48 protein-coding genes and 1 pseudogene (2 of these 49 running past the window's edge) are annotated in these 57671 nt (G+C 59.6%); 18 read left to right on the top strand and 31 right to left on the bottom strand.

Features of this window, described 5'->3' with window-relative positions; genetic code table 11:
• Positions 1–935, bottom strand: the 5' portion of a protein-coding gene (locus tag ACEN83_RS02950) for an agmatinase (protein ID WP_495579467.1). The gene continues 37 nt to the left of window position 1, outside the view; the window shows 935 of its 972 coding nt (coding positions 1–935); it begins with the start codon at positions 933–935; its stop codon lies off the left edge, out of view.
• Positions 936–1006: 71 nt separating this feature from the next.
• Positions 1007–2332 (bottom strand): MFS transporter, encoded by a 1326-nt coding sequence (locus ACEN83_RS02945; RefSeq protein WP_495579466.1) that lies wholly within the window; start codon positions 2330–2332, stop codon positions 1007–1009.
• A 132-nt stretch (positions 2333–2464) separates the two neighbouring features.
• Here ACEN83_RS02945 and ACEN83_RS02940 point away from each other — a divergent pair, with 132 nt between their 5' ends.
• Both ACEN83_RS02940 and ACEN83_RS02935 read left to right on the top strand, forming a co-directional pair.
• Entirely contained in the window at positions 2465–3421 is a 957-nt protein-coding gene (locus tag ACEN83_RS02940) for a LysR family transcriptional regulator (protein ID WP_495579465.1), read from the top strand.
• A 1439-nt stretch (positions 3422–4860) separates the two neighbouring features.
• The gene (locus ACEN83_RS02935; protein ID WP_495579464.1) at positions 4861–5679 is read left to right on the top strand and encodes a PDZ domain-containing protein; all 819 of its coding nucleotides are present in this window, start codon (positions 4861–4863) and stop codon (positions 5677–5679) included.
• Between the two features lie 225 nt (positions 5680–5904).
• On the opposite strand, the gene ACEN83_RS02930 is transcribed toward ACEN83_RS02935, so the two are convergent.
• Positions 5905–6168: a hypothetical protein gene (locus ACEN83_RS02930; RefSeq protein WP_495579463.1), complete on the bottom strand. Its 264-nt coding sequence runs from the start codon at positions 6166–6168 to the stop codon at positions 5905–5907.
• Positions 6169–6410: 242 nt separating this feature from the next.
• On the opposite strand from ACEN83_RS02930, the gene ACEN83_RS02925 reads away from it, so the two are divergent.
• The 3 genes from ACEN83_RS02925 to ACEN83_RS02915 all read left to right on the top strand — a co-directional run bounded on the left by ACEN83_RS02925 (position 6411) and on the right by ACEN83_RS02915 (position 9083).
• Positions 6411–6872, top strand: coding sequence for a cysteine hydrolase family protein (locus tag ACEN83_RS02925; RefSeq protein WP_102674141.1), 462 nt, complete (start codon positions 6411–6413; stop codon positions 6870–6872).
• A 315-nt stretch (positions 6873–7187) separates the two neighbouring features.
• Complete coding sequence (locus tag ACEN83_RS02920) at positions 7188–7550, top strand: DUF6124 family protein (protein WP_495579462.1); 363 nt, start codon at positions 7188–7190, stop codon at positions 7548–7550.
• Between the two features lie 126 nt (positions 7551–7676).
• Positions 7677–9083: a DUF2252 domain-containing protein gene (locus tag ACEN83_RS02915; protein ID WP_116580902.1), complete on the top strand. Its 1407-nt coding sequence runs from the start codon at positions 7677–7679 to the stop codon at positions 9081–9083.
• 430 nt (positions 9084–9513) lie between these two features.
• Here the strand turns inward: ACEN83_RS02915 and ACEN83_RS02910 are convergent, their stop codons facing one another.
• Together ACEN83_RS02910 and pmrG are read right to left on the bottom strand one after the other, a co-directional pair.
• On the bottom strand, positions 9514–10347 hold the full coding sequence (locus tag ACEN83_RS02910; RefSeq protein WP_495579461.1) for a phosphatase PAP2 family protein: 834 nt from the start codon (positions 10345–10347) through the stop codon (positions 9514–9516).
• 34 nt (positions 10348–10381) lie between these two features.
• Complete coding sequence (pmrG, locus tag ACEN83_RS02905; protein WP_495579460.1) at positions 10382–11053, bottom strand: lipopolysaccharide core heptose(II)-phosphate phosphatase PmrG; 672 nt, start codon at positions 11051–11053, stop codon at positions 10382–10384.
• A 260-nt stretch (positions 11054–11313) separates the two neighbouring features.
• On the opposite strand from pmrG, the pseudogene ACEN83_RS02900 reads away from it, so the two are divergent.
• Positions 11314–12327: pseudogene (locus ACEN83_RS02900) on the top strand (methyl-accepting chemotaxis protein); the annotation flags it as partial.
• Between the two features lie 42 nt (positions 12328–12369).
• The gene (locus ACEN83_RS02895; RefSeq protein ID WP_371317832.1) at positions 12370–13233 is read left to right on the top strand and encodes a methyl-accepting chemotaxis protein; all 864 of its coding nucleotides are present in this window, start codon (positions 12370–12372) and stop codon (positions 13231–13233) included.
• 174 nt (positions 13234–13407) lie between these two features.
• On the opposite strand, the gene ACEN83_RS02890 is transcribed toward ACEN83_RS02895, so the two are convergent.
• From ACEN83_RS02890 to ACEN83_RS02860, 7 genes are all read right to left on the bottom strand, one after another.
• Positions 13408–13617, bottom strand: coding sequence for a FitA-like ribbon-helix-helix domain-containing protein (locus tag ACEN83_RS02890; RefSeq protein WP_495579459.1), 210 nt, complete (start codon positions 13615–13617; stop codon positions 13408–13410).
• 147 nt (positions 13618–13764) lie between these two features.
• Positions 13765–15138: a DUF1329 domain-containing protein gene (locus ACEN83_RS02885; RefSeq protein ID WP_495579458.1), complete on the bottom strand. Its 1374-nt coding sequence runs from the start codon at positions 15136–15138 to the stop codon at positions 13765–13767.
• A gap of 140 nt (positions 15139–15278) precedes the next feature.
• Positions 15279–17234: a DUF1302 domain-containing protein gene (locus ACEN83_RS02880; RefSeq protein WP_495579457.1), complete on the bottom strand. Its 1956-nt coding sequence runs from the start codon at positions 17232–17234 to the stop codon at positions 15279–15281.
• 41 nt (positions 17235–17275) lie between these two features.
• Positions 17276–18577 carry a phospholipase gene (locus ACEN83_RS02875; protein ID WP_495579456.1) on the bottom strand — a complete coding sequence of 434 codons (1302 nt, stop codon included), beginning with the start codon at positions 18575–18577 and terminating at the stop codon, positions 17276–17278.
• A gap of 218 nt (positions 18578–18795) precedes the next feature.
• Positions 18796–20364, bottom strand: a complete 1569-nt coding sequence (locus ACEN83_RS02870) for an FGGY-family carbohydrate kinase (RefSeq protein WP_495579455.1) — start codon at positions 20362–20364, stop codon at positions 18796–18798.
• A 20-nt stretch (positions 20365–20384) separates the two neighbouring features.
• Positions 20385–21974, bottom strand: a complete 1590-nt coding sequence (locus ACEN83_RS02865) for a glycerol-3-phosphate dehydrogenase/oxidase (RefSeq protein WP_495579454.1) — start codon at positions 21972–21974, stop codon at positions 20385–20387.
• A gap of 5 nt (positions 21975–21979) precedes the next feature.
• Positions 21980–23575 (bottom strand): FAD-binding oxidoreductase, encoded by a 1596-nt coding sequence (locus tag ACEN83_RS02860; protein ID WP_495579453.1) that lies wholly within the window; start codon positions 23573–23575, stop codon positions 21980–21982.
• 210 nt (positions 23576–23785) lie between these two features.
• On the opposite strand from ACEN83_RS02860, the gene gliR reads away from it, so the two are divergent.
• On the top strand, positions 23786–24814 hold the full coding sequence (gliR, locus tag ACEN83_RS02855; RefSeq protein ID WP_495579452.1) for an AraC family transcriptional regulator GliR: 1029 nt from the start codon (positions 23786–23788) through the stop codon (positions 24812–24814).
• A gap of 19 nt (positions 24815–24833) precedes the next feature.
• On the opposite strand, the gene ACEN83_RS02850 is transcribed toward gliR, so the two are convergent.
• The 8 genes from ACEN83_RS02850 to mdaB all read right to left on the bottom strand — a co-directional run bounded on the left by ACEN83_RS02850 (position 24834) and on the right by mdaB (position 33798).
• Entirely contained in the window at positions 24834–25202 is a 369-nt protein-coding gene (locus ACEN83_RS02850; protein ID WP_104450850.1) for a glyoxalase superfamily protein, read from the bottom strand.
• A gap of 288 nt (positions 25203–25490) precedes the next feature.
• Positions 25491–26948 carry an N-acyl-D-amino-acid deacylase family protein gene (locus tag ACEN83_RS02845; RefSeq protein ID WP_495579451.1) on the bottom strand — a complete coding sequence of 486 codons (1458 nt, stop codon included), beginning with the start codon at positions 26946–26948 and terminating at the stop codon, positions 25491–25493.
• A 1-nt stretch (position 26949) separates the two neighbouring features.
• The gene (locus tag ACEN83_RS02840) at positions 26950–27810 is read right to left on the bottom strand and encodes a MurR/RpiR family transcriptional regulator (RefSeq protein ID WP_007973204.1); all 861 of its coding nucleotides are present in this window, start codon (positions 27808–27810) and stop codon (positions 26950–26952) included.
• Positions 27811–27824: 14 nt separating this feature from the next.
• The gene (locus ACEN83_RS02835; protein WP_495579450.1) at positions 27825–29174 is read right to left on the bottom strand and encodes a GntT/GntP/DsdX family permease; all 1350 of its coding nucleotides are present in this window, start codon (positions 29172–29174) and stop codon (positions 27825–27827) included.
• A gap of 220 nt (positions 29175–29394) precedes the next feature.
• Positions 29395–30840: a SulP family inorganic anion transporter gene (locus tag ACEN83_RS02830; protein WP_495579449.1), complete on the bottom strand. Its 1446-nt coding sequence runs from the start codon at positions 30838–30840 to the stop codon at positions 29395–29397.
• Positions 30841–31051: 211 nt separating this feature from the next.
• The gene (locus tag ACEN83_RS02825) at positions 31052–31945 is read right to left on the bottom strand and encodes an NAD-dependent epimerase/dehydratase family protein (protein ID WP_495579448.1); all 894 of its coding nucleotides are present in this window, start codon (positions 31943–31945) and stop codon (positions 31052–31054) included.
• A 103-nt stretch (positions 31946–32048) separates the two neighbouring features.
• Positions 32049–32960 (bottom strand): LysR family transcriptional regulator, encoded by a 912-nt coding sequence (locus ACEN83_RS02820; RefSeq protein ID WP_104450845.1) that lies wholly within the window; start codon positions 32958–32960, stop codon positions 32049–32051.
• 247 nt (positions 32961–33207) lie between these two features.
• Positions 33208–33798, bottom strand: a complete 591-nt coding sequence (mdaB, locus tag ACEN83_RS02815; RefSeq protein WP_095965978.1) for an NADPH:quinone oxidoreductase MdaB — start codon at positions 33796–33798, stop codon at positions 33208–33210.
• 163 nt (positions 33799–33961) lie between these two features.
• Here mdaB and ACEN83_RS02810 point away from each other — a divergent pair, with 163 nt between their 5' ends.
• Positions 33962–34276, top strand: coding sequence for a putative quinol monooxygenase (locus ACEN83_RS02810; protein WP_057716513.1), 315 nt, complete (start codon positions 33962–33964; stop codon positions 34274–34276).
• Here the strand turns inward: ACEN83_RS02810 and ACEN83_RS02805 are convergent.
• Positions 34266–35030 carry a sulfite exporter TauE/SafE family protein gene (locus ACEN83_RS02805; RefSeq protein ID WP_495579447.1) on the bottom strand — a complete coding sequence of 255 codons (765 nt, stop codon included), beginning with the start codon at positions 35028–35030 and terminating at the stop codon, positions 34266–34268. The two genes, ACEN83_RS02810 and ACEN83_RS02805, sit on opposite strands and share 11 nt — an antisense overlap.
• A 215-nt stretch (positions 35031–35245) precedes the next feature.
• Here ACEN83_RS02805 and ACEN83_RS02800 point away from each other — a divergent pair, with 215 nt between their 5' ends.
• From ACEN83_RS02800 to ACEN83_RS02785, 4 genes are all read left to right on the top strand, one after another.
• A complete protein-coding gene (locus tag ACEN83_RS02800; protein ID WP_495579446.1) occupies positions 35246–36130 on the top strand; it encodes a LysR substrate-binding domain-containing protein in 885 nt (294 codons plus the stop codon).
• A 42-nt stretch (positions 36131–36172) separates the two neighbouring features.
• Positions 36173–36751 carry an NAD(P)H-dependent oxidoreductase gene (locus tag ACEN83_RS02795; protein WP_495579445.1) on the top strand — a complete coding sequence of 193 codons (579 nt, stop codon included), beginning with the start codon at positions 36173–36175 and terminating at the stop codon, positions 36749–36751.
• A 49-nt stretch (positions 36752–36800) separates the two neighbouring features.
• Complete coding sequence (locus ACEN83_RS02790; RefSeq protein WP_495579444.1) at positions 36801–37172, top strand: MerR family transcriptional regulator; 372 nt, start codon at positions 36801–36803, stop codon at positions 37170–37172.
• A 106-nt stretch (positions 37173–37278) separates the two neighbouring features.
• The gene (locus tag ACEN83_RS02785; protein ID WP_007900627.1) at positions 37279–37623 is read left to right on the top strand and encodes a cupin domain-containing protein; all 345 of its coding nucleotides are present in this window, start codon (positions 37279–37281) and stop codon (positions 37621–37623) included.
• Between the two features lie 165 nt (positions 37624–37788).
• Here the strand turns inward: ACEN83_RS02785 and mmsB are convergent, their stop codons facing one another.
• Complete coding sequence (mmsB, locus tag ACEN83_RS02780) at positions 37789–38676, bottom strand: 3-hydroxyisobutyrate dehydrogenase (RefSeq protein WP_495579443.1); 888 nt, start codon at positions 38674–38676, stop codon at positions 37789–37791.
• 10 nt (positions 38677–38686) lie between these two features.
• Positions 38687–40213 (bottom strand): CoA-acylating methylmalonate-semialdehyde dehydrogenase, encoded by a 1527-nt coding sequence (locus tag ACEN83_RS02775; protein WP_007973225.1) that lies wholly within the window; start codon positions 40211–40213, stop codon positions 38687–38689.
• Between the two features lie 150 nt (positions 40214–40363).
• On the opposite strand from ACEN83_RS02775, the gene ACEN83_RS02770 reads away from it, so the two are divergent.
• Complete coding sequence (locus ACEN83_RS02770; protein ID WP_007973226.1) at positions 40364–41311, top strand: LysR family transcriptional regulator; 948 nt, start codon at positions 40364–40366, stop codon at positions 41309–41311.
• 214 nt (positions 41312–41525) lie between these two features.
• On the opposite strand, the gene ACEN83_RS02765 is transcribed toward ACEN83_RS02770, so the two are convergent.
• On the bottom strand, positions 41526–42500 hold the full coding sequence (locus ACEN83_RS02765; protein WP_495579442.1) for an abortive infection family protein: 975 nt from the start codon (positions 42498–42500) through the stop codon (positions 41526–41528).
• Positions 42501–42830: 330 nt separating this feature from the next.
• Here ACEN83_RS02765 and ACEN83_RS02760 point away from each other — a divergent pair, with 330 nt between their 5' ends.
• The 3 genes from ACEN83_RS02760 (at position 42831) to ACEN83_RS02750 (ending at position 44555) form a co-directional block, all read left to right on the top strand.
• The gene (locus tag ACEN83_RS02760; protein ID WP_495579441.1) at positions 42831–43232 is read left to right on the top strand and encodes a Rap1a/Tai family immunity protein; all 402 of its coding nucleotides are present in this window, start codon (positions 42831–42833) and stop codon (positions 43230–43232) included.
• A gap of 261 nt (positions 43233–43493) precedes the next feature.
• Positions 43494–43757 (top strand): hypothetical protein, encoded by a 264-nt coding sequence (locus ACEN83_RS02755; protein ID WP_495579440.1) that lies wholly within the window; start codon positions 43494–43496, stop codon positions 43755–43757.
• Between the two features lie 12 nt (positions 43758–43769).
• Entirely contained in the window at positions 43770–44555 is a 786-nt protein-coding gene (locus ACEN83_RS02750) for a hypothetical protein (RefSeq protein WP_495579439.1), read from the top strand.
• Positions 44556–44753: 198 nt separating this feature from the next.
• On the opposite strand, the gene ACEN83_RS02745 is transcribed toward ACEN83_RS02750, so the two are convergent.
• A complete protein-coding gene (locus ACEN83_RS02745; protein ID WP_495579438.1) occupies positions 44754–45320 on the bottom strand; it encodes a recombinase family protein in 567 nt (188 codons plus the stop codon).
• Between the two features lie 178 nt (positions 45321–45498).
• On the opposite strand from ACEN83_RS02745, the gene ACEN83_RS02740 reads away from it, so the two are divergent.
• Positions 45499–46500: an HNH endonuclease gene (locus ACEN83_RS02740; RefSeq protein ID WP_495579437.1), complete on the top strand. Its 1002-nt coding sequence runs from the start codon at positions 45499–45501 to the stop codon at positions 46498–46500.
• Between the two features lie 26 nt (positions 46501–46526).
• Here the strand turns inward: ACEN83_RS02740 and yfiB are convergent, their stop codons facing one another.
• From yfiB to recC, 6 genes are all read right to left on the bottom strand, one after another.
• A complete protein-coding gene (gene yfiB / locus ACEN83_RS02735; protein WP_495579436.1) occupies positions 46527–47036 on the bottom strand; it encodes an outer membrane lipoprotein YfiB in 510 nt (169 codons plus the stop codon).
• The gene (gene dgcN, locus ACEN83_RS02730; RefSeq protein WP_495579435.1) at positions 47036–48304 is read right to left on the bottom strand and encodes a diguanylate cyclase DgcN/YfiN; all 1269 of its coding nucleotides are present in this window, start codon (positions 48302–48304) and stop codon (positions 47036–47038) included. Before dgcN ends, yfiB begins: the two co-directional genes overlap by 1 nt.
• Entirely contained in the window at positions 48301–48876 is a 576-nt protein-coding gene (gene yfiR, locus ACEN83_RS02725) for a regulatory sequestration protein YfiR (protein ID WP_495579434.1), read from the bottom strand. Before yfiR ends, dgcN begins: the two co-directional genes overlap by 4 nt.
• 119 nt (positions 48877–48995) lie before the next feature.
• On the bottom strand, positions 48996–51098 hold the full coding sequence (recD, locus tag ACEN83_RS02720) for an exodeoxyribonuclease V subunit alpha (RefSeq protein ID WP_495579433.1): 2103 nt from the start codon (positions 51096–51098) through the stop codon (positions 48996–48998).
• The gene (recB, locus tag ACEN83_RS02715; protein WP_495579432.1) at positions 51095–54799 is read right to left on the bottom strand and encodes an exodeoxyribonuclease V subunit beta; all 3705 of its coding nucleotides are present in this window, start codon (positions 54797–54799) and stop codon (positions 51095–51097) included. Before recB ends, recD begins: the two co-directional genes overlap by 4 nt.
• On the bottom strand, positions 54799–57671 hold the 3' portion of the coding sequence (gene recC, locus ACEN83_RS02710; RefSeq protein ID WP_495579431.1) for an exodeoxyribonuclease V subunit gamma. 577 nt of this gene lie beyond the right edge of the window; the window shows 2873 of its 3450 coding nt (coding positions 578–3450); its start codon lies beyond the right edge, outside the window; it ends in the stop codon at positions 54799–54801. The genes recB and recC overlap by 1 nt, the downstream gene beginning before the upstream one ends.

Here is a 57671-nt window from a genome sequence, read left to right as displayed (position 1 = left end):
ACAGCAGCGCCGATCAGGTTAACGATCAATCGTCCTGCCGTGATGGACGTAATATTATTGACATCCAGAGACGGTGTGATCTCAACAATGTCCATACCCACTACGCGCCCTTTCTTTACCAATCCATGAATGAGCTGACGCATCTGAACGTAAGTGATTCCACCCAGCGCCGGTCCTGCTACACCCGGCGCAATCGAAGGATCCAGGCCGTCAGCATCAATGGTCAGATAGTAACGGCCACCGTCATTGATGCGATCCAGCACCGATTGCATCCCTTTTTCATGTACCTCATAGGCGGGGATCAAGTTCGAGCCGTAGGCAACCGCAGCGTCATAGTCAGTCTGGCGACCGCTTCCCTGAGCACGAAGTCCGATCTGGAAAATCTCGCCGATATGATCCATTTCAGATGCACGGCGAATTGTGCTGGACAAGCCTTCACGTACACCATTGACCTCTTCACGCCAGTCCAGATGAGCGTCGATGTGAATGAGAGTAATAGGCCCCTCCTCACCGTCGTAGGCCCGCAGTACCGGAATCGGGATTGCATGATCTCCACCCAGGATAATGGGCATCGCCCCAGCCTTTAGAATCTTGCGCACAGCCAATTCGGAGCGTGGGCCGTGCGTACTGAGATCACGTGGGTCGGCAGGCACGTTTCCGCAATCAACCACTTTAAGGGCACGGTTGTCGTAAATTGGGCCGCCTACGTCGAAGTCATAGTGATGTAATGCGCGGCAGATACGATCGCTCATCGCACGAATCGCGTCAGGTGCTTTGCTCTGGTCATTGCTAATGTGTTCTGCAGTGTAAGCCTGGCCAAAAGGAATACCTAGAATTGCCACATGCGCATCTAGCTGATCAAGGTCAGTACAAATCGGCGACCATAGAAAACTTTGATGTTTTTTGGAAGGTGGAACTGTAAGAGGAAAGCTCATTTTCTACTCCTTTCGCGCAGCAAAGCACTTTGAAATATCTTAATGATACTTCGTTGTTTAATTAAGGAATTTTACTTGGTTCGTTCTTCGACGGCATGTGCAAACACATCCGGCTTTATAGGACCCAGTATAAATACGTAGATCAAACAGCCCAAAAGAGCGACGGCCGACGCGGACAATAATCCAGGCGCGAACGACCCCGTTTGATCTTTGAGATAACCAATAACTACAGGGCTAGCGATTCCCGCAAAGTTTGCGATGCTGTTTTGAAAACCAGCGATAGTCCCGACAATCGACTTAGAACCCGACGGAGACATATCAGCTGGTAAAGCCAACATGCTAGATGTTGCCGCTGATACACCGAAGAAAGCCAGAGACAGTAAGGCGAGAGCCAGCCAAGCCTGAGCGGCAAAACCTGCCAAGCCGATAGACGCACCCAGTACCATGCCAACCACGATGCAGACCTTACGGCCAACGCTGACGCCATAGCCGCTATTGGCGATTTTGTCCGATGCCCAGCCGCCGACAAATGAGCCGATCAACCCTGCGATTCCTGGCAGCACGCCGAAGAATCCAAGCTGAAGCAGAGAGAACCCCCTCTCGTTGACGAGGTAAGTCGGATACCACGTTATGAAAAAGTAGATCACATAGCTCTGGCATGCCAAGCCCAGTGCCATAGCCCAGATTTGACGCGTTTTCAGCAGCGCTCCCCAGCGGACTCGAACGGTTGAGATCCGCTCATCTTTCGCACCACCAAGGATATGCTCAACTTCGGCTTGGTTAACATTTTTGCTCTGCGATGGATATTCGGTGGCGGCAAATTTCCAGACGACAACCCAAATGATCCCAATTAGACCCGTCACGATAAAGGATGCTTGCCAGCCCCAGGCACCAATGATTGCGGTACAAAGTGGAAGTGCGATCAGGGTTCCTCCCCGCGCCCCGCTGTCATAGATACCGGTGGCTGTACCTCGCTCGGACCGAGGAAACCAACGCTCAACAAATTTGGTTGCGGCAGGAAATGCACCAGCTTCTCCAACGCCCAACATCAACCGGAGTCCCAAAAGCCCTGCCCCGGTTCGTACCATGCTCGTTGCTATGGTGAATGCAGACCACCAAACTACCGCAACACCTAGAACTACTTTCGCTCCAAAGCGATCGACAAGCATACCGGCAGGAATCTGAAAAAATGCATAGGTCCAAAAAAAGGCACCCAATATAAACCCGGCTTCTGAAGAAGATAAATTCAGGTCCGCTTTCATATAGGGCAGAGCAATTGACAGGTTTGCCCTGTCCATGTAGTTGGTAATGATAGCCAGAAAAGCCAAGGTAACCAAAAACCATCTGTAGCGAGTTGGCTTTTCAGTTGTTGATGCTGCTAATAGGGTAGAACTCATCGCGCCTCCTATACTTCTTTGTTTTTAGTGAGATCAGGCTGACGTTTGTCTTTTTAATTCTGGGCAGACGTTCCAGATGTTTCCGTCGATTGAGCGCGTAGTTTTCCCTTACTTCACACCACAGCGTGGAATATGAACTACTCTATCCCCATAAAAACCAGGTTAAAACTACCAAATTCTGAAACCATGATTGCAGAAACTGAAACCACCATGTCTGATATAGAAGAGTCACTGGTAGAGAAAGACCTCAAGGGATTGCGGATATTTCGCGTTGCCGCGGAGGCCGGAGGCTTCGGTGCCGCTGAACAGCGCCTGCGCATGAGTCGGGCGACTATAAGCAGGCGGATCAAAGACGTGGAGTCCAAGCTAGGTACACCACTTTGCACGCGAGGTCCCCAGGGTTTCGAGTTGACGGAGGCAGGACGAGCGGTCCTGGGATTAACAGCGGAAGCGCTCGATGCTTTAGATCGTATCAAGCCTCACGTCGACGCGTTGAAAGGCTTGATCACCGGCGATCTGGCGATAGGGATCACCGATAATGCTTTCAGTAACCCCAATTGCCGAGTGGGTGAGGCTCTCCGACAACTTGGTCAGACGGCAAGCGGCTTACACCTGGAAATCCATACACTCACTCTCACCGAGCTTACCCGTGCTTTGGTAGACCGGCGCATTCATGTGGCAATCCAGGGCACTCATGAACGCTCCCCCTCACTACGGTACGTCGAGCTTTTCGAAGAAGTCCATTTGATATATGCCTCGGGTGCGACACTCGATACCGGAGTCTCAATGCCGCTGGTCAACCGTCTGGGACAGCCTTTTGTTTCTCAGGCATTGGCAAACCATAATTTCAGCCGAGGGCCCGATGCATTTGGGCTCGATTCCGTAGCTTTGCTCATCCGATCTGGTCAATTCTGTGGGATTCTTCCCCGACACTATGCCGAGCTATTGCCGCAGAGCTGGGATTTTCGGGCCGTTCCTGATACTCAGAGCTACTCTGTCAAGTTCTGTGCAGTGACTGACACAACCCGTCCATTACCGCCAAGCGGCACGCGATTCCTTGATCTTTTGAAGATTTTGCATTGCAAGTAGGACATGTGAATCGTCCCGAGTTTTATAGAAAACGAACGACCACATTTTGCCGACTTCCCGCCTTTCTCGAGTGTCTATTTTTGATTGATTGTGTTGAAAAAATCGGTCCTTCCAGGCTGCCCGCGTACTGACTGCTGAAAACGCTTTTTTTTGCGCGCAGCGACGCGAAATCAGAGCCCGGAATCCCCTGCTCAAAGTAAAGATTTCAATCTCAGGCGCGTACTTTTCTGCCGTGAAATCCATGGCAGACTTTTTCAACAGAATCGGTTGAAAGCGGCTCCTAGTAAAAGTCCGCTTTTGGCTGTCAAAACAGGTCGATTTGGGTCGTTTTTGGCCCCTCATGAGCTACCGCTTTTGTCTGTAGCTAATGCACAACAGCACAGAAAGCCTCGAAACCCAGCAACAATGCATTTGAACGATCAAGTGCAATACAACTACGTAGCGCCTCACCAAGAGATGACCTCCCATCTCCAGAAACACACCGGGGACCCTGGCATTTTGGGTGAGGGACGGGTGCGAAGACTCGCGCAAATTCGTTAGCGGCACCCCGCCAAAGTTAGTTAACTGGTTAACTCGGTTGGTTAACTAAGCTGAAAGCCTTGCAGGTCGTGGCTTGTAGCCCGGTTAACTAAGCATTTTGGCTGGTTAACTCGGCTATCCGTCCATTCGCCTGAGAGCCAAGCGGGCCGTGGCTTTCAGGGCGGTTAACTAAGGAGTTAACCGACTAAATTACTCGGTTAACTGGTTAACTGCTAAAGCTGCTCGGCAAAGTCGGCTGATAGCCAAGCGGGCTGGGGCTTTCAGGCAGTTAACCTAGGAGTTAACCGACTAATTTACTCAGTTAACTACTAGGTTAACTGGTTAACTCGGTTAGTTAACTGGGCTGAACGCCCTATGGCCCATGGCTTGCAGACCGGTTCACTCAGTATTTGACCTTGTTAACTCGACTATCCGCCAGTGCTTTCCGGTGATAGCTCGCGCTCGCTCCCGCGTTTTGAGCGCGGTGGTGATCTGTCATTTCATCGCAACCTATACAACGGGATATTTTTTTTGGGGGGGGGGCATTCCTCAAAACGACACCCATCAACAGCGGCGGCTGCGCCGTTTGGTCTTCTGATCAGCTCCTTTCTCAGTCGGTCTTTCTGCCGATCTGGCTGTTGCTGTTCCCCCTAAAAAACACTGGGGTACAAGTTCCCCCGCTCAAGCCCCCGGAAACATTGGCTGTTCCCACTGTTCCCCCGTTCCCCCGTTTTTTGAAATCAGTCACACATTGGATGACGGACAATAGCGACAGATAGGTATGGTGGATTGGTGCCTGTAGCGAGGTACTCCCAGCAATCAGTAATAGAAAGCTCATTTGTAGATCTAGGTCTTGTAACGGCATTACGCCATACTCCCTTGAACATAGCGCAACGTTTTCAGGCCAAGGGAAGGGAAGTATGAAAAAAAAGTTCATGCATGTGCTGATGGCGATAAGTGCATCACTCACCATCGTGGGGTGTGCCAGTGGCTACAAACAATTCTATACCCCCACTCCTGGCGCAACCCCGGAAGCTATCGCGTCCACTCGCGCATCAGCTGCGCCGCAGACACCCGCTATTGAACGATCAGCATTTGGAAACACAGATCAGCTCCTGGCAGGGTATGCAAAGCGCGGTTATTTGATTATTGGTGAATCGAGTTTCAACAGCGGTGAAAGCGTCTCAGATGATGACGCAATCGAGCAGGGGCAGGCCGTCGGAGCAGATTTGGTACTAGTTTTTGTACCGCAATACACGGGATCGGTTACCTCAAACGTGCCATTCACGACACCAACGACAAACACTTCGTACACCACCGCCAATGCCACCGCGTACGGGCCAGGTGGACCGGTTTCGGCCTACGGTAACGCCACAACCACGACCTACGGGAGCAACACGACGTATATCCCCGTCACAGTCAACCGATCTGATTACGGCGCTATTTACTTTGTGAAAGGTCGGTTCCGAATTGGCGCATTCGTTCGCAATCTGAACGACGCCGAGCGTCAGCAATTACAAACGAATCAAGGCGTAGTAGTCACTAATATCGTCGATGACAGTCCGGCTTACAAAGCGGATGTCCTACCCGGCGACATGATCATAGCGATAGATGGGGAAAGAGTTTCCAATCAAGAGGGTTTCACCCGCATGGCCTCTGAAAGGAAGGGACGATCCATTAATTTGTCATTGGTTCGACAGGGACACGCCATCGAAAAAAACCTGCAGGTGGGAAATTAATACGCTCCTGGGAAGAGCCAGGCTTCAACGCGCTGTATCCCCTGCTGTATCCCTTTAAAAATTGAAGTCAGAAAATCCCAATGATTACTGGGCTTTTTCAGGCAAGTTCAAACGACCCTGGCTCCACCAATTGAGACACCAACAAAGCCCACCCTGTGTGGGCTTTGTTGTTTCTGGCTGTATCGCAGGTCCTACAACAGTCTTAAACAGGACCCACGCCAACGATCAGTACTTGATGTCCCGGGCTGTGCGACGAGTATCCTGCTTGGTGCTGCGCTTGTCCTGACGACATTCCACGTTACTCTTGTCACTGCCCTTTCTGCAGGCATCCTTGGTTTGCCGAGCAGTGGAGCGCCCTTCCTGCCTGGTATCGCGAGCTTCACGCCGTTGTTCACCCTGCTCGGTCGCGTAGACAGGTAGCATCACCCACTGCACACCAGCGGCGATGAGTAGCGTCGCCAGGGCTTTCAAATAGCGCTTGGGAATCATGATGTTTCTCCAACTCCATTCCGCTCAGTCGCTTCGTTCACTCAAGCGGGAATTCAGCAAGAACCTGTATTGCATCGTACGCTCCCAACTCACAAAAGCACTTTGTGGCAGGTGAAATCTGACGAGAGGGTTACATAGACGTTCACGCAAGGCCGCTAAGTGCAGGAGGCGCCCAGCGAGACCATCCACAATATTTTGCATCCACTACCCCCCCTATCACTGCCATTCCCTCGGAGAAACCCATGCGCCAAGCCCTCCTGATCATCGACGTACAACCCAGCTTCGCCCCACCGCAGTGGCTGGTCGACGGTATCCAGGCACTCATCGGCACCCTGCCCAGTGTCGCCACGGTCGAGCGTCACGACGAGTCCATAACCCCCTTCGAAAAACAACTTGGCTGGCACCCCGCGCCGGACGATGACAGCCTGATCCCCGCCGACCGCATTTTCATCAAGCACGGCTACGCGCCCACGCCGCAAACCATCGACTACCTGAAAAGCCTGAACGTCGAGCGCGTGCTGGTGTGCGGCCTGCAGACCGAAACCTGCTGCCTGGCGGCGGGGTTTGCGCTGTTTGATGCGGGCTTGCAGCCAACCTTGATTACGGATTTGACGGTGGGGTCGTCGCTGGACCGGACGGGAGGGTTGGGGGTGAGGCTTTGGGAGCATCATTTCAAGCACACGGTGAAATCGAGCGACCTGTGACTTCACCGCGTCCTAGGACATTTCCCGCAAAACGCATCGCCTTTCATGAACTGGCGGACGCTGCTTCTCGACGATAGCCTTCTTGGGTCGCTGCAAATCAGCGATCGGCTTTGACAGGCTGAAGAGCAATCTTCCACTCCTCCTGATAAAACGGCATGCTTCCGCGCGTTCTGTCTTTATGGTGGCTGTGCGTGGGGCATCTTCGGATGCACCGGTTTTGTGCTCTCCGGTCTGTCAACCCGCGTACAGCTGCCACCCACATCTGATTGACAGCAGATAGTTGGCAGCTCCTTCAACCAAAGACGGAGCACAATCTTGAAAAAACATAGCCCTAACCCGCCAGACACTTCATCAGACTCAACAACCGAATCACCCGACTTATCCAACCTCTCCAACACCACCGAACCCGCCATCAGCGCCCGCCTGCGCAACCCCAATCACCTCGACCCCGTCAGCCACGTCTTCACCATCCGCCCCGACATAGACACGCCGTCCCTGCTCACCCACGCCAGCGAAACCCTCGCCTCGCTCAACGTCATGAGTACCGACCTTGCCTGCGAGCTTGAGAGTTCGCGTCGCAACATCGCCCTGGCGATCCAGCAGTTGGCCGTGCTGGCGCAATTGCTGGTGAACCGGGCACTGGACAACATCGCGCCACTCGACGAAGCAGAGGCTTGAGAGGGATCGAGACATGCCGATGCCTGACAGACAGGTCAGTCACCGGGCAAACACTTCGGATGAACCCGCAAAGCCCTTCTACACTCCATTCGCAAACGCCCTACAACACCCGTCGAATAGGCCCCCATGACCACCCTCACCGACCGTTTTAAGCAAGGCAAGGATGCACGCAAGAAGTGCTCGCGCAGTTCGCAAGCGTCCCTGGGCAATGTCGACCGCGACCCGATTCCGCTGATCAAGGCGTCTAGTGAGGGACGCGTCAAATCGCTGGTGGAGTTGCGCTACGGGCGCATGCTGGTGTCGCCGTTCACCTTCTATCGCGGCAATGCGCTGCTGCAGGCCCATGACCTGGCGGGCACTTCGAACATGGGGCTGGTTTCGCCGATTTGTGGCGATAGCCACTTGATGAACTTCGGCGGCTTCGCAACCCCTGAACGCAACTTGCTGTTCAGCGTCAACGACTTCGACGAAGCCCATCCCGGGCCGTGGGAGTGGGACTTGAAACGCCTGGTGGCGAGTTTTCTGGTGGCCGCCCGCGACTTGCGCCATGGCGAGTCGGTTGAAGAAAGCATCTGCCATGAGGTGGTGAGTGCCTATCAGAAAACCATGCTCGAATGCGCCGAACAAAGTTCGCTGGAAACCTGGTACGAATCCATCAGCTATGACGACCTGCTGGCGCAGGCCAACAAAAGCACTCTGGAGCACGTGGAACGCGCCATCGAAAAAGCCGAGCGTCGCACTCATGCCGAACTGCTGCCAAAAATCAGCGAACGCGACGCCCATGGGCGTCTGATCATTCGCGATGACCTGCCGGAAATTTTCCACCTGCACAAGAACACCACATTGCTGGACGCCGATGATGACTGGTTGCGCCTCTCGGACTGGCGTCCGCTCTACGACACCTTCATGCGTGACTATCGCGGCACCCTGCAAGCGGACCGCCGTGATCTGCTGTCGCGTTTTCATGTGCAGGACATGGCGTTCAAGGTGGTGGGCGTCGGCAGTGTCGGCACCCGTTGCCTGGTGGCGTTGCTGACCGACGATCAGCAGTTCCCGTTGTTCCTGCAATTCAAGGAAGCGCGGCGTTCGGTGCTCGCTGGCTACGTGAAGGCCAGGTCGCGGGTGCGGCATGAAGGGCAGCGGGTGGTCGAGGGTCAACGCTTGATGCAATCGGCCAGCGACCTGTTCCTCGGCTGGACCACCGGTCCCAGCGGGCGGCATTTCTATGTGCGGCAATTGCGCGACATGAAAATTTCCGCCGAACTCGAAACCTTCGATGGCGATGCCTTCGCGGCCTATGGCCGGCTTTGCGGCCGGGCCCTGGCTCGCGCCCATGCCAAGGCTTCCGGGCACGCGGCGGTGATCAGCGGCTACATCGGCAAGAGCGAGGCATTGGCCGATGCGCTTTACAAATACGCCAAGGGCTATACCGAGCAGAACGAGCGCGATTTCGAGCGCTTCCAGCAAGCCTGCCGCAAGGGCCGTTTACGTGCACGGTCGGAAGCCGACTTTGCTGCGGACCATTTGCCGTAGCGGTGTCGCAGGCTCTGGTGCGGGGCTTTTATCGAGATGAATTTTTCTTCACCCCACCCTCTCGCGCCAGCCTGTACATTTCGCTCGCTCATTCAAGAAACTACGGTTTGCCCGCCCTCCCGCGGGCTTTTTTTTTGGTTGTTCCGGGGAGCATACCTATCCATTTCTGCGGTAACGGCCGCCTATGGTTGCGCTTTTACAGCACCGCGAGGCGAACTAACGCTCGACCTCATTGTTTGGTGGTGCACGTTCCCCTGTAGGAGCTGCCGAAGGCTGCGATCTTTTGATTTTGCGATCTGGAGATTGCTGAAGATCAAGATCAAAAGATCGCAGCCTTCGGCAGCTCCTACAGATATTTCGTTATCTGTTTTCCCTTGGGATTCCCCCAAGCCGAGGCGCCTGTGCGCCGCGGTGCAGTTGTTACGCCCACTCAATTCACTGGCTGAGTCTGAGCCACCGGCACCGGTTGTTGCGCTTTGGAGAGCACCGGCTGTTCCAGCCTCGCTCGCCCGTAGAACGCCAGCGCCGTCAGCAAACACGCCAGCCACACGAAGATCCCGGCCCAAAAGGTGTGGGACATGTAGTGCCAGCCTTGCAGCACCCGCGTTGTGCCGTAGATGAAACCGAGGGTCAGCGAGCCGTACATGATCGCCTTGGAATAGCGCCAGCGATAACGGCGAGCCACGAAGTACAACGCCAGCATGGTGAAACCGCCCGAGGCATGTCCGCCCGGCCAGCAGCGCCCTTCACCGGCGACTTTCAGCAGGTCGAAATTCTCGTACCACTCGACGTGCTCCATTTTGCCGCCGTACAGGGTGGTCTCGATCGGGCAATACACGCTGGTGTGGCCCTTGAGGTAGTGAATCACACCGGTGCTGATGGAGAACGCGAACACCACGTAGAGAAAATCGCGACGGTGGCGGGTGGCAAAGCGCAGCACCGGTGCGACTTTGATTTTTTCCAGGAAGGCGATGATTTTCGAATGCTTTTCAGCCTTCAGGCGCGGCCAGAGAAACGACAGCAAGGCACCGATAATCGCAATTTCGCCGGTCCAGTTCGGGATGATACGCGCCCATTTATGCGTGATTTTTTCGAACAGGTGGACCTGGTCCAGCGGGTACGTCTGCGTCACCGGGTCAAAAAAATAGTTGTTGAAGGCGATGTCGATGCTGGTCATGTCGAACATCAGGAACACCACGACCGCGCAGGCCAGCGGAATACCGAAATTCACCCAGTAAAAGCGGTAGCGAGAGGGGGTCAGCATTGTGAATCCTGATTCAGAAAGAGGATGGAAAAACTCAATGAGTGCTCACCGAGCTCCAGTCGGAAGCTTCGATGAAGCCAAGCATGCGCGGAGTCTGCGGGGTTTCGGCGGAAATAAACAGTGAAGCGCCATAACCCAGGGTCGAAGGCGGTAAATTGAGCTCTTTTTCCAGTTGCTCCATGCACTCGCTGTGGGTCACCAGAACCAGGTTACGCCCGGCCACTTTATGCGCAAGCGCGTCACGCAGCATGGTGCCCTTGCAACTGATCAGCCAGTCCTCTCCCGTGCCAACCTTGTTGAACATGAAGTTGGCCGTCTGAGCCGTACGCAGGATCGGGCTGTGATAGATGTCGGCCTTGCCCAGGCCAAGGTGTTTGAACTGCGCCCCGAGGCTCTCGGCAATGCTGCGAGAGCGCTCGGTAATGCCGTCATTGCCAACCAGGCAAGGCGCCGTGGAGTGATCGCAACGCTCGACGTGGCGCACCAGCACGATCACGTCGCCCTTGGCCCATCCAGTCATCAAAGCCTGCGCACCGGCCACATTGCCGTGAGCCAGGTCCGGTGCAGTGGCGGGACGCAGCAAAAAAAAGGTCAACGGAATCACCAGCAGCGCCGAGGCCAACACCACCGCAGCGTTGCGATAGCGGGCGAAGCGCTTCAGATCGATCGAGCGTTTTATCCCGAAAAGACTCAGTCTCAATTCCACATCAAGCCGCCTCGCCGGCACGCACCACCTCATTAGATCCCGGAAGGTTAAAGAAGCGTGCGTCGGTGGCAGGTGAAACACATGTGAAAAAAAGCTTAAAAGCACTGTAAAAATCTTGTTACAGAATCCGTTTGGAAAAATCCTTTCAGCTCCCGCCATTGCTGCCGATACATCCTGCTTACACAGCTTGGCGGCCCCCAAAAAAAACAATCTTCCAGCCAACCGACAACAAAGAAGCACTACGTTCCTGGAGGAATTTGATGAATAGCTGGTTCGGCAACATCAGCGTAAACCTGAAACTGGGCCTTGGATTTGGCCTCGTGCTGGCACTGACCTGCGTCCTCGCCCTGACTGGCTGGACCAGCCTGGGCGGGTTGATCGACCGCAGCAACTGGATGAGCGACATCACCCAGCTCAACGCCGGCCTGACCAAGCTGCGTGTGGTCCGCCTGCAATACATGCTGACCAACGGCGACGAAACCGCCGCGCAGGGCGTGCAGACCACCCTCGACGCCTTCTCGGCCCAACAACAGGCCCTGCTGGCGAAGTTCAAGAGCCCGGAAAACCTCAAGCTGCTCCGGGAACAGGGCACCGTGATTGAGGCCTACAGGACATCCCTGGGCAAGATGCGCAACGCTTATCGCGCCGGCAACAGCGCCCGCGACGCCATGAGCGTCAACGCCGAAACCGCCAACTCGCTGATCAATGACATCAACACCCGCGTGCAGCAAATGCCCCTGAGCGACCAGCGCTTCGAACAGTTCCAGGCCATTACAGCGGCCAAGGAAGCGTTCCTGTTGGCGCGTTACGAAGTACGTGGTTACACCGCCACCACCAATACCGAAACCGAGCAAAAAGCGGTCGGCCAACTGGACACCGCCATCGCCAGCCTGAAACCGCTGAATGCGCATTTCGCCGACACCCAGCAAGACGCCCTGCGTCAGCTGGAAACCGCGCTGGGCAACTATCGCAGTGCCTTGCAGGCCTACAAGGCCGCCAGTAACGACGCGGTGCAGGCGCGCAAGGAAATGACCGACCAGGGCGCCGCCATCGTGTCCCAGAGTGATCAGCTGTATCAGATCCAGCTCGACCGCCGGGACGCCGAAAGCGCCCAGGCACGCACGCTGCAACTGATCAGCACATTGCTGGCATTGTTGGTGGGCATCATTGCCGCCGTGGTCATCACGCGCCAGATCACCCGTCCATTGCGCGAAACCCTGGCGGTGGTCGACCGCATCGCCAGCGGTGACCTGTCCCAGAACGTGCTGGTCACCCGTCGTGACGAACTCGGCGTGTTGCAACAAGGCATCGCACGCATGGGCGTGACCCTGCGCGACTTGATCAGCGGCATCCGCGACGGCGTGACCCAGATCGCCAGCGCCGCCGAGGAACTGTCGGCCGTGACCGAACAGACCAGCGCCGGGGTCAACAGCCAGAAAGTCGAGACCGATCAGGTCGCGACCGCCATGCACGAGATGACCGCCACCGTGCAGGAAGTCGCGCGCAACGCCGAAGAAGCTTCGCAAGCCGCTGCGGCGGCGGACGGCGAAGCCCGTGAAGGCGACAAAGTGGTCAACGAAGCCATCGCCCAGATCGAGCGCCTGGCCAGCGAAGTGGTGCGTTCCACCGAGGCCATGAGCGTGCTGCAACAGGAAAGCGACAAGATCGGCAGCGTCATGGACGTGATCAAGGCCGTGGCCGAGCAGACCAACCTGCTGGCGCTCAACGCCGCCATCGAAGCGGCCCGCGCCGGTGAAGCCGGTCGTGGTTTTGCCGTGGTGGCCGACGAGGTTCGCGGCCTGGCCCAGCGCACGCAGAAATCCACCGAGGAAATCGAAGGCCTGGTGGCCGGCCTGCAGAACGGCACGCAACAAGTGTCCGCCGTGATGAACAACAGCCGCGTCCTCACCGACAGCAGCGTGGCCCTGACCCGCAAGGCCGGCGAGTCACTGGAGAGCATCACCCGCACGGTGTCCAACATTCAGTCGATGAACCAGCAAATCGCCGCGGCGGCCGAACAGCAAAGCGCCGTGGCCGAGGAGATCAGCCGCAGCATCATCAACGTGCGCGATGTGTCGGAGCAGACGGCGGCGGCGAGCGATGAGACCGCCAAGTCCAGCGTTGAACTGGCGCGGTTGGGTGGTCAATTGCAGCAGATGGTGAGCCACTTCCGCGTTTGACCTTCGCCTTGCGGTGAATGAAATATCCCTTCGCGGGCAAGCCACGCTCCCACAGGGTGTTGGGTCGTTCACAGAATCTGTGTTCGACAACTTACCTGTGGGAGCAGCTGTCAGACTTGCCCCCGAATGCGATCTGAAGGACAAGTGTCGAACCTAGAATCTGGCTGCCCTACTTCAGCGCGAAGGCAGATCCAATTCGACTCCACCATTAATGCTGAACCGTTTGTGGATTCGAGTCCCCAAGCCGTCAGTACATTTGCTCTGCTCCAGCGCTTTGCTCAAAATCAGACACGCTTGATCTTCAATGGAAAGACCGTTGATGTCTGCCGCTACTCGCAGTGCTTCATAGAGCTGACGGTCAATATTGTTGATGGTCAAACTCACCACAATGCCCTCCGATGTAACGGCAGTTGAAGCGACGAGGCTACCATGACTGCTCGTCAATCGAATGCTGGATTAGGTTGTGCCGACTGAGTGATCCGCGCGTTGGCGAGGGCACTGCTCTCGCCATTTTTGCGTGGTTTGCGACACTCACCGCGTCCCACGCTGGCGCAATGCCGACGGCATGAAGTACGCGTCTTCCGGCACCGGTTGGGTGAAGTCCACGGTGCCCTGCTCTTCGTTATCCAGGTTCTGCACGTAGTAACGACGCGCCTGCAGGTCATGGAATACGTCCAGCGCGCTCCAGGTGGTGGGCAGGTCGTAGAAGTTTTTCAGGTAGGCCATCGACACCCGCCACAGCTCCCCTCGCCCGTCGTATTGATCGACCAATGCGGCACCCCAACTGTCCTCGTCGAGAAACAGCACACGCTTGGAATAGATATGCCGCGCACCCGGCTTGAGCGTGCCTTCGACCACCCAGACCCGGTGCAGCTCATAACGGGTGTATTGCGGGTTGAGGTGGCCCGGTGTGAGCAGCTGCGCGTACTTCACCTCGGGGCTGCCGACTTTGTAGTTGTTGTAGGGAATGTAGACCTCTTGCTTGCCCTTGAGCTTCCAGTCGTAGCGGTCCGGCGAGCCGTTGAACAGGTCGGTATCGTCCGCCGTGCGCAGGCCGTCGGACGAGGCGATCGGGGTGTCATAGGCGAGGTTCGGCGCCCGCCGCACACGGCGTTGGCCCGCATCGTAGACCCAGGCCTGACGCGGGTCCTTGAGCTGGTCCAGTGTCTCGTGAACCAAGGCCGCACCACCCGCCAGGCGGGCCGGGCTCTTCACGAACGCCAGGTAGTAGAACAGGATGTTTTTCAGGTCGGCGAATTGCCCGCCCGGGCGGTAATAGTTGAAGAGCCCCTCCTGCTGCGAGGTCACAAGCGCGAAGCTGCCGTTGCGTTGCACCGGCGCTTCGGAGGCACGACGGACCACATAGATGCCGCGATAGCGGGTGATGTGGTTCCACAGCACCTCGACCCCGTCCTTGGGCACCGGGAACGGCACACCGCCATAGGCATCGGCAAAACCGCTGCCGCCGTCGAGCAGCTTGGTCGCGGTGGCATTCTTCAAAGTGTTGTCATACAGCCACTGCGGCGCCGAGCCAGAGCGGCGTGAAGGATAGACCGGCATCTGGAAGGTGTCGGGGTAGCTGTTGAACAGGGCGATCTGACCCGGGCTGAGGTGGGCCTTGTACTGTTCAAGGTTGGCCTTGGTAATGGTGAACAGCGGCTTGTCCGCCGCATACGGGTCCGGGTGATGCTGGCCAGGCTTGTAGCCCGCGGGCGCCTGGGTGATGCCGCCGGTCCAGGCCGGAATGGTCCCGGCGGCGTTGCCGGCACGCTCGGCGCCCATTGGGGTCAGGGTGGTTTTCAGTTGTTCGGCCAGTTGGGGCGTGACCGCGGCCAGCGCGCTGCCGGCGGCCAGGCTCAGGAACAGCGCCAGGGTGGTCTTGGTCAGTCGTGGTAAGTCAAACATGGACGTTCTCCGAAATACACAAAAGATCCAATGTGGGAGCGGGCTTGCTCGCGAAGAGGGCGGCACATCCAGCACAGGTGTCACCTGATACACCGCTTTCGCGAGCAAGCCCGCTCCCACAAGGGGGGTGTGCGCAACAATCAAAGGAAATACTTGAGGTTGAAGCCGATGTTGTCGCGGTCACGCAGGCCGTTGTCCTGCCCGCCGCCATAGAACTCGGTGTATTGCAGCTCGGCCTCCAGCCTGTTCTGGTAGTTGGCCTTGATCCCCAGGGTGTAGGCCTTGCGGCCCTCGATGACGTTGCCCGCCTGATAGCTGTTGCCCTCGAAGTCATCCTTGTAGACGACATAAGGCGAGACGTTGACCCCGGCATACACGTCGTTCCAGGTGCCGTTGAGCATCGCGGTGTAGCTGTAGGAGTTGCGGTTGACCTGGTCGTCGCGCTCGCCACCGGACACATAGGAAAAGTTGCCGGTGCCCGCGTAGTAACGGTTACTGCCGTCATAAGCGGTGTATTGCAGGTTGCTGCCGCGCAGGTGCTCGGACGCCAGCTCGAATACGCCGAACATCGAGTCGAACGACAGGCTCGGGCCAAAGTTGTAGATGGTGCCCAGGGACGTGTTGAACGCCTCCACCCGCTCAGCGTTATTGATCTGGCTGTCGAGCGTGACCTGCTGCCCGCCGATGTTGATGGTCTGGCCGCCCGCCGCTGCGGCGGCACCGTTGGCCAGGTCGCCGATCAGATCGTTGGTGGCGGCGACCCCGATGGGCAGGTTCGGCCGATACGCCACTTCACCGAACACCGACGCCTGGCCCAGGGTGGTGTTGAAACTGAAGCCGTACATGCGGATGTCTTCGGCGTAGCGCCGATGCGCCTGAATATTGCCCAGCACATCCACGGTCGCCAGGCCGTTGGCCAACTGCCCCGCCTGACTGCCGGCGACACCGGTCAACAGGTTGGTCAGGGCATTCATGTCGATGCCCTGGTACCCGCCCAGATCGGCGGATATGGTCGGTTCCTTGGCGTGGTAGTTGACCATGTACAACCCGAACTCGGTGCTGTTGAGCGCTTCTGCGATGTAGCGAAAAGCGAAGCCGAACTGGCCGTCGTTGCGCGCGTTGAAATCCTTGCCGACCGTGGCCACCTTGACGGTGTTGCCAAAGGTCGGGGTGACCCCGTTGGCGTACAGGCCGGTGGTGCTCAGGGCCTGGTTGAGCAGCGGGTTGTTGCCCAGTGCGCTGTACAGATCGATCACGTTGCCGAAGCCTGGCACCGGGGTGTCCAGGGCGGTACCGCTGAAGTTGTTGTAGGCGGTGTTGCCGCCGTCGGCGAACAGGTCAGTCTGCGAGTAGAACGTGCCGACCGGGTCGATGCGGGTTTCCTTCCAGTTGGTCTGGTAAAAGCTTTCCATGGTCAGGCTATCGGTCAGGCCGATGTTGAAGCTGAGCGCTTCCACCGGGACCAGCACTTCCTTGACTTCGGCCCCGGGCAATCGGTACTTGGCCGCATCCACCGGGTTGGTGGTGTTGATCCCGCCACGGTAGAAAATCCCCTCGCCCCAGTTGAACACCTGGCGCCCGATACGTGCGGTGACCGGCATCTGCGCCACGTCCCAATTGCCATAGAGGTAGGCGTCGAGCAACTCCACCCGGCTGCCGGCGATATCGCGGGTCTGGCTGGTGAAATGGTCGTCCTGCGGGTAACTCTGACTGGGTTGCGACGGGTTGTTGTTGTCGTAGTAATCGTTGCGCTTGTCCATCAGTTGGGTGTCGTAGAACGCGGTACCGCGCACGAACATCCCGTAGTTCTGATAGTTGGCTTCGAGCTCCGAGGTGATCTTGTACACCTCGGAAACCAGCCCGGTGTCGAAGTTGCGATTGCCGTCGTTGGTGTTGACGTCGTCGTTGTTCTTGTCCCGGCCCTGGACCCGCCACAAGCGGCCATAAGACAAGGTACTGTCGAATGAACCGGTGACCTGGTTGTCCAGCACGCTGAACTCCTCGGCCTGCACGCCGTCGACCGCGCACAGTTGCAGCAGCCCTGCCAGGCCCACGCCGGGAAGCGCCGCGCCAGACAGGCGAAATCGAGTGCTCATGATCTGTTCCTCTTTCCCTGGATTTATTGTTGTTGTGTGCGTTACTGCGATGGCTGGGGCGACAATCCCGCACCGGCATAAATCCGGCTGTGCGCGCCGAAATGTCCCAGCAGTTTGAACAGCTGTCGGTTAAGTGCCGGATGGTCGAAGTCTTCGCGCTGCAGCTGATTACCGCGGCTGAAATCGCCGGTGATCGGTGCTGTGTCCAACCATTGGCCGATGGCTTCATCGAACGCTGCGGACTCGTCGACGGACTCGGCACTCACCACTTCGCGCAGGTAGTCCACCGAGTACGGCGGGTAACGGGCGTCCTGGGCGGAATCGGCATAGGCGTCGAGCATCGGATGGGGCTGGCCCGTGCGCAGCAAACGACGCAACCAGCTCGACTGATACTTCTCCACTTCCATGTGCCGGGTCGCAACACGTTCGATGGACGCCTGCTTGTCGGCCGCGAAACCGGCCAGTGCCTTGCCTTCCAGCAGAAGCAGACTGGCGAGGTCGACACCGGGCAGTGGCTTGGCGTGATAAGGCTGGGTCAGGTCCTGAATGTGGTGCAGGCCCCAGCCGAGAAAGCGATAACCCCAATATGGATGGCCGGTGGCAAAGGCCAGTCGCGCCAATCCCATGTATTGATAGGCGCGCCAGTCGGGCCAACTGCGCTCGAGAAATCCGGCAGCGGCGTACACCACCGGGCTCTCATGGAAGAACCCCATGTGGAACGGAGCCTGGGAGCTGTACTGAAACCGCGCATCACCGAACGGCTGCGGGCCGAAGCCGTACAGCGCGCCGACATCGCCGGGGTTGTCGCTGAACAGGTTGATGTCGTGGCCGTAGTCAGGCTCATCGGCGGCGCTGGCCAATACGGCCAGGGGCGCGACTTGTTCGTGGTCCGCTACAACGATGAAGCGCTGGCGATTCCACGGCGAGAGGGTTTGCTCGACCATGACCTGCTCGGCCTTGAGGTGTTCACGCTCGGGTTGATCCTTGCCCGGCATCGGCTGAATGACCATCGCCAAATGAATCCCGGGATTGATGCGCAGTGCGGTGAGGAAGTCGTGGCGCAGATTGTCCCCAGGCACGGCTGGCAATCCCAGGTTGTCGGGGCGCGGCGGGTACTGGGCGAAGTGCTCGTGGGCGAAGCGCTCCTGCTCGTCGAGCAACGCGCTCACGGCCTCGTATTGTTGCGAGAGAAACTGCTCCAAAGGCTCGACCTCGACCTGCGGTGCGTCGCGCAAGGCCGGCAGGTCCTGCAACGCCAGGTAGCTGCCCACCGTATGGTTGGACCAGCCCCACGCCATCGGCGCCGTTCCACAAAGCAGCAACAGGAGGAATGTCAGCTTCATTGCCTGGTTCTTATTGGATGTGCAGTGAGGGTTGAGCCTAACAACCGACCCTGCCCCTGACACTGTCCAATCTCACCAGAAAAGTTCTCCGATAGCGCCACGTGCACGCGGTCTATAGGTTCCCCTGTAGGAGCTGCCGAAGGCTGCGATCTTTTGATCTTGCTTTTAAAAGATCAAAAGATCGCAGCCTTCGGCAGCTCCTACAGGGGGGTGTTCTTTCAGGCGGGGTAACCGGTGATTTTGCGGATGCTCTGGTACAACGGCTTGAGCTGTCGATACATGCGCAGGTAGACCTCTTTGTACAGTCGCTCATAGACCTGCTGCGCCTCGGGTTGCGGCATGAAAACTGCACCGACCCGCGTCATGGCAGCCATCGCCGTGGGGAAGTCCGCGTGCAGTCCCAGCCCCACCGCGCAGCAAATGGCCGCGCCCAGGCCGGAGGCTTCGTAGACATGCGGACGCTCGGCCGGCAGGCCGAAAATGTTCGCCGTGAGTTGCATCGCGGCATCACTCTGGGAGCCTCCACCGGCGACGCGCAAGCGCGTGATGGAGACCCCCGAACGTTTCTCGATCTTCTCCATGCCCTGGCGCAAGGCATACGCCAGGCCTTCGAGGATGGCCCGGTAAATGTGCGCGCGGGTATGCACGTCGCCGAAGCCGATCATCGCGCCCTTGGCTTCCACACCCGGCTCGCGGATGCCGGGCGACCAGTAGGGTTGCAGCATCAACCCCATGGAGCCCGGCGGCACAGCCTCGACCAGCGCATCGAAGAGTTGCTCGGGCTCCACGCCCTGGGCTTTGGCCTGCTGCATTTCCCGCAGGCCGAACTCGTTCTTGAACCAGCTGACCATCCAGTAGCCGCGATAGATCATCACCTCGCAGTTGAATTGATCCGGCACCGCCGAGGGGTAAGGCGGAATCAACGGGACGATTTCCAGGTAGCGCGAGCGGGTGCTGGTGATCGTCGCCGTGGTGCCGTAGGACAGGCACACGGTGCTGGCGTCGACGACGCCGGAACCCACGACTTCGCAGGCCTTGTCGGCCCCCGCGGCAATCAGCGGCAGCCCCTCGGGGATGCCGGTGTGGCGACTGGCCTCGGCGCTGATGTAGCCGAGGGTTTCACCGGGCTTGTGCAGGCTCGGCAGTTGCTCGGGACGCACCGCCAGCGCCTGCCATTTCCAGTCGGTGGGTGCGGCCCATTTCAGGCGTTTGAAGTCGAAGGGCAAGTAACCGACGCAACAGCCCACGGAATCGACAAAGCGCCCACAAAGACGATGGGTGAGAAACCCAGAGAGCAGCAGGAACTTGTCGGTCGCTGCCCACACCTCAGGCTGGTGGCGGGCGATCCAGTTGGCCTCGGCCTGGGCGCGGAAGTAGTCCACCGTGGCTTGCGCGCCGACCAGTTTGAACAACCACCCCCACGGTCCCTTGATACCGCCTTCGACTTCGCTCTGACGCTGATCGAGCCACAAAATGGCCGGGCGCAACGGCTTGCCCTGGGCATCGACGTTGATCACCGTGCCGCGCTGGGTGGTCAGGGACACACCGGCAATCTGCGAGCGATCGATCCCGGTTTGCTGCCACACCTGCTGGCAGGCTTCACCCAATTTTTCCCAGTAATATTCCGGGTCCTGCTCGGCCCACCCCGGTTGTGCCGAGTAATAGGCCTGCAACTCGACCTTGCCTTTGCCCAGCAGATTGCCCTGCAGGTCGAAGAGCAGCGCGCGCACGCTCTGGGTGCCATTGTCGATGGCCAACAGGTAACGCTTGTTCGGGTGGTTATCCATGGAGCTCTCTTCAATGGGCATCAATGCGTGGCATCCGGCAATCCGTGATGGCGTTGCCACAACGCCCGATAACGCTGTATCTCCTGCTGCCAACGCTCATCGTCCCAGCCCAGTCGTGGCTGGCAGAGTTGGCGAATGGCCGCGAAACAATCCTCACCGCCACGCGGCAGCAGCAGGCCCAGGCGGGTGCGACGCAGTAGCAGGTCATCGAGATGCAGAACCATTTCCGCCTCGCAGGCAACGGCCAGTTCCGCCCACAAGGTGTCCGTGCTGCCTACCGTTTCATGGCCCAATCGGGCGATCAGTCGCGCCAGCCTCGGCAGGTCACGACCATGCCGCCCGGCCAGGCGCCGCCACTGGCTGGCGCTGAGCCCCGGTATCGCCAGCGGCGGCACGACGGCGAAAACCGGCGCGGCATCATCGTTGAAGGGCTGCTCGAGCATGCTCGCGCAGGCCCTGAGCACTTCGATCGCCTGCGGGCGAAAGGTGGTCAGCTTGCCGCCGGCCAGGGTCACGCAACCCGGTTCCTGCCACAGCACATGCTCACGGGTTTCACTCGACGGCTTGAGTTCACCCGCCAGGCTGCCCACCACCGGGCGCACGCCCGACCAGGTCGACAGCACATCGGCTGCGACCACTTCGGCACCGGGAAATTGTTGAGCGCACGCCGCCAGCAGATAGTCGAGCTCCTCAGCGCTGATACTCGCGCTTTGATCCAGATCCTCGCGATGATCGAGGTCCGTGGTGCCGACCACCGTGGCACCCTCCCAGGGGAAAACGAACACCGGTCGACGGTCACGCTCATGCAGGAAGGTGAAGGCTTGCGCCACGGGCAGGCGCCAGCCCGGCAACAGCAGATGACTGCCACGCAACGGGCGCAACTGGCGAGGCGCGTCGGGCAGGCGCAAACGCTCGGCCCACGCGCCGGTGGCCACGGCCAACACCCCACAACGCACTGTCAGTGATCCGCCCCCCTCGCAGTCTTCGACCTGAACCCCGCAAACGCGTCCCTCCTCACGCAGCAATTGCTGCACGCGCACGCCGTTGAGCACCACGGCGCCGTCGGCCCGGGCCTCGCCCAGAACGCGCATCACCAGGCGGGCATCATCGGTCAGCGCATCGACAAAACAGGTGCCGCCCAGCAGGTCATCTTCCTTCACCCCAGGGGCCAGATACCGCAGTTGCTGCGCGTCATGAAAGCGATGGCTGCGCCGCCCGGCCAACGCGTCATAGATGGACAGCAAACCACCCAGCACCCGCGGTCCGGGAAAACCGCCACGGTAATGCGGCATCATGAAACTCATCGGCTCGACCAGCCCCGGCGCTTCGTCCAGCAGCCTCTGGCGTTCACGCACCGAATCGCGGGTCAGGCGCCACTGGCCCTTGGCGATGTAACGCAAGCCGCCATGGACCATTTTCGAAGAGCGGCTGGAGGTGCCCCAGGCGAAATCGCGCTGCTCCAGCAGCAGGCAACGCCACCCTCGGCGCGCGGCTTCGCGCAGGATGCCGGCGCCGCTGATGCCGCCGCCAATGACGATCAGGTCCCAGGTTTCAGCCGCCAGCGTCGGCAGCACCTGCTGACGCCACGTCGCGTTCCAGTCCAGGCTCATGGCCGTCACTCCTGCAACAGCGTGCCAGGGTTCAGTCGCCCGGCCGGATCGAAGTGCCGACTCAATGCCTGCAGGGTGTCCATCGCCAGCGCGCCCTTCTCGCGCAGCAGGTACGGTGCGTGGTCCTTGCCCACGCCATGCTGGTGACTGATGGTGCCGTGGTTGTCGACGATGGTCTGGCTGGCCGCCTGCTTGAGTGCCTGCCAGCGCGCCAGGGTGGCGGGGTAATCCGCCGCCGGGCGAAACACATAGGTGGTGTAGATGCTCGATCCTTCGCCGTAGACGTGAGACAGGTGGGTGAACACGTGGACCCGTTCACCCTCCGCCGCCAAGGCATCACGCAGGCTGTTTTCGATCAGCGTGAGCAGGTTATCGACGTTGCTCCAGTCGGTGGCCGTTTCCAGGGTGTCAACCACGTAACCGGCGTTCCACAGGTTCTCGCGCAGGTAGGGAAAACGGAAGCGGTTCTGCGCCCACTTCTTGCCGAGCAAGGTGCCGGTAAATACCCCGCCGAACGCCTTGAGGTGCTGCCGGGCCTGACGCAGGGACAGCGCATTTTGCCGACGGTTGCCGGTCACGCCGAACGTCAGCAGGCATTTGCCCTCACCGGCGCCGCGCAGGGCCAGGTACTTTTCCAGCCAGGCGATCTGCTGCGGGTGACCGGCCAGCGCCAGCTGGGTTTCGGTTTCCACCGCGTTGGACAGGCGCAGCATCGACAGAGGCACGCGCGCCTGGGCCAGCTGGCGGATGGCTTGCAGCGCCTTGGGCCAATCGGGCAGGAACACTCCATAGAAACGTTCATCGGCGGGCAGTGCGCTGACCCGTACCTTCACCTCGGAAATGATCCCGAAACGGCCCTCACAGCCCAACACCACTTCGCGCAGATCGGGGCCGGCCGCCGACGCCGGAAAGGAGGGAATGTCCAAAGGTCCGGCAAAGGTTTCCAGGGTTCCGCCGGCAAACAGTTGCTCGATCCGCCCATAACGCAATGACTGCTGGCCACTGGAGCGGCTGGCGACCCAACCGCCCAGGGTCGACAGCTCCCATGACTGCGGGAAGTGCCCCAGGGTGTAACCACGGGCGCGCAACTGACTTTCCACCTGCGGTCCACTGGTGCCGGGGCCGAAGGTGGCCAGCAGGCTCTCTTCGTCGAGGTCCAACAGGCGACTCATGCGGGCCAGGGAAACCGTCACCACCGGCCGCGCGGAACTCGGCGGGTTGATGTGACCGGCCACCGAAGTGCCGCCGCCATAGGGAATCAGGCACAGGTCCTGTTCATGGGCGAGCAGCAGTAAACGGCGGATCTGTTCAGCGCTCGTGGGATAGGCCACGGCGTCGGGATAATTGCCCAGCTCGCCCTCACGCAACGCCAGCCAGTCCGGCAGGCTCTGGCCGCGAGCATGCAGCAAACGATCATGGGCATCCACGCTGTACAGGAAGTGTTGCTGCAACCGCGACGGGGGCACGCGGGCCAATGCCGTCTCAAGCGTCGCGTCGGGCAGCGCTCGACCGTCACCTACCCGCCGGGCGAGAAAGCTCGCGCCCTGGGCCGGCAGCTCGACCACCGTGGTTGCATCTCCCCAGCCGTTCCAGCGTCGCATGCGTGTGTCCTTTTGCGGTTCTTATCAGTGATATTTCAGGCCCCCATACTAGTCAGCCGCCGGAAAGTGTCACGGTCGCATCGGGCCAGTTCGAGTAGCCAATTGAGTCAAACGTCGCGCAGGCGTCAGCCATTTACTTTAGCCGTGGTTTCAAATTACCTTTCAGGGCATTCATCCGCGCACGCGGGCCTTGATCAAAGGAATACGATCATGCAATCCCTGGGCTTCACTTCCGTTCCGCCGCTGCTCAAATACTTGCGTCATGCCGAGCAACTGGGCATGGCCATCGAGCCTGCGTTGGCGGCTGCCGGGTTGCAGGCACAGCAGTTGAGCGACAACAGCCTGCGGTTGCCCGGTGAAGCCCATGAACGGCTGCTCGATTATTTCTGCGAACACTCGGGCGATCCGTTGTTCGGTCTCAACGCCGCGCGCTTTGTGTTGCCCAACTCCTGGAGCGTGCTGGGTTACATCACCATGAACTGCGCGACACTGGGCGATGCGATGAGCCGAATCATGCCGTTCGAGAAACTGGTGGGAGACATGGGTATCAGCCGCGCCGAGGTGCAAGGCAGCGACGTGCACCTGATCTGGACCTGCCGCCATCAACGCCCGCGAATTCGCCGGCACCTGGTGGAAAACGTGCTCGGCTCCTGGCTGCAATACGCGCGCTGGATCGCCGACACGCAACTGTCGCCGGCCGCCGTCTGGCTGGAACATGCCTGCCCGGCCGACACGACGTTGGCAGAGTACGAGCAGTTCTTCGACTGCCCGGTACTGTTCGACCAGCCTTATTCGGCGCTGATTGTGCCGTTGCCGTATTTGCAGTTGCCATTGCGCCAGGCCGATGCGCAATTGCTGCGCACCCTGGAAGAACATGCCCAGGGGTTGATGGCCACACTGGAGGACGCGTCGCTGGAACAGCGGGTCAAAAGCATCCTGCGCCAGCTGCTCAAGGAGGGCCTGCCACGCAAGGAGCAGGTGGCCGAGCATCTCGCCGTGTCCGTGCGCACGCTGCAACGCCAGCTGCATCAAGCCGGTACGTCGTACCAGCAGATCCTCGATGACCTGCGCCAGGAACTGGCCGAGCATTACCTGCTCAACAGCGCCTTGCCGATCCAGGACATCGCCCAATACCTGGGCTTCACCGAACCCCGCTCGTTTCACCGCACCTTCAAAAGCCGGCGCGGGATGCCGCCCGGCGAGTTTCGCCAAACCCACCGGGTGCCGAACGAAGGCTGAAGGCTCAGGGGTTATAGGCTCAGAGACTGATCGCGTTGGTGAACACCAGCCGATTGCCGAACGGGTCGGCGATGGTCATGTCCTGGCTGCCCCAGGGCATGGCCTGAATCTGTGGATGGGAAAACCTGTATTCCCTGGCCAACAGTTGCTGTTGAAACTGCTCCAGCTCATCCGTCTCGATCCGCAGCGCAGAACCCGGCGTGCTGTCGCCATGGTGTTCGGACAAGTGCAGCACACAATCGCCACGGGAGATTTGCAGGTACAGCGGGAAATCCGCTTCAAGTCGATGTTGCCAGTCGATCTTGAAACCGAGGAAGTCGACGTAGAACTCCACTGCCTTGGCTTCGTCGAAAATACGCAGGACCGGAGTGGTTTTGCCGAAGCTCATCGGATTGCTCCCAGACAATGAAAGACCTGTAGGAGCGAGCTTGCTCGCGATGGTCGTTAACGATGACGCGTCTCTACTGGATAAACGCGGCGCTCTTTTGTCCATCGCGAGCAAGCTCGTTCCTACAAAATACGTAACCGCCGAACCGCAATGATGGCCGGGCTTGATGTCAGCAATTCGGCTGGGTGGGGGGATTCTTTAATTGCACATTGCCACTATGTGATGCAGGTCAAAAGATCGCAGCCTTCGGCAGCTCCTACAGGGAGCGATCTTTTCGTCCCGACTCAATCAATGAAACCCGTCACGCAAATCCCCTTGCCGCGCCAAAAACCGCCCTTCCCTGCGCCCGTTGGCCTGGCCATCGCGGTAACTCAACACGCCATTGACCCATACGCCCTCGATACCTTGTGCCGCCCGCTGCGGATCGTTGAAGTCGGCAACATCCCGGATGGTCGCCGGATCGAACAACACCAGGTCGGCCCAATGGCCTTCGCGGATTTCACCGCGTTCCTTCAAACCGAAACGCGCCGCCGACAGCCCGGTCATCTTGTGCACGGCGGTGTGCAGCGGGAACAGTCCTACGTCACGGCTGAAATGTCCGAGCACCCTGGGGAATGCGCCCCACAGGCGTGGGTGTGGGAACGGGTCTTCCGGCAAGCCGTCGGAGCCGACCATCGACAGCGGATGCGCGAGGATCCGGCGCACATCCGCCTCATCCATGCCGTAGTACACCGCACCGGCCGGTTGCAGTTGGCGGGCGGCATCGAGCAATGACAGGTTCCATTCGGCGGCGATGTCCATCAGGTCGCGGCCGCCCATCTCCGGGTGCGGCGTCGACCAGGTGATGGTGATGCGGTGGGCATCGGTCACCTGCTTGAGGTCCAGGGTCGATGAGCTCGCGGCATAGGGATAGCAATCGCAGCCCACGGGGTGCGATTTCGCTGCCTCTTCCAGGGACGCCAGCAGTTGCGGACTGCGCCCCCAGTTACCGGCTCCGGCGCATTTGAGGTGGGAAATGATCACCGGGCTCTGCGCATGGCGACCGATCCGGAACGCCTCGTCCATGGCCTCCAGCACCGGTTCGAATTCACTGCGCAAATGGGTGGTGTAGACCGCGCCGAACGCGGTCAACTCTTCGGTCAGTTGCATCACTTCATCGGTCGATGCCGAGAAAGCGCTGGCATAGGCAAGGCCGGTGGACAGGCCCAAGGCGCCAGCCTCAAGGCTCTCGTGCAGCTGCTCGCGCATCGCGGCGATTTCTTCGGTTGTGGCGGTGCGCAACAGATCGTCGAGGTGGTTGCTGCGCAACGCGGTATGACCCACCAAAGCGGCGACGTTCAGCGTGGTGTTCGCCGCTTCGACCGCCGCCCGATAGTCGCGGAAGGTCGGATAAACGAATGCAGCGGCCGTGCCGAGCAGGTTCATCGGATCCGGCGGATCACCGCGCAAACTCACCGGTGAAGCACTGATCCCACAGTTGCCGACGATCACCGTGGTCACGCCCTGGCTGAGCTTGGGCAGCATCTGCGGTTGGCGAATGACCACGGTGTCGTCATGGGTGTGCACGTCGATGAAACCCGGCGCCAGCACATGGCCCTGTGCGTCGATTTCTTCGTTGGCACGGGCATCACGCAAGTCGCCGATACGCTCGATGCGCCCGTTGAGAATGGCCACGTCGGCGGGGTAACCGGGGCTGTTGCTGCCGTCGATGATCAGGGCGTTGCGAATCAGCGTGTCGTACTGCATGTCAGTCTCCCAGCGGCAAGTGATCGTCGCCGCCGCGGTATTCGTCGAGGGCGAGTTTGATCCGCCGCAGACGTTCTTGATTGTCTTCAGGGTTGGCCAGGGCCAGCTCGGTGGCGAGCACATCGATGGCCAGCAGCATGCCGTAGCGCGCCGCCGTGGGTTTGTAGATGAACGAGGTTTCGGCGCTTTGCAGCGGCAGGACGATGTCGGCCAGTTGCGCCAGCGGCGAGTCGCCGCGAGTGATGGCCAGAATGCGCGCGCCGTAGTTGCGCGCCAGCTCCACCGTTTCAATCAGTTCCGGGGTGATCCCGGTCAGCGAGCAGACAATCACCACCTGTTCGGCGCTGAGGCTGGCGGCGGTGACGCGCATCATCACCGCATCGTGGCACGCCGTGATCGGATAGCCCAGGCGCACCAGGCGCACTTGCAGTTCATCGCTGCACAGGGTCGAGCAGCCGCCCATGCCGAAGGCGTGGATCATCCGCGCCTTGCCCAGCAGTTTTACCGCATCGGCGAAACGCGACTCATCGAATGCCGCCAGGTGCTGGCGCAAGGTCGATTCGATGTCACCGACGATCTGCCCGTAGAACGCCGACTGCTCGGGGGTGCCCGCCGGGTCGAGAAACCGGCTGCCGACACCGCTGGCCTGGGCCAGCTGCAAACGCAAGTCGCGCAAATCCTTGCAGCCGACCGTACGGGCGAAACGCGACAGCGTGGCGCTGCTGACCTCTGCCCGCAGCGCCAGTTCATCGAGGCTGGCGGAGGCGGCGAAGCCTACGTCGTCGAGCATCAGGCGGGCGATGCGTCCTTCACCGGCGCTGAAGGAATCCTGGCGGGCGCGGATCTGGTAGAGGATGTCCATGCAAGTGGCTCCGGCTAAATCAGGTAGGAAAGGCCAACGGTCAGTCCGAAGGCAATGACCGAGATCAACGTCTCGAGCACGGTCCAGGTCTTGAAGGTTTGGGCAACGGTCATGTTGAAGTATTCCTTGATCAACCAGAAACCGCCGTCATTAACGTGGGAAAAGATAACCGACCCGGCGCCCGTCGCCAGCACCAGCAGCTCCGGATGGGGATAACCCAGACCAATGGCCACCGGTGCGACCACGCCTGAGGCAGTGGTCATGGCCACAGTGGCAGAACCGGTGGCGATGCGCATCAGCGCAGCAAACAGCCAGCCCATCAACAGCGGCGACAGGTGAAACTCGTGGGCCAGGCCGACAATTTGATCGGTGACGCCGGCGTCCACCAGAATCCGGTTCAGGCCACCACCGGCGCCCACCAGCAGGGTGATGCTCGCGGTCGGCGCCAGGCATTCGTTGGTGAACTTGAGGATCGATTCGCGGTTGAAGCCCTGGGCCAGGCCGAGGGTCCAGAAGCTCAGCAAGGTGGCCAGCAAGAGCGCGATTACCGAGTTACCGATGAACAGCAGGAACTGGTTGAAACCACTGCCCGGCGTGGAAATCAGATTGGCCCAGCCGCCGATCAGCATCAGCACCACCGGCAGCAGGATGGTCGCCATGGTGATGCCGAAGCCCGGCAGGCTGTCGCGCGGTTCACGCTCGAGGAACTGGCGCTCCAGCGGGTTTTCCGCCGGCAGCTGAATGCGCGGCACGATGAACCTGGCGTACAGGGGACCGGCAATGATCGCGGTCGGAATGCCGATCAGGATCGCGTACATCAACGTCTGCCCCACCGACGCCTGATACACCTGTACCGCCAGCATCGCCGCCGGGTGTGGCGGCACCAGCGCATGCACCACCGAGAGCCCGGCGACCATCGGCAAGCCGACCATCAGGATCGACACGCCCACGCGCCGCGCCACGGTAAAGGCAATCGGCACCAGCAAGACGAAACCGACTTCGAAGAACAGCGGCAGCCCGACCAGAAACGCGATGGTCACCATCGCCCAATGTGCGTTCCTCTCGCCAAAGCGGTCGATCAAGGTCCGCGCCACCTGCTCGGCGCCGCCGGACTCGGCCATCATCTTGCCGAGCATGGTGCCCAGCGCCACCACCAGTGCAATGTGCCCCAGGGTTTTGCCGACACCGGCCTCGTACGCCCCCACCACGCCGGACGGAGGCATCCCGGCGACCAGCGCCAGGCCAAGGGAAATCAGGGTGATGACAATGAACGGATTGAGCCGGTAACGGGCGATCAGAACGATCAGCGCGATGATGGCAACGGCGGCATACACCAGCAGCCAATAGCCGAAGGACAGGGTCATGCGGTACTCCTCGAGAGGGTCACGTCGAAATATTTGTGAAACTCTTAAAACATTTCGGCAGGTGATTTTCAAACGAGGTGAAAGTAATTTTCGTGAAGGGGTAAGGGATGTCGCACAGAGGCATGGCGTGTCGCGAATTATGAAAGTCGGCTGTACGAATTTTCATCGCCGACAGGCCGATCTTTCCCCGCTCAGCGTGGGAAAGATCGAATGACTGACCTCAGTCGTGCTGCATCCGGGCGCGCTTGAGCAATTTCTTGCAGCGCTCGGACAAGTGCAGCACTCGCAAGTGCTTGCCGGCCTTGGCGTAGCGCTCGCGCAAGGTACCCAGCGCGGCGATGGCCGAGTAGTCGACAAAGCTCAGGTGCTGGCAATCCAGGGTCACTTGCGCCGGGTCGTTGGCCGGATCGAACTGATTGAGAAAGGGTGTGGTCGAGGCGAAGAACAGCGTGCCATGCACCCGGTACAGCTTGCTGCCGTCGTTCTCCAGATGACTGTCGGCATACAGCTGGCGGGCCTGCTGCCAGGCAAAGTTCAGCGCCGCAATGATGATGCCGCAGAGCACCGCGGTGGCCAGGTCGGTGAATACGGTAATCACCGTTACCGCGATGATCACCAGCACGTCGTTGAGCGGCACCTTGTTCAGCACCCGCAAGGAGGCCCAGGCGAAGGTCTGTTGCGACACCACGAACATCACCCCGACCAGCGCGGCCAATGGAATGCGCTCGATCAGCGGCGACAGAAACAGGATGAACAGCAGGATCGACACCCCGGCCACCACCCCGGACAAGCGCCCGCGGCCGCCGGAACTGAGGTTGATCACGGTCTGGCCGATCATGGCGCAACCGCCCATGCCGCCGAATGCACCGGACACCACATTCGCCGCCCCCAGCGCCACACACTCGCGGTCCGGATAGCCACGGCTCTCGGTGATTTCGTCGGTGAGGTTGAGGGTCAACAGGGTTTCCAGCAACCCGACCAGCGCCATCAGGATCGCGTAGGGCGCGATAATGCGCAGGGTGTCCAGATTCCACGCAATGTCCGGCAGCGCCAGCGTCGGCAAGCCACCGGCAATGTGCGCCATATCGCCCAGGGTGCGGGTTGGCAAGCCAAGCAGATACACCGCCAGGCCCACGCCAAGAATCGCCACCAGCGCCGGCGGAACGCTGCGGGTCAGGCGCGGCAGTACGTAGACAACGGCCATGGTCACCGCGACCAGGCCAAGCATCATGTACAGCGGCGTGCCGCTCAACCAGGCCTCACCGTCCTTGAAGTGCTCCAGTTGCGCCAGGGCAATGATGATCGCCAGGCCGTTGACGAAGCCGAGCATCACCGGGTGCGGCACCATGCGCACCAGTTTGCCGAGCTTGAGCAGCCCGAACGCCATCATGATCAGCCCGCCCAGCAACACCGTGGCCAGCAAGTACTGCACACCGTGTTGTACCACCAGCGCGACGATCACCACGGCCATCGAGCCGGCCGCGCCGGACACCATGCCCGGCCGCCCGCCGAACAGCGCGGTCAGGGTGCAGATGATGAACGCGCCATAGAGCCCCATCAGCGGATTGAGGTGCGCCACCAGCGCGAAAGCGATGCACTCGGGCAACAGGGCGAAGGACGTGGTAAGCCCGGCCAGGACATCGGCGCGTAGACGTTTTGCTTTCATGGGGGGAGACCGCACACAGGGAGAGACGAAAAAGAGTGTGCGGATGTTACGGAATCGAGGGCCGACCGGCCATCATCTGTGTCATCGAAAATGCCATCGCGGGCAAGCCCGCTCCCACAGGTTTTGTTTCGTTCACAAAATGAGCGAACAACACAAAACCTGTGGGAGCGTGGCTTGCCCGCGATGAACGATGACGCGGTCTAACGCGAACTCAAACCATCTCGTCGCGAATCCACTCAACCACCGAAGTCCTCTTCGGCACCCACCCCAACAATTCCCGCGCATGCTTGCCGCGCACCCGACTGTTGGAACCCAGACCATAGTTGGCCATTTCGTAGCCCCACTCGGCTTCGGCATCCTTGAGCGGCCAGTCCTGCGGCTCGCCCAGGTTCAGCGCCCGGGCCATCGCCGTGGTCATGTCGATGAACGACGCTTCACCGCTTTCAACGAAGTAGAACGTGCCCGGTACATTTTTGGTCAGCGCCAGCAGGTACAGCGCAACCACGTCTTCGATATGCACGTTGGACCAGATGTTGCGGCCCGTGCCGACATGGCGCACCACGCCGCTTTTGCGCGCCTGTTTGAGCAGGCGCGGCAGCTGCACGCTGTCGCGATGGACGCCCAGGCTGTGGCCGTAGATCAAGGTGTTGCAGATCACTGCCGAGTTCACACCTTCCATGGCTGCCGCCAGGATCAGCTTATCGATGGCCACGCGCGCCGCCTTGTCGACGGTCGGTTCCGGCAGGTCGTCTTCGAAGTAGATGACATCACTGGATTGGCCGCCCGAGGCATCACCGACAATGCTCGAACCGCTGGTGTGCAGGAACACCTTGCCAGAGCCGCGCAAGGCATCGAGCAAGGCTTCCACCGCGCCACGATGATCACTGCTGGCCGCGTTGATCACTGCATCGGCAGCGAGCGCCTGATCGGTCAACAGGTCACGGTCGTCCAGACTGCCCACCACCGCAGAAATGCCCAGTGCACGCAGCTCATCGGCCTGTTCGGCGCTGCGCACCAGACCGGTGACAGCGTGGCCGGCCTGGACCAGGCCCGTGGCGATGGAACCACCGATAAATCCGGCAGCGCCGGTAACGAATACGTTCATGGAGAAACTCCCTGCGTGGATAAGTGATGCAAGGAGTATCCGGTAGCGATCACTGCCGAAAAATGCCCTCTGACCCAATTCACTTTTGCGCAGGAGTCACGAATCAGCCTTTGAAATCCGCGCTCGCATAATCCGCCAACTTGCCCTGGATAAAATCCAGGAAGCATTGAATCCGCAAGGCCAGCTGCGAGTTGCGGTAGTACACCGCATTGATCGGCTGGCGGTAGCCGCTGTTGAATTCGGCCAGCAACACTTTCAAGCGTCCGGCACGAATGTCCTCGATGGTCATGAAGTGCGACAGGCTGGCGATGCCCTGCCCGTCCAGTGCCAGATGGCGGATGGTCTCGCCGCTGGAGGCGCTGATCGACGCCTGGATCGGCCAGCGATCGCCATGCACGTAACGCAGCGGCCATTGGTTGAGGCCTTCGTTCTGGGTGAACCCCAGCAGCGTATGGTTGGCCAGGTCAGCCACGGCTTGCGGTGTGCCGTGCTTTTCCAGGTAGGCCGGGCTGGCGACGATGTGCAGCGGGCTGCAACCCAGGGAGCGGGCATGCAGTGTCGAGTCGGTCAGGGTGCCGATGCGAATGGCGATGTCGGTGCTCTGTTCCAGCAGGTCGATGATCAAGTCATTGCTGTTGAGTTCGAGCTGGATGTCCGGGTAGAGCCTGCGGAACTCATCGATGTAGGGCACGATAGCGTGCAGCATGAAGGGGGATGCCGCGTTGATCCGCAGGCGCCCGGACGGCGTTTGCTGGCGTGAGGACAGGCGCTCTTCGAGCTCGTCCATCTGATCGAGAATGCGCTTGGCGTGTTCGAAGAAGTACTTGCCCTCCTCGGTCAGGTCCATGCGTCGCGTGGTGCGATTGATCAAGGTGGTGTCGAGCTTGGCCTCCAGCCGCGACAGCGTGCGGCTGACCGCCGAAGGCGTTTGCCCGACCTGCTCGGCTGCCGCGGAAATCGACCCGCATTCAATCACGCAGACGAAAATCTGCAATTCATCGGATCTGGCTTTCACGTGTGTCCCTTATCGATAGTCCTGCGCCGTTCTTCTGGGTACAGAGAAACCATTGTGGCGAGGGGGCTTGCCCCCGTTGGTCCGCGAAGCGGCCCCACAACCCACTAACGCGGTGGTTCAGGAAGTCGCGCGTCAACTGACTTTACGACGGCTTCGCCGCCGAACGGGGGCAAGCCCCCTCGCCACAAAAGCTCCTTCGCCACAGAAACTGTGCCTGACTCAAACAATCGATAGTAGCCCGAAACGGTTACGCCGACAGGCCAAACACCTCAATCAAATGCTGCTCATAACGCGCCACATCACCCTCGATGTTCGGGCGCTTCATCACGTCTACACAGAGGAACGTCGGCAGACCGGTCATGCCAAGGAACTCGTTGGCCTTGTGGAACGGGAAGTACACCGCGTCCACACCTTTGGCTTCGAAGAAATCGGTCGGGTCGTCGAAGGCTTGCTGCGGGGCATTCCACGTCAGCGACAGCATGTACTGCTTGCCGTGGATCAGGCCGCCGCTGCCGTATTTTTGCGAGGCGTCGGAACGAGTGCGGCCGTCGCTGGCGTAAAGGCTGCCATGACCTTCGGTGAAGACTTCATCGATGTACTTCTTCACGGTCCACGGCGCGCCCATCCACCAGCCGGGCATCTGGTAAATGATCACATCGGCCCAGAGAAACTTGGCCACTTCTTCGGCGACGTCGTAGCCCTCGTCGATGAAGGTGGTTTTGATATCCACACCACCGCGATCCAGCACGCTCAACGCGGCTTCATGCAAGGTGGTGTTGTAGCGGCCGTCGGAGTGCGCAAATTGTTTGCCGCCGTTGAGCAACAGGACTTTTTTCATGGAGGGTCTCGGGAAGGGTCGGGAATTCGATGGCGGCAGAGTACCGGTCGGCCTCGCGCGGAATAAGCGTCGATTTGGCAAAATTCATTTGACCCACAAGCACGAATCCACAGCCGATTGTTGCCTTAGACTGGCGCCCATTCTGACCTGAGGAGAGATGTAGATGAGTGAAATCCAGGGCTTCATCCTGCACGCCAAGACCCGTCCGGAAAAATCCGACGCCTTCGAAGCGTTTTTCAGCGGCTACGTGCAAGCAAGCCGCGCCGAACCCGGTTGCATCGAATACCACATGCTGCGCGACAAACAGGACCCGACCCTGTTCATCTTCTACGAGATCTGGCAGTCCCAGGCCCATCTGGACGTGCACTCGAACCTGCCGCACATGAAGCAATTCCTCGAGCAGCGCGATGAGTATCTGGAACGGGACTTCGAAATCCGCGCCATCGACATGATCAGCCCGTCGTCCGCTAGCCGCTGATCAGCAAATGGCCGCCGAGCACACCCAGGCCAACGAAAAACACGCGCTTGAACCACAGGGCGCTGATCCGCTGGCGCAGCGATTGCCCCAGCCACATGCCGAGCATGGCCGGGATCAGCGCCAGCAGCGACGCGCTCAACTCGCCCCCGCCGAGCGCGCCGCGCCATAACAAGCCACCGGCCAGGGCCAGGGTCGAGACGGTGAACGACAGGCCCAGCGCCTGCACCAGCTCGTCCCGGCTCAAACCCAGCGCTTGCAAGTAGGGCACCGCCGGAATCACGAACACGCCAGTGGCCGACGTGATGACGCCGGTCAGAAGGCCGCACAGTGGACCGAGCCAGCGTTCGCTGCGCCGCCCCACGCGCAAGGTCGGCAGGCACAATCCGCTCAGCGCATACAGCAACAACGCAGCGCCCAACCCTCGCACCACCCAATGGCCACCGCTCATGCCGATCCACAGCGTGCCTGCCCCGGTGCCGATGAAGATCGCCAGCAACATCGGCCACAGTCGTTTGACCAACCCGGACAAATGCCCGCCGAATGCCAGTTGCCAGACGTTGGTGAGCGTTGCCGGAATGATCAATAGTGCGGCTGCCTGTGACGGGGCCATAGCCAGCCCCAGCAGTCCCATGGCAACCGTTGGCAAGCCGAGGCCGATCACGCCCTTGATCATGCCGGCCAGCACAAAGGTGCCTATCACCAGCAGGGAAAGGGCCAATCCGAGGTTCTGGTAAAACGCCGAGAGTGTGTTCATGGGGCTATGGTGGGCCCGCGGGGGTTGATTGAAAATCTGCCATATACTGAGGTTGCCTCTTGCTTTGACAGAGGCTGAGAATTTCGCTGAAGCGACTGGCCCCTTCGCGGGCAAGCCCGCTCCCACAGTGGTTACGTGTCGTTCACAAATCCCCTGTGGGAGCGGGCTTGCTCGCGAAGGGGCCAGTCCAGACAGCAAATAAACCGGGGATGACAATGCACTTCGACCTGACCGACCTGCGCCTGTACCTGAACATCCTCGACACCGGCAACATCACCGCCGGCGCCGCACGCAGTCATCTGTCACTCGCAGCGGCCAGCGCACGAATTCGCGCCATGGAGGCCTCACTGGGCGTCGAGTTTCTTCAGCGCAACCGTCGCGGGGTCAGCCCGACGCCGGCCGGCGATGCCCTCGCCCGGCACGCCCGGGTTCTGCTGCAACAGGCCGAACGCCTGCAACAGGAACTGGCCGAATACGCCAAGGGCGTCAAAGGCCAGGTGCGGCTGCTGTGCAATACCACGGCGATCACCGAGTACCTGCCGGAGTTGCTCGCGGACTTCCTGCACAGCCACCCCAACCTCGACATCGACCTGCAGGAACTGCCCAGCACCCGCATCACCCACGCCTTGCGCCAGGGCGCGGCAGACCTGGGCATCGTTTCCGACGCGGTGGACACCGATGACTTGCAGACCCGAGCGTTCCGCGATGATCCGCTGGTGCTGATCATGCCCCGCGAACATCCCCTGGCACAGGCAACCTCGGTGGTTTTCACCGACACGCTGCATCACGACTACGTCGGCCTGAATGCCAACAGCGCGCTGGCGGTGTATCTCGAAGAACAGGCGCTGCACGCCGGCCTGCGCATGCAGATCCGCATCCGTGCCGATGGCTTCGATGGCGTGATGCGCATGGTCGCCCGTGGCGCGGGCCTGGCGATTGTGCCGCTGGCCGCAGTCGAGCGCGGGTCAGGCGGCCTGCCCTTCAAGAGCCTCGCCCTGCAGGAAGCCTGGGGCCAACGCAAATTGCTGCTCTGTGCACGGGACTTCGCCGCATTGCCCGGCTATGCCAAGGCCCTGCTGCACGCCTTGACTCTCCCCTGAGGGGCAGACTTTATCCTTGAGGTTTGATCTTCGAGGACAGCGATGATGGGTAAACGAATACTGGTGATCCTCGGGCATCCGTCCAGCAAGAGCTTCTGCGCCGCCCTTGCCGAGCGTTACTCGCAGTCGGCCGTGCGCGCCGGGCATGAGGTGCGTCAGTTGTTTCTCGGCACCCTGGATTTTGACCCGGTGCTGCGCGAAGGCTACCAGAAGGTCCAGCCGCTGGAGGCCGACTTGCGTAACGCCCAGGCCGACATCCTGTGGGCAGAACAGCTGACCCTGGTTTATCCGATCTGGTGGGGCGGCGTTCCAGCCTTGCTCAAGGGCTTTTTCGACCGGGTGTTCTTGCCGGGTTTTGCCTTCAAGTATCGCCAGGGCAAAGCCTTCCCCGACAAACTCCTGCACGGCCGAACCGCCCACCTGCTGGTGACCATGGACACGCCGCCCTGGTACTACCGCTGGATCTACCGCATGCCCGGTTTGCATCAGGTCCGTAAAACCACACTGGAATTCTGTGGCATCAAGCCAACTCGCACCCTGACCTTCGGGCCCATTCTCGGCGCCAGCGCAGACCGGCATGCGGCCTGGTTACGCCAGGCCGAAGCTATCGCCAGCGCTTGAGTCGGTCGATAATGCGCCGAGCTTTATCTTCGGAGAAAAGGACCTTCCCATGTACATCGGCCAAGCCGCGCAACGTTCCGGAACCACTGTCAAAAGCATCCGTCACTACGAGTCGATTGGCCTGTTGCCTGCCGCCCGACGCCAGGGCAAGTACCGCATCTATGACCAGCACAGTGTCGATCTGCTGATCTTCATCAAATGTGCCCAGCAGCTGGGTTTCAGGCTCAAGGAATTGCAGTCAGCCTTCGCCGGACATCAGGGCCCGCAGTTGCCATGGGAACGGGCCCATCGGGTCATCGCCAGCAAAAAACAGGAAATCGCCGAACGGATAGCGGTGTTGTCGCAACAGCACGCGCAATTGGTCGAGTTCGAAAGCAGTCTCGAACAATCCAGGCTCGACTGCCCGTTGACCCATCTCTGAGGGCTGTGCGTTTCTGGACAGCTCAGTGTCGAGCACAGACAACTGACCCGCGGACAGGCGCTATAGGGTGCGACTTCAGTTCTTGAGCCCACTGCCCGGAGTCATCATGACCGCACCGATTACCGTTCTTCGCGACACCCACCCGCTGCCCGTGCTCGACGCCTGCAAATGGGAAAAACTCGAAGGCGACCCGCACACCGTCAACCTCAACGCTTACACCAGTGAAGACGGCAGCAAGATCATGGGTACCTGGATCTGCACGCCCGGCAAGTGGTACGTGGAATACGTGAAGTGGGAGTACTGCCATTTCCAGGAAGGCTACTGCATCATCACCCCGGAAGGCATGGCGCCGATCCACCTGCGCGCGGGTGACATTTTTGTCATCGAGCCCGGGATGAAAGGCACCTGGGAAGTGGTGGAAACCGTGCGCAAATATTTCGTGTTTGCCTGATGCAAAAAAACCGGGGGATCACCCGACGTGATCTCCCGGTCAAAAGTCTTTAGGTAAGCGCCGTACCCTGTGGGAGCGAGCTTGCTCGCGATAGCGGTGGGTCAGTCACCATCAATGTCGACTGTAACGACCTCATCGCGAGCAAGCTCGCTCCCACAGTTTTTGTTATTGCGGCTTGCGGTAGCTATTGATGATCGCCGAGAAGTCGTTGCCACCCTCCCCACGCAAACTCATCGCCTGATACAACTGCTGGGCCACCGCGCCAAGCACCACCGGCTGGTGCGCCTGACGCGCCGCTTCAGTGGCCAGCCCCAGATCCTTGAGCATCAGTTCGGCCCCGAAGCCACCGGTGTAGCCGCGCGACGCCGGTGCTGTTTCGACGATGCCCGGCCACGGGTTGTACATCTCCGAACTCCAGCAACGCCCGGTGGAGCTGTTGATGATGCCTGCCAGCACCTTGGTGTCGATGCCCAGCGCATCACCCAGCGCCATGGCTTCGCTGACGCCGACCATGGAAATCCCCAGCAGCAGGTTGTTGCAGATTTTAGCGATTTGCCCGGTGCCGACCTCACCACAATGGACGATGTTGCGGCCCATCTGCGCCAGTACCGGCTGCAGGGTGGCGAACAGTTCAGGCGTGGCGCCGACCATGAAGGTCAGGGTCCCGGCGGCTGCACCACCGGTACCGCCAGAGACCGGCGCATCGGCCATGGTCACGCCCTGTCTGGCAGCGGCGGCGGCCACGTCCCGCGCGGTCTGCGGATCGATGGTGCTGCAATCGACGGCCGGTACGCCTTTACCGATACCGGCGAGCACGCCGTCTTCACCCAGCCACACACTGCGCACATGCACCGCGGCAGGCAGCATGGTGATCACCAGTTCGGCGCCCTCCGCCGCTTCACGGGCCGATGCGCTGATACTGCCGCCCAACTGCTCCAGCTCCGCCAGCACAGCCTTGTTCAGGTCCACCAGGCGCAGCGCATGGCCGGCCTTGATCAGGTTGCGCGCCATCGGCGCGCCCATGTTGCCCAGACCGATAAAAGCGATTTTCATGTCCGGCTCCTTATCGCAAGTTGATCGTGGTGTTCACACCGTCGTTGACGCTGTTGTCATCGAACCAGCGACTGGTGACGGTCTTGGTCTGAGTGTAGAACTGCACCACTTGCTTGCCGTACGGACCGAGGTCACCGAGCTTGGAGCCGCGCGAACCGGTGAAGCTGAAGAACGGGACCGGCACCGGGATCGGGATGTTGATGCCGACCTGGCCGACATCGATCTCGCTCTGGAATTTACGTGCCGCCGCACCGCTCTGGGTGAACAGGCCCGTGCCGTTGCCGAACGGGTTGGCGTTGACCAGGGCGATGGCCTCGTCGAGGGTGGCGACTTCCAGCACCACCAGCACCGGGCCGAAGATTTCCTGGGTGTAGATCTGCATGTCGGGGGTCACGCCGGAAAACAGGGTCGGGCCGACAAAGTTGCCCTTCTCGTAACCCGGAACCGAAATCTCGCGACCGTCCAGCTCCAGTTTGGCGCCTTCCTTGATGCCGCTTTCGATCAGGTCGAGAATCCGGGCCTTGGCTTTTTTCGAAATCACCGGACCGACATCAGTGCCCGGCTCGCTGCCGGCATTGACCTTGAGTTTTTGCGCCAGCGCCTTGAGGTCCGGCAGCCATTGCTTGGCCGCACCCACCAGCACCACTACAGAAGTAGCCATGCAGCGTTGACCGGCAGCACCGAAGCCGGCACCGACCAGCGCATTCAACGCTTGTTCGCGATTGGCGTCCGGCAGCACCACGGCGTGGTTCTTGGCGCCCATCATCGATTGCACGCGCTTGCCGTGTTTACCGGCCAGGTCATAGACATGAGTACCGACGGCGGTTGAACCGACGAAGGAAACCGCCTTGATGTCCTTGTGGGTGCAGAGCCCGTCCACCACATCCTTGCCGCCATGCACGACGTTGAGCACGCCGGCCGGAATGCCCGCCTCGATCGCCAGCTCCACCAGCAGCATGGTCGACATCGGGTCCTGTTCCGACGGTTTGAGCACGAAGGTGTTACCGCAGGCGATGGCCATCGGGAACATCCACAGCGGAATCATCGCCGGGAAGTTGAACGGGGTAATGCCCGCGCACACGCCGATCGGCTGGCGCAGGGTGTAGGTGTCGACGCCACCGGCGACGTTCTCAGCGAATTCGCCCATTTGCAGGCTGCCGATGGAGCAGGCGTGCTCGACCACTTCCAGGCCACGGAAAATGTCGCCTTCGGCATCGGCAATGGTCTTGCCCTGCTCGGCGCTCAGGACCGCGGCGATGCGCTTGGAGTGCTCGCGAATCAGCGCCTGGAGCTTGAGCATGATGCGCATCCGCGCGCCGATGGGCGTCAGCTTCCAGGTCTGGAACGCGCGATGAGCGGCGCTGATGGCGGCATCGACTTCTTCGGCGGTGGCAAACGGCACTTTGGCCAGCACTTGCTGGGTCGCCGGGTTGACGATGTCGTGCCATTCGGTGGACTTGGACTCGACCCACTCGCCGTCGATCAACAGTTTGACCTTTTGCACGGTGGTGTCATTGGGCGTGAGCGATGCGTTCATGTGAGTCTCCGGATCTTTGTTGTTATCTTGGGAGCCAGGGCGAAAGGGTCGCCCTGAGATGAGCTGTTTGTCGCGAATTGGTTCTCGGACTGTTTTTGGAGTATAGATGTGCAAACTTCTGATAAGAACGCACATAAAAACCGGTCCAACATGCAAAAAAACATCACCTCCCTCGGATCTCTGAACTGGGATGACCTCAAGTTTTTCCTTGAAGTCGCCCGCACCCGCAAGGCCAGCACCGCGGCCAAGCGCCTGGCGGTGGACTACACCACGGTGTCGCGACGCATCAGTTCGCTGGAAACGGCGCTGGGCACCTTGCTGTTCGAGAAGTCCCGGACCAACGGCTTTGTCCTGACCGCCGAAGGCCAGCGGTTGATGGGGTATGCCGAATCGATCGAAAGCACCTTGCACATGGCGTGCGAGCAGGTTTCCGGGTCCGGCGTGGCGCTGTCCGGTCATGTGCGCATGGGCTGCACCGAAGGTTTCGGCAGCTTTTTCATCACGCCGCAGTTGAGCCACTTCGTCGACACCTACCCGGCGATCTCGGTGGACATCCTGCCGCTGCCGCACTTCATCAGCCTGTCCAAGCGCGAGGCCGACATCGTCATCGCCCTGGAGCGTCCGGAGCATGGCCCGTACGTCTGCTGCAAACTGTGCGACTACCGGTTGCAGCTGTACGCGACCCAGGATTATCTCGACAACCACCCGGCCATCCACCGCCCGGCCGACCTGGCGAAACATTCGTTCATCAGTTACGTCGACGACCTGGCGTTCAGCTCGGAGCTGTTGTACCTGGCCAATGTACTGCCCGGCGCCAGCGCCAACCTGCGCAGCACCAGCGTGATCGCGCAGTTCGTGGCAGCGCAGCAGGGGCGCTCACTGGCGATCCTGCCGTGCTTCCTCGCCACACAGGACCCGCGCCTGCTGCCGGTGTTGCCGCAGGAAATCAACATCACCCGACAGTTCTGGATGTACTGCCGCGAAGACCTGAGGAAGCTCAAGCGGATCACCCTGTTGTGGGATTACATCCGCCAGGTCACCGAGCAGAATCAGGGCCTGCTGATGGGGGAAAGTCGGGAGATGTTGTTTGCCGACTGACAGTTTTTCAAGGGATCAGGTGGCGGAATCGTAACGAGGTCAGCAGGTCTTTTCCAACGGTTTGTAACAGGTGTTGGTACTCAACTTGTAACACCTCGACGTCGACATTCAGAGACGCACAGACATGGGATAAAGACTACGCTAGGGCTCCCATGGCGGGGATGCCTACACATAACTGTATCGAGGTGATGATTCAGATTTTTCTGCCAGACGCTCAAGGAGTTGCTCTGCGTTTTGCCTCAAGGCCAGCAAGCATGACTATTGCGGACGCCGTTAAATGCAACCCATACGCGACAATCTCTGGCTCTACAGTTCTGATCTCCTCCCCTTGACCGTGTCCACCGTTCTTGTTTCTCAACGTAGGTATTCCGCTAATCAGAACGTTCTCCAACGACGTGAGATGGGACTCGTTATAGGACGGCATGAGCCCAGCCTTTGAGCACGCCAAAACCAATTTGGAAGCGGTATCAAGCGCGCCATAGGTTTTTCCGTTGGCAGTCAGTATGACCTTCATTGTGCTTTCAAAGGCCTTGAGTGCATCGACTAATGCTTCTTCAAGGTTCCCATGACGGTAATGCTCATACGCCCCCAAGTACTCATCTCGTGGACCTGCGAACTCTTCACCATTAAGGAACGCAATGGCAGGCTTTACGATTTCCGAATGAAGAAGCTGCGAGTCAATGCGAATAATTTTTCCGTCGATTAGCTCGTAGCCACATCCTGCCTCTTTAAATCGCTCATTCAGCTCCTGTAGACACTCAGTAACATGAGCATCGGCACCATTCTTACCCATATAAGAATGCTTTCGTGCAAAACTGTCACCAACTGAATAACATAATTCTACCGCATCAAGACAGCGTTCAATGTCCTGTTCAAGAAGAAGAAAATCGTGCAACTCCTCAAATGCATCGTCGTGATAATACTTATTTAACCCAGGAGTTAACGCTTGCTGCCCATATTCTTTCTTTAAAATCTTGACGATCTCATTGTAAACTCGTTTTGGCTGGTCGTATTGACGATAGTGTTTCGCATCACCCAGAAGCTCTTTGATCATGTGTGAAAATTGAACTCGGAGCGTAGCGGGAAAAATGTCATATACATATACGTCTACAACCTCGCCACGCAGTCGCTTTTGACGCTTTGAATACAAATCGAATACTCCCATTTTACCGCTCCAAGCCTGATTCATCGTGCCATCATCATACATCTATCTCACAAGGTCACTCAGCACATCCACCGAGTAGAAAGCTGATGACATCCCAAGACCTTCGACCAAAGGACCACGTGAGCAGCTCCCCGAGTGATAAGGAGTAGACCAAGAAAACGGTAGGTGACACGATGGATAGCTAAACTGCGGAGTGCAGTGACACACAGGTCTTCACACACCACGTAGTCATCATCGTGAATGTATAGACCAGTGCGAGCACTTCTGATCAGCTGACCCGTTTCTCCCTGAATCCAAGCACGCTCTAGGCGGGCTCATTACAGTGTTCTGACACCACACACAAAGAGAACCAGCATGAAGACAGCAGGGATAGTGGCGACGTTGGCACTACTCGGTGCATTAGCCTCACCATGCAATGCAGCAACAGGACCTCAACTGATAAACAATGGCAACACCCTTCTGACTGCCTGCAAATCATTTCTCGACATCGCAGACGGGAAGCCCAGTGACGCAGACAACCTCTTGGAAATGGGGCAGTGCATAGGGATAGTCGGTGGCGTAAAGACGACCATGGCAAGCCTCAACGGATCGCTCAACGAACCCATGAAGACGTGTTTCCCAGTGACTGAGATCAAGGTCGGCCCACAAGTACGAACCGTGGTTAACTACTTGAATGCACATCCAGAGGCACTTGCTCTCGACAGCAGCATGCTAACTATGCTGGCCTTCCATACGGCATACCCTTGCAAGAAATGATAAAGGTCGTTCTCCACACAAAATCCAATTTCCCGCAAGAAATTTTCAGCATCATCTTTTATAAGTTTGGATTTTCGCACTGAAACATAAGCTGGGGCTTTTCCCCTGAACAACTGCCGTTAGGGCGAGAACACCACAGAGCGTGGTGGTATTCCTTTTGATGCTCCTATATGTGGATAGCCCTCCGAGCAGATTAATATAATTGCAGTATCTAAATCCCTTGGATAGACTCGGACTGAATCTAACCTCAAAAGGTGAAACATGAAAACTTACAGCTACAGACCCTACTACCAAGGGCCAACCCCAGCTAACCCAATGCGGGATGAGCTTTCTGTAGATGAGCAAGAGCAGAAGCTTGAGGCATTCTATGCAGACGTTGTAACCCACTTTGAAGATGTAGGCTGCACTGTGGGGAGGAACAGCGTTGGATTAGTGAGTGTGGCAACGGATATGCCTGAGCAGCAATGCCATGATATTGTGAAAAAGCTGCTGATTAGTCTAGACCTGCGTGCTGATAGGCTTTAAGGGTGTCAAGAAATGAAGCGTGTAGCACTGGAAACCAGCACCAAAAAGCACAGCTTGGTAATCAAGAACTGGGCACCTATCGCTATCGTTGTGCTAATAGTTTGCACAGTGGTAGTGATAGCCCCTTGGCTCTGGCAATTCTCTGCATCCAGCTTTAGCACCGACCCTAACAATTGGGGTGTGTTCGGTGACTACTTCGGGGGCGTGCTATCAACTGTAATCTCTGCCCTTGGGTTCATCGGCATCATAGCCACCATCAAAACTCAATCAGACACCATTTCTGCACAGCTCTCTGGCATTGCTCAGGAAAAGGAAATCCGAGACGATGAGGTGTATAGCAAACAATCTCTTGAGTGCTTGAATGAAGCCCTAGAAAAGCTCAAAAGTCCGATAGATAGCAAACTGTATAGAAGTCGCCTCGCGTGGCTGGAGTCTGCACGCCTGATTGTCACTGCACAGAATCTGGCTGAGAGAATCAAAAGCGACAGCATGCAGCACACCTACAAGGCAGCAGAAAAGGTGATTCGCTCCAGATTCAGCACTCTACTCAACCCTGACAAAAGCCCTGAGACTATGCAGCCCAGCTACTTCTATCATATGGAATGGGATCGTTGGATTACAGGTCAAAGGCAAGAGCCAATACACGAAACCTCAGCTTATGTAATCTATAAATTTGCCAGCTGGCAGAGCGATAGGCTTGATGAGCTGGACGCTGTGGGGAAGATTGATTTCCACCATGTCAGTGAAAGGTACTTTGGTGCCCGTCAGTTCCTTGAACATAGCAAGGGTGAAAAGTAGTGTAAAACCCTGCCCCGCGCCGTGGGAAACGGCCTCATGTTTATGAAGTTTGGCTTTTCGGCCTAAAAAGTAATACAGGGCGATTGACGTTTGGAAAACAGGCTTCAAGCGAGACGTGCTTAACGCTATGCGACCCGCCAAAAGGCAATCGTTCGTAATTTTTAAATAAGGCGAGCGCCCCTGTAAGCTTCTACAACCTCAGACAACCTTGGTCCAATGACGTTTGACTGTAGCAATACCGATCTTGAGGTCTGCTGCTACTTCGGCTTGTGTCATGTCCCTTGCCTTGAGGCGTTGCACATCGGCTGTTGTGTCGAGAGCTTCAGGGCGCCCCAGCTTCTTACCCTCTGACTTGGCCCGTGCTAACCCTGCTTGGGTACGCTCGATCAGCAAATCACGTTCAAACTCTGCTACAGCGCCCAATACTTGCATTGTCATCTTGCCTGCTGCACTGGTGAGGTCTACGCCGCCAAGGGCGAGAACGCGGATACCATTTGATTCCAGATGTTCAACTGTATCGCGTACATCCATAGCGTTACGTCCCAGCCGGTCAAGCTTGGTAACGATCAACACGTCTCCAGATTCCATACGATAAAGCAGCTTCTGAAAGCCGGGGCGTTCCTTGGCTGCAATGCTGCCTGATATGGTTTCTTCCACTACACGGCCCGCTTGTACATCGAATCCGGCAAATTTCACTTCCTGCAACTGGTTCTCTGTGAACTGATTGGATGTGGACACTCGTGCATAAAGGAAGGTGCGTGACATGGCGGGTAGCTCCAAGGATCATTTAACGCAGCATCACTGCATCTTGATATCAACAAACTGCTACGTCTAATTTGATGATTCCTTATGCCTGCTGCCGAGAGCGTATCGTTTAACGGTCGTTTGATGAGTCCCTGTTATCATCGTCATGATCAGGCGTTTGGCATACAGGGGGCAGGGAATGGGCATTGATCTTGAAACGCTTCGACCAACTGGCAAGTCGATGATCATTGACTGTGTGCAGAGCGCAGGTATAGACGTCTCTGAATGGAGTTTTAGAAAATCGGACGGCCGATCAGTAAGCCGGCCTCAATCAAATGGCGGCTACTGTTACGAATGGTCTTTTCGGAGCGCCGACATAAGCACACTGCTGTTGTGTGTTTGGTGGGAGGGATTACATGTCGACAGTCAAGGGCGGGTCTGCTTTTCAGAAAATCTGAGAGCATATGCCGATGCCTTGATACAGCAACTTGAAAAATACCCCAAGAATCGAAATCGAACGATCAAAGACCCACGCATCAATCGTGCACAGCATTTCAGCACTACAGTCCACCTAGCCGCCATGAACACGACTCCTGTTCGGGTAGTCATCGTGACAGGACCTGTTCGGGAGCGTGAGACGGAAGATGAAAGAGCAAAGCATGATCGAGCGACTGGACGCCAATTGGATGATCAGCCGTGGTTCGTCGAGTCGATCGAAGATGATGGGGCATTTTTACTAGTTCGAGGTAACCCAAATCCATCGAGCATCGTTGCTGAAACGACTGATGTTGAAGAAATTCCTATGCAGTTGGAAATCGCTGTGGTGAGCGATCCTCCCGTTGTAGATCAGTTTGCTACGAATGAGCGGCCGGACACATATATCTATAACGGCGTACAACGTTACCGTGATCCAAGCGTCCGTCGGCGGGTGTTGGAGCGTTCAGGAGGTGTCTGTGAGCTAACGGAGGTTCCAGGTTTTCTGATGGCGAATGGTGGCGTCTATTTGGAAACCCATCACATCATTCCACTTTCAGAGGGCGGTGCTGATACGGTTGAGAACGTCATAGCCTTAACTGCGGACGCCCATCGCCAAGCCCATTTAGGCGTTGACCGCGATGAGATACGAACACGCTGTTTTGAGATCGTTGCAGGGCGAATTAGTCGATGGGATGAGCTATCGCAGAGGACTCTTCGTTGTTAGCAAAGCCGGGAGATGTTGTTTGCCGATTAGTCGGAGCTGACGACGATGGCGACCCGGCGATTCTCCGTGCGGCCACTGGAGGTGGTGTTAGTGGCCACCGGTACGCTGCTGCCCAAGCCACGCAACTGGATATTTTCCGGTTGCATGCCGACCGTGTTGAGCACCCTGGCAACGCTTTTCGCCCGGCGCACGGACAGTTGCTCGTTGTAGGCCTCTTTGCCCGATGCGTCGGTGTGGCCATCGACCCGCACTCGTTCGATCCCCACTCCGAGCAGTGCCTTGCCGATACGCTCGACGATCTCGGTGCTTTGTTTGTTCAGGCTGTCATCGTCGCTGCCGAACAACACCTTGCCGGACAAACCGAAGGCCCAGCCATCGTCGGTCAGCTCGAAACCCTGCTGTTTCAGCACGGCGATCTGCGCCGGGGTCAGGCCTTTTGGCGGGGTGGTCTGGCAACCGGTCAGGCTCAGCAGGGCCACGAGCAAGGTCATGGTGAAAAAACGCAGGGAACGCGGGTTGAAAGTGAACACGGACATCAGCTCCTGTTTTGAACATCGGCGGCAGGGTGCTCCGACCCTGCCGTGTACTGTGCGCCTCGGGACAGGCGCTTGGCCTGGTACATCGCACTATCGGCGGCGTTGAGCAGGGCACCCGGCGTTGCGCCATGATCCGGGTACACCGCGACGCCGATACTGAGTGAGGTCAACACCTGGGTACTGCCCGGCAATGGAATCGGCATGTCCATGCTGGCCAGGATCTTGTCGGCAATTCGTTCGGCGTCTGCGGTCTTGTGCAGCGGTGTCAGCAGCACGGCAAACTCATCGCCACCCAAGCGCGCCACCAGGTCCTCTTCCCGCAGTTGCGCGCGAACCCGGTTGGCCACGGCCACCAACACCGCATCCCCCGCTGCATGGCCGAAACTGTCGTTGATCTCCTTGAAGCGATCGCTGTCGAGAAACAACACCGCCACTCGCTCGCCGAGCTTGTCGGCGTTGCGCAGCGCGCGCATCAGGCGACCTTCGAAAAACGCCCGGTTGGGCAATCCGGTGAGGCTGTCGTGACTGGCCTGGTGCGCCAGGGATTCGTTTTCGCTTTGCAGGTGCGATTGCCAGGCTTCGAGCTCATCGAGCAGGGCATTGAAGTCGTTGCCGAAATCATCGAGCTCGGCAATGTCGGCGGGCGGCACGCGCTTGTCGAAGGCCCGTTCACTGCGCGCGGCGTGGGCGACGGTGGCGAGGTTGCGCAGGGGCTTGATGATCCCGCGAAGTTGTCGGCGCGCCAGAAAGAGCGCAACCCAGGCACTGACGGCCGTGCACAAGAGGATGCCCACCAGGCCACTGAGCAAAAAGCGCATCAGGCTGGCGCCATGACCGGTGAGCCGGATGCTGCCGACTTCCCGCCCTTGATGGAGGATCGGCATGCTCATCGGTTCTTCGAGAAACGCTTTGGCGAGGTGCAATTCGAGATCGGAGACCCATCCCGTTTCCGGTCGCTGCCAACGGGCAAGCAACTCTCCCTGCCGGTCGAACACCTGGGCATCAGCCACTTCTTCGATGGACGCAATCAACGCCAGCGCCTCGGTAGCAGCGGGTTTATCGTTGAACACCACCGCGGCTTCCACGGTGTAGGTGATCGAGCGCGCGATCAGGTGCAGGTTGTGATCGGCGTACACACGCAAGGCCAGCACGCCGAGCAACGTCAGCGAAACACTGGCCATGGCGACGCCCACCAACGCGACGAGCAAGTTGCCGCGACCGATGACCGAATGCAGAGTCGGGCGACTGCCCGGAGTCAGTAGCTTCATGGCGCCGCCGGCTTGCGGCGCGAGAGTTGCAGCACGCTCGGATGGATGCGTACACCGCTGCGAGCGACGGAGTCGAGATTGACCTCGAACGACACCTGCTCGTCGCTGACCCGCAAGCAAAACAGGCTGCCGACCGCGCACTGCTCGTCACTCTCGCTAATGCTCAATACCGGATGCCCGATCAACGCGGCAAACAATCGGCTGCGTTCTTCGCCAGTGAGCTTGCCGATGTAAACAGCATCGCAGTCACTGACAATCGAAGGGTTGTCGGCCAACAAGCGTCGCACGGCAACAGGTCGACCGGTCGCCTGGGTCGTGCCTTTGACCAGGTCGTCGGTGTATTCGGTAGGGCCGACCAGGCACAGGCGCAGCAGCAAAGGCTCAACGGGCCAGCGGGCGTAGCTGAGGATTCCGAGGACCACCTGGGTAACCGCTTTGGCGCGTTGGTCCGCCATGCCCACCGGGGGCTGCGATTGAGCGAAAGCGACGCTGGCCAGCAGACAAAGAAGGATGGCAAGCAGCGCTTTCTTACAGCCAACGACGCGCTCTGTCGTCCTGACAGCCACCTTCATGCAGGGATACTCTTGGACCGGAGCAAAATGATGCCGCAACGATAGCACAGCGAGGAAATGCCAGCGAGGCCACGTACTACGCTGCTTCGGACAATTTCCTACAATCGCTCACGGACCTTTCAGTCTGCCGGCTCGCTGCCGTCCTTTAGCTCCAGCATCAGCCCGCTCAAGCGCTTGACCCTGCGTTTCACCGCCTCCTCGAACACGCCTGCGCGCGATTCGATCAGGGTGAACCAGTCCTTGGCCCGGGTTATCCCGGTGTAGATCAATTCCTTGGTGAGGACCGGATTCAAGGCGTCAGGAAGAATCAACGCGGTGTGCGCGAACTCCGAGCCCTGGGATTTATGCACGGTCATGGCGTACACGGTTTCGACATCATTCAGGCGGCTTGGCAGGACAAATCGCACGCCGCCCTGACCGTCATTGCGTGGGAACGCCACACGCAAAACCTGTTTTCCGTGGCCCTCCTGCTCCGGGAGCTTGAGAGCGATGCCAATATCGCCATTCATCAAACCCAGCCCGTAATCGTTGCGGGTCATCAGCACGGGGCGACCTTCGTACCACTGCTGGTCGCTGTCGATCAGGCGTGCCCTGAGCAAGGCCTCGGTCACTCGCTGGTTCAAGCCCTCCACACCCCACGGCCCCTTGCGCACGGCACATAACAGCTGGAACGCATCGAAGGCTTGCAACACTTCCCGGGCCCAGTCGGTCCAGCGTGAATCTTCCAGTGGGCTGTCGAGTGGCGGTCGCTGTTTGCGCAGCAAGGCCAGGTAATGCCGATAACCCTGCGGACCCTCACCATGGCCTTCGAGCAGCAAACGCTCCAGGGTCCGGTCCTGCTCCCCTTTGAGGGACAAGCCATACACATCGTCATGGCTTCGCGCGGACAACAACTTGCGTGCTTCTTCCGGTTGCTGCTGGTTGACCCAACGAGCGAGCTGACCAATACCGCTGCCCTCACCGAATCGCCGGGAATGGCGCAACATCACCACCTGTTGGGCCAGTGGATGAGTGCCCTGCGTATCCTCCTGCAATCCGCCGGCCTGCAGGCTTTCGCCACTGACGGCTTCCAGCCACTGGCGTGTCTGCGGGCTGTACCAGCCAGCCTCCGCGTCGCGACACAAATCCCCCAGTACCGCACCGGCTTCTACCGAAGCCAGCTGGTCCTTGTCCCCCAACAGCACGAGGCGCGCATGGGCCGGCAAGGCGTCGAGCAGATTGGCCATCATTTCCAGGTCGATCATCGAGGCCTCGTCCACCACCAGCACATCCAGCGGCAGGCGATTGCCCGCGTGGTGCCGGAAATGACGTGTCCCGGGCCGACTGCCCAGCAGACGGTGAACGGTGGTGACATCGGACGGGATCTTCTCGCGTATGGCTTCGCTGACTTTCAAGGTCCGGACTTGCTGGCTGATGGACTCTGTCAGACGCGCCGCGGCCTTGCCGGTCGGGGCGGCGAGGCGAATGCGCAAAGGCATGCCGGCCTCGACCGCCGGCGCCTGGAGCAACGCCAGCAAACGCACAACAGTGGTGGTCTTGCCGGTTCCCGGCCCCCCCGTCACGATGCTGAAGGCGCTGCGCGTCGCCAGGGCGCAGGCGAGCTTCTGCCAGTCGATCACTTCACCCGGCCGGGCAGGCCCAAACAAGCCGGTGAGGCGCTGGAGCAAGTCGTTCGGTGTGGACTCGTGCTCCGTCAGGCGCTCGCGCAACGAAAGGTCGATCCGCCGCTCGTAGGCCCAATAGCGGCGCAGGTACAAGCGTTTGCCCGATAACACCAAAGGTCGGTCACGCACGTTGTCACGGCTGTCAGCGGCCAGGGCGACCAGGTTGCTGGCGGCCAGCACCTTGCACCAATGAGCACCGTCCAGCGATCCGAGCAATTGCGACGGCAACAGCATGGCGCCGCCTTGAACGTCACCTTCGGGTGGTAATGACAGGGCGAAGTCCGGTTCTTTCAGCGTTTCGAACAGGTCGAGGCAGACATGCCCGTGGCCCAATTGGTGGCTGGTCAACGCGGCTGCCAGCAAGACCAACGGATCATCCTCCGGGGCCAGCTCATGCAGAAACGCCACAAAGGCTTTGTCCAGCGCGCGCAGCCAGCCACGTTCGACCCAGCGCGTGAGCAGCAACAGCAAGTCGTCGGCACGGCTCAGCGGCGCGAGTTCAACCAGGCTTTCGGCTGCCAGCGATGTCGGCAGCAAATCGGCGAATGAGCGATTCATAACAGTACTCCCTGTTCCCAGGCGGGCTCGGCCTTGGGCTCTGGCTTGCCCTGGAACAGCCGGTCCAGACGCTCGATCAGTTCTCTTGGCGGACGGGTGAAAAACACCCCCTGGCTGGCCGCACGCGAGCCCCGCAGGAACAGGTACAACGCACCGCCGACATGCCGGTCGTAGTCGTAATCGGCGAGCCGCGCCTTGAGCTGGCGATGCAGGGCCAACAGGTACAACACGTATTGCAGGTCATAGCGGTTGTCGAGAATCGACTGCTCCATGGCCGGCAAGGTGTAGGCCGCATCATCGGCGCCAAGCCAGTTGGATTTGTAGTCGGCAACGTAATAGCGGCCGTCGTGCTCGAACGTCAGGTCGATGAAGCCCTTGAACATGCCGTTGAGCAGCACCGGTTCGGCGGCCACCCGGGCCACGCCGTCATGGGTGTACTGGCACACCAGCGCATCGAGCTTGAGTACATCGACCTTGTGGCTGGCGAACCAGAACTCCATCTCGACCTGGTATTGCCTCAACTGCGCGAATATCACTGGCGCCTGATCGGCACCCAGTTGCAACGGCGACTTGAGCAGATGCTGCAGCCAGTCACTCAGCGTGGTGATCCAGCCCTCCCAGCCTCGGCGATTGCAGCGACGGGCAATGGCGTCGATCACCTCCTGGGGTGCCGCGGAAAACCCTTCGCCCCCCGCCCATTCGAGCAGACCATGGAGGAAGGTGCCGGGGTTCGGGCCGCGCGGGAAGCGATGGATATCGCCGCCACTGGCCACCACTTCCCTGGGAGCCTGCGGGTCGAGACGCTCGTCATCGAACAGTTTTTGCGCCTGGGGACTCTCCGGCGCCTCGTCCGTGCCGACACTCAGGGTGTCGCCAATGCGCAATGCGCTGTAAGAGGCGATCCACCAGTTTTCACTGGCCTTGCGTTTCGGGATCAGCGGAGCCAGCAGCGCCGCGTCGTTTTGCGGAGGCTGGTAATGCTCTGTTGTCGCATCAGGCATCTGGGCATACGCCAGCGCCGGGCAGTCCTGTTGCAGGTCGCGCAACCACTGCTGCAACGCCGGGGAGTCGGCCAATGGCGCACCGCCCCCCAACAGATAACCCAGCGCCGACAGATGCAGCACCGAACCATTGTTGTTACCGCGCTTGAGGTCAGCCACCCCCAGCCAGCAGGCGTGCTGCGCCCGGGTCAGGGCGACATAGAGCAAGCGCAGATCCTCGGCCAGACGCTCATCGTCGGCCAGGGCAATCAATTCTGCCGTCGGCCTCAACGTGACCTGGGCATTGCCTGATTCATCGTGGTAGTGCAACGGCAGGCGGCTGCCGTCCACCGGCTTCGCCGAGCAGATGAACGGCAGGAACACCAAGGGGTATTCAAGGCCTTTGGACTTGTGGATGGTCACGACCTTGACCAGTTGCTCATCACTTTCCAGACGCAGGATCTGCTCCTCGCCCGCCTGCCCGGACAACGCCAGATGCTCGGACAGATGCCGGATCAGCGCTTGTTCGCCGTCGAGTTCGGCGGCGGCCTGTTGCAGCAATTCGGACAGGTGCAGGAGGTTCGTCAAGACCCGCTCGCCATCACTGCGGGCGATCAACGCCTGGGGCAGACGGAAGTCGTGCAGCAAACGACGCAGCATCGGCAGCACACCCTGCTTGCGCCAGACTTCGCGATAGCCACGGAACTGCATGACCCGGGACTCCCAGGCCAACTCGTCCTGATTCAGCCGCTCCAGCTCGGTCAACGAAAGGTTCAAGGTGATGCTGGCCAACGCGGCCCGCAGCGGGCGCTCGACATCCGGCTCGGCGCAGGCCTTGAGCCAGGTCAGTACGTCATGCGCCTCCTGGGCGGCGAACACCGAGTCCTTGTCCGACAGGTAGACACTGCGCACGCCCCGCGCAGCCAATTCGCCGCGCACCGCCTGCGCTTCCTTGCCATCGCGTACCAGGATGGCGATGTCCGCCGGCAGCAGGCCCCTGAAGGCTTTGCCGTCCTGGGTGAACCCCGCTTGCCCCTGCTGTCCGCCATTGAGCAATGCCGTGATTTCACTGGCGCAGGCCGCCGCCAGATGTTGCCGGTACACAGCGCCGGACAACGGTTGTTCGGCCGGCAAGTGCCAGATGTTCAAGGCCGGAACTGCCTGATCATTGATATGCAGGACTTCTTTGCGACCCTGGGAGGCCACCGGCATGAACGGAACCGGGTTATTGCCATTCGGCTCACGAAAGAGGAATGCGCCCCGTCCCGACGCCCGGGCTTCGGCACGCTCGAACACATGGTTCACCGCGTTGACCATGCCATGGCTTGAGCGGAAGTTGGTGCCCAGGGTGTGCAGGCGGCCGGTGGTGGCCTGACGGGCGCGCAGGTAGGTGTGGATGTCGGCCCCGCGAAAAGCGTAGATCGCCTGTTTCGGGTCGCCGATCAGGAACAGGCCGCACTCGGGGCTGTTCTCTTCAATCCGGTAGATGCTCTCGAAGATCCGGTACTGCACCGGGTCGGTGTCCTGGAACTCATCGATCAGGGCGACCGGAAACTGTTCACGAATCAGGGTGGCCAGGCGCTCGCCGCCATCGGACTGCAAGGCCGCATCAAGGCGCAGCAACATGTCGTCGAAACCCATTTCCGCACGACGGCGTTTCTCTTCCTCGAATCGCGCCCCGACCCAGCGGGCGGCATGTTGCAGTACGGCAGCATCGGGCGTTGGCAACCCGTCGAGACAGGCCTTGAGGCCGGCCATCGCATCGAGCCCCGGATGTCGAGGCGCTTCGCCCTTCCAGGCTTCGGCCATGCCGTCAGGGGTCAGGCGCGTGAAGCCGGTGCCGATATCCAGTTGCTCGAGGGATTCGTCCTCGGCCCAGGCTTTGATTTTTTCGAACCAGGGCTCGAAATAGCGTGCCTGCATCTTGCGACCGTCGACACTCTTGCTCTCGACACCCTGGTGACAGATCGCAGCCAATTCGTCCGCCCACTGTGGCCAGGGCTTCTTGAGCTCGATCAAGGCAGCCCGTCGCTCTTGTAAGCATTGCGAAATGATCTCGGCGGGCTCTTTCCCTTGAAGCGTATCGCGCTCACTGGCGAACAGCGCACGAATCCGCGGCAGCAACGCCGCCGGACCGCCCCAATTGCTGCGCACCCAATTCAGCGCATCACCTTGCATCGGGTAGCAGAACAGCCGCCAGTAATCGCGCAGGACTTCCCCCAGCAAATCGCTGTGGTCGGTTTCCAGGGTCTGGGTAAACAGGCTGCCGCTGTCGAAGGCGTGCTCGCGCAACATGCGCTGGCACCAACTGTGGATAGTCGACACCGCCGCCTCGTCCATCCACTGGGCGGCGATATCCAGGCGGTTTGCGCACCCGGGCCATTGCTCGGGCAAGTACTGGTCACGCAGCTCGGCGATCAGGCTGTCGGGGGCCGGCGTTTCATCGCGGAAAAAGCGTGCGGCCTCGGCGAGTCGCGTGCGAATGCGTTCGCGCAACTCTTTAGTGGCGGCGTCGGTGAAGGTCACGACGAGGATTTGCGGCGGCAACAGATCACGTCCGAAGCCGCTGCGCTCTCCACCACCATGCTCGCCACCATTGCCCAGCACCAGGCGCAGGTACAGCGCGGAAATGGTGAAGGTCTTGCCGGTCCCGGCGCTGGCTTCGATCAGTTGACTGCCACGCAGCGGGAAGGCCAGGGCCAGCGGTGTCTTCGTACTCATCAACGCGACTCCTCGCTGGACAGTGAACGCCAGGGTGCTTCAAGCAGCGGGCGATAGAGCGCATCACACCAGTCGGGGAAGGTTTCATCGGCGGTCAGGGCATCGTAATCGGCGAATTGGCGAGCGAGTGCCGGACTTTCGCGTCGCTCTCCGTCCGTCGTCTGCCCGTCGCCTTCATAGGCCTTGCGCGCAGCAGCCGCGGCTTTGACCGGGTCGGTTTGCCCCAGCCAAGCGAAGGCGGTCTTGACCGCGATCGGCAGAGGCTGGCGCATACCCGACTGCCAGGCCATCAGCAGATCGCCGAGAATTTTCCGAGCCGTGGACTCGTCCATCGGTGCGAGCAACAGGCTGTCGTCACTGGCCACCAGTGCAGTGGTCAACGCCATGCCACTGGCACAGGCCACCAGATGCGTGAGCCACGGGCGCGTCAGTCGATGCCATTTGCGCGATTTGATCGAGCCGATACTGTTGGGGATCGTGGTGACAGACAGCAAACCACCATCAGCGCGCTGATGCAGGCCGCTGAGCCAGCCCTCGATGTGCAGGCCTTGCAGTTCAAGATTGACGGGCAACGCACTGCTGAGCGGTGTCGGCCACAAAGCCAGGAGCTGTTGGTGACGTTGCAGCAAGTCGGGCAGTGGTTCGATCAATTCACGTTGCAGGCACTCACCGAAGCCGGCCATGGGCAGCAGCCCGCTGTTTTGCAGGCGTTTGGCCTGATCCTCCAGTGCCTGTCCGGTATGTTCCGGATCTGCCAGCGCCGCTTCGAGCAAACGGTCGCTGAGGCTGTAACGCTGCAACGCATCCAGGACAAAAGGCTCTTCATCGGCCAACGGCACCTCAGCCGCCTCGAAGAAGACTTTCAGTCGCTGGCTGAAAAAGTGCCGTACCGGATTGCGCAGGAAATCCTGCAGCTGACCGAGGCTGAGGGGTTCGTCCTGAACGTGAGGCCCGAGCACTTCGGCGCTCGCCTGTTGCTCTGCCGCTTGATGAAGGACCTGCCATTCGGTGGCGTAGCTGAACGACTCATCCCCTTCGTGAAAGTAGCGGGCGCTGAAAGGTTGCAAGGGGTGTTCCCGGGTCATGGCTTCAAGCAGATCCTCGCCACTTTGTGCCAATCGCCAGCCGCTGGCCAGGTGGTCACGCAACTGGCCGATCAATACCGATGCGGGCCTCTCGCTGTTGTCGCGGATGCTGCGGCCCACCCAACTGATGTAGAGCTGATCACGCGCCGACAGCAAGGCTTCCAGTAGCAGGTAACGGTCATCTTCGCGCCGGGAGCGATCGCCTGGCCGGTAATCACTGCCCATCAGATCGAAATCCAGCGGCGGTTGCGCACGCGGATAATCGCCGTCATTCATGCCCAACAGGCAGACCAGTTTGAACGGGATAGCGCGCATGGGCATCAAGGTGCAGAAGTTGACCGCACCGGCCAGGAAGCGTTGGGACAAACGCCCCTGATCCAGGCCTGCAAGCCAGGCTTCACGAACGACCGTCAGCGGCAATTCGTCCTGCAAGCCGACGGACTCGCAGGTCTCGAGCCAGGTCTCGCGCAGCTCTTCGAGCTGGGCCAGCAAATAGTCATCGTGTTCGTTGCTGGCGAGGAAGAACAACTGCACCAACGCCTGCAAGCGCAAGCCCCATTGCCGCGGCGGTGCAGGCTGAGAGAGTTCGTGGTGAGCCACTTCCAGCGCGTCCAGCAGAGCAACCAGCGGACCAATGAGCGCAGCGTCCAGACCACCGATTTCGTCGTAGGGCTCGATACCCTCATAGGCATCGGCGCTGCCAACGGCATAACCGAGCAACATCCGTCGCAAGCCGAAACGCCAGCTGTTTTGCTCCAGTTCATTGGGCAGCCCGAGTCCGGCGCGTTGCTCGGCATTCATGCCCCAGCGAATGCCGGCACCTTCGATCCAGCGGTGCAGGGTCGGCAGGTCACGCTCCTCGACACCAAAGCGGGCGCGCAGTGCAGGGACGTCCAGCAGGTCGAGAATCTCACTGACGGGGAATCGGCTGTCAGGCAGCTTGAGCAGGTGCTCGACCGCAATCAGCAGTGGATCGCGACCACGCTGGCCCTGGTCCGCCAGCGTAAACGGAATGAAGCGCGGGTCCTGACGGTCGAGCTGGCCAAACACGGCACGAATGTGCGGGGCGTAGCTGTCGATGTCCGGGACCATGACGATGATGTCCCGAGGGCGCAATGCCGGATCGGCACTGAAGCGCGCGAGCAATTGATCGTGAAGAATCTCGACTTCTCGCTGGGCGCTGTGGGCAATGTGAAAACGGATCGATTCGTCCGTGTGCAGATCGATGGCTGGCCAGCGCTCCCGAGTCTCGTTGAGGGGACGCAACTCGAGGATGTCATCCTGCAACTGGTTGAGCACATTCAGCGGCTGACCGTCACTGAACAGGTCGATGCGCCCGTCACGGAATGCCGAGCGATAGCTGTTGGGATCGTCGTAACTGTCGAGCAGGTTGATGTAGTCCCGCCCCTGTTTACCCCAGGCAGCCAGCAGCGGGTGAGCATGCTGGTGCAGGGTTTGCGGATCGATCACTACCGGCATGCCGCTCTTGCGGGCCTGACGCTTGTATTGATGCCGCAACAGATCTTTATCGGCGACGATGTCCGCCCAATGGTGACGACACGGGTTGTGTACGCACAGCAGGACCTGGCTGAATCGTGCCAGCCCCGCCAGTGCTTCCAGGGCTTGGGCAGGCAGCGAAGAAATCCCGAAAACGATCACTCGCGAGGGCAATCCCTGGGGAGCTGTTTCGAGGTTGTTGATGCGCTCGACGAATCGCTGATGGACCCCGGCACGGCTTTGCGCCATGCCTTGCTCTCCGACATCCAGCAAGAGTGCACGCCATAACT

The sequence above is a fragment of the Pseudomonas sp. Pseusp49 genome (assembly GCF_059491875.1).
The sequence above is the reverse complement of the archived record's forward strand: the minus strand, read 5'-3'. Positions and strand labels throughout refer to the sequence as shown.

What these genes read in the sequence shown, in the direction of transcription:
- ACEN83_RS02945 (WP_495579466.1), bottom strand. Translation starts at nt 2,332, where the DNA reads ATGAGTTCTACCCTATTAGCAGCATCAACAACTGAAAAGCCAACTCGC.
- ACEN83_RS02940 (WP_495579465.1), top strand. Translation starts at nt 2,465, where the DNA reads ATGAACTACTCTATCCCCATAAAAACCAGGTTAAAACTACCAAATTCT.
- ACEN83_RS02935 (WP_495579464.1), top strand. Translation starts at nt 4,861, where the DNA reads ATGAAAAAAAAGTTCATGCATGTGCTGATGGCGATAAGTGCATCACTC.
- ACEN83_RS02930 (WP_495579463.1), bottom strand. Translation starts at nt 6,168, where the DNA reads ATGATTCCCAAGCGCTATTTGAAAGCCCTGGCGACGCTACTCATCGCC.
- ACEN83_RS02925 (WP_102674141.1), top strand. Translation starts at nt 6,411, where the DNA reads ATGCGCCAAGCCCTCCTGATCATCGACGTACAACCCAGCTTCGCCCCA.
- ACEN83_RS02915 (WP_116580902.1), top strand. Translation starts at nt 7,677, where the DNA reads ATGACCACCCTCACCGACCGTTTTAAGCAAGGCAAGGATGCACGCAAG.
- ACEN83_RS02910 (WP_495579461.1), bottom strand. Translation starts at nt 10,347, where the DNA reads ATGCTGACCCCCTCTCGCTACCGCTTTTACTGGGTGAATTTCGGTATT.
- ACEN83_RS02895 (WP_371317832.1), top strand. Translation starts at nt 12,370, where the DNA reads ATGGGCGTGACCCTGCGCGACTTGATCAGCGGCATCCGCGACGGCGTG.
- ACEN83_RS02885 (WP_495579458.1), bottom strand. Translation starts at nt 15,138, where the DNA reads ATGTTTGACTTACCACGACTGACCAAGACCACCCTGGCGCTGTTCCTG.
- ACEN83_RS02880 (WP_495579457.1), bottom strand. Translation starts at nt 17,234, where the DNA reads ATGAGCACTCGATTTCGCCTGTCTGGCGCGGCGCTTCCCGGCGTGGGC.
- ACEN83_RS02875 (WP_495579456.1), bottom strand. Translation starts at nt 18,577, where the DNA reads ATGAAGCTGACATTCCTCCTGTTGCTGCTTTGTGGAACGGCGCCGATG.
- ACEN83_RS02870 (WP_495579455.1), bottom strand. Translation starts at nt 20,364, where the DNA reads ATGGATAACCACCCGAACAAGCGTTACCTGTTGGCCATCGACAATGGC.
- ACEN83_RS02865 (WP_495579454.1), bottom strand. Translation starts at nt 21,974, where the DNA reads ATGAGCCTGGACTGGAACGCGACGTGGCGTCAGCAGGTGCTGCCGACG.
- ACEN83_RS02860 (WP_495579453.1), bottom strand. Translation starts at nt 23,575, where the DNA reads ATGCGACGCTGGAACGGCTGGGGAGATGCAACCACGGTGGTCGAGCTG.
- gliR (WP_495579452.1), top strand. Translation starts at nt 23,786, where the DNA reads ATGCAATCCCTGGGCTTCACTTCCGTTCCGCCGCTGCTCAAATACTTG.
- ACEN83_RS02850 (WP_104450850.1), bottom strand. Translation starts at nt 25,202, where the DNA reads ATGAGCTTCGGCAAAACCACTCCGGTCCTGCGTATTTTCGACGAAGCC.
- ACEN83_RS02845 (WP_495579451.1), bottom strand. Translation starts at nt 26,948, where the DNA reads ATGCAGTACGACACGCTGATTCGCAACGCCCTGATCATCGACGGCAGC.
- ACEN83_RS02840 (WP_007973204.1), bottom strand. Translation starts at nt 27,810, where the DNA reads ATGGACATCCTCTACCAGATCCGCGCCCGCCAGGATTCCTTCAGCGCC.
- ACEN83_RS02835 (WP_495579450.1), bottom strand. Translation starts at nt 29,174, where the DNA reads ATGACCCTGTCCTTCGGCTATTGGCTGCTGGTGTATGCCGCCGTTGCC.
- ACEN83_RS02830 (WP_495579449.1), bottom strand. Translation starts at nt 30,840, where the DNA reads ATGAAAGCAAAACGTCTACGCGCCGATGTCCTGGCCGGGCTTACCACG.
- ACEN83_RS02825 (WP_495579448.1), bottom strand. Translation starts at nt 31,945, where the DNA reads ATGAACGTATTCGTTACCGGCGCTGCCGGATTTATCGGTGGTTCCATC.
- mdaB (WP_095965978.1), bottom strand. Translation starts at nt 33,798, where the DNA reads ATGAAAAAAGTCCTGTTGCTCAACGGCGGCAAACAATTTGCGCACTCC.
- ACEN83_RS02810 (WP_057716513.1), top strand. Translation starts at nt 33,962, where the DNA reads ATGAGTGAAATCCAGGGCTTCATCCTGCACGCCAAGACCCGTCCGGAA.
- ACEN83_RS02805 (WP_495579447.1), bottom strand. Translation starts at nt 35,030, where the DNA reads ATGAACACACTCTCGGCGTTTTACCAGAACCTCGGATTGGCCCTTTCC.
- ACEN83_RS02800 (WP_495579446.1), top strand. Translation starts at nt 35,246, where the DNA reads ATGCACTTCGACCTGACCGACCTGCGCCTGTACCTGAACATCCTCGAC.
- ACEN83_RS02795 (WP_495579445.1), top strand. Translation starts at nt 36,173, where the DNA reads ATGATGGGTAAACGAATACTGGTGATCCTCGGGCATCCGTCCAGCAAG.
- ACEN83_RS02790 (WP_495579444.1), top strand. Translation starts at nt 36,801, where the DNA reads ATGTACATCGGCCAAGCCGCGCAACGTTCCGGAACCACTGTCAAAAGC.
- ACEN83_RS02785 (WP_007900627.1), top strand. Translation starts at nt 37,279, where the DNA reads ATGACCGCACCGATTACCGTTCTTCGCGACACCCACCCGCTGCCCGTG.
- mmsB (WP_495579443.1), bottom strand. Translation starts at nt 38,676, where the DNA reads ATGAAAATCGCTTTTATCGGTCTGGGCAACATGGGCGCGCCGATGGCG.
- ACEN83_RS02775 (WP_007973225.1), bottom strand. Translation starts at nt 40,213, where the DNA reads ATGAACGCATCGCTCACGCCCAATGACACCACCGTGCAAAAGGTCAAA.
- ACEN83_RS02770 (WP_007973226.1), top strand. Translation starts at nt 40,364, where the DNA reads ATGCAAAAAAACATCACCTCCCTCGGATCTCTGAACTGGGATGACCTC.
- ACEN83_RS02765 (WP_495579442.1), bottom strand. Translation starts at nt 42,500, where the DNA reads ATGAATCAGGCTTGGAGCGGTAAAATGGGAGTATTCGATTTGTATTCA.
- ACEN83_RS02760 (WP_495579441.1), top strand. Translation starts at nt 42,831, where the DNA reads ATGAAGACAGCAGGGATAGTGGCGACGTTGGCACTACTCGGTGCATTA.
- ACEN83_RS02755 (WP_495579440.1), top strand. Translation starts at nt 43,494, where the DNA reads ATGAAAACTTACAGCTACAGACCCTACTACCAAGGGCCAACCCCAGCT.
- ACEN83_RS02750 (WP_495579439.1), top strand. Translation starts at nt 43,770, where the DNA reads ATGAAGCGTGTAGCACTGGAAACCAGCACCAAAAAGCACAGCTTGGTA.
- ACEN83_RS02745 (WP_495579438.1), bottom strand. Translation starts at nt 45,320, where the DNA reads ATGTCACGCACCTTCCTTTATGCACGAGTGTCCACATCCAATCAGTTC.
- ACEN83_RS02740 (WP_495579437.1), top strand. Translation starts at nt 45,499, where the DNA reads ATGGGCATTGATCTTGAAACGCTTCGACCAACTGGCAAGTCGATGATC.
- yfiB (WP_495579436.1), bottom strand. Translation starts at nt 47,036, where the DNA reads ATGTCCGTGTTCACTTTCAACCCGCGTTCCCTGCGTTTTTTCACCATG.
- dgcN (WP_495579435.1), bottom strand. Translation starts at nt 48,304, where the DNA reads ATGAAGCTACTGACTCCGGGCAGTCGCCCGACTCTGCATTCGGTCATC.
- yfiR (WP_495579434.1), bottom strand. Translation starts at nt 48,876, where the DNA reads ATGAAGGTGGCTGTCAGGACGACAGAGCGCGTCGTTGGCTGTAAGAAA.
- recD (WP_495579433.1), bottom strand. Translation starts at nt 51,098, where the DNA reads ATGAATCGCTCATTCGCCGATTTGCTGCCGACATCGCTGGCAGCCGAA.
- recB (WP_495579432.1), bottom strand. Translation starts at nt 54,799, where the DNA reads ATGAGTACGAAGACACCGCTGGCCCTGGCCTTCCCGCTGCGTGGCAGT.